At 42.8% G+C, this 57671-nt stretch carries 58 protein-coding genes and 4 pseudogenes (1 of these 62 running past the window's edge); 28 read left to right on the top strand and 34 right to left on the bottom strand.

Translation table 11 applies throughout. The features are described 5' to 3' along the window. Positions 1 to 606, bottom strand: the start of a protein-coding gene (locus BB781_RS05360; protein WP_094227472.1) for an SLC13 family permease. Its footprint begins 1164 nt before the window's first position; only the first 606 of its 1770 coding nucleotides appear in the window; it begins with the start codon at positions 604 to 606; its stop codon lies off the left edge, out of view. A 198-nt stretch (positions 607 to 804) separates the two neighbouring features. After that, a complete protein-coding gene (locus tag BB781_RS05355) occupies positions 805 to 2274 on the bottom strand; it encodes a DHH family phosphoesterase (protein WP_094227471.1) in 1470 nt (489 codons plus the stop codon). Between the two features lie 118 nt (positions 2275 to 2392). Between BB781_RS05355 and BB781_RS05350 the strand changes: the two genes are divergently transcribed. From BB781_RS05350 to BB781_RS05320, 7 genes are all read left to right on the top strand, one after another. Further along, complete coding sequence (locus tag BB781_RS05350; RefSeq protein WP_094227470.1) at positions 2393 to 3871, top strand: NAD(P)H-hydrate dehydratase; 1479 nt, start codon at positions 2393 to 2395, stop codon at positions 3869 to 3871. Position 3872: 1 nt separating this feature from the next. Continuing rightward, positions 3873 to 4055, top strand: a complete 183-nt coding sequence (locus BB781_RS05345) for a hypothetical protein (protein WP_094227469.1) — start codon at positions 3873 to 3875, stop codon at positions 4053 to 4055. A gap of 13 nt (positions 4056 to 4068) precedes the next feature. Continuing rightward, positions 4069 to 4545 (top strand): cyclic pyranopterin monophosphate synthase MoaC, encoded by a 477-nt coding sequence (gene moaC, locus BB781_RS05340; RefSeq protein WP_094227468.1) that lies wholly within the window; start codon positions 4069 to 4071, stop codon positions 4543 to 4545. Positions 4546 to 4612: 67 nt separating this feature from the next. Continuing rightward, positions 4613 to 5461 carry a ribose-phosphate diphosphokinase gene (locus BB781_RS05335; RefSeq protein WP_094227467.1) on the top strand — a complete coding sequence of 283 codons (849 nt, stop codon included), beginning with the start codon at positions 4613 to 4615 and terminating at the stop codon, positions 5459 to 5461. A 24-nt stretch (positions 5462 to 5485) separates the two neighbouring features. Beyond that, positions 5486 to 5986, top strand: a complete 501-nt coding sequence (locus BB781_RS05330; protein WP_094227466.1) for a hypothetical protein — start codon at positions 5486 to 5488, stop codon at positions 5984 to 5986. 9 nt (positions 5987 to 5995) lie between these two features. Then, positions 5996 to 6625 carry an endonuclease III domain-containing protein gene (locus BB781_RS05325; protein ID WP_242492538.1) on the top strand — a complete coding sequence of 210 codons (630 nt, stop codon included), beginning with the start codon at positions 5996 to 5998 and terminating at the stop codon, positions 6623 to 6625. Further along, on the top strand, positions 6622 to 7404 hold the full coding sequence (locus BB781_RS05320; protein ID WP_242492537.1) for a C15orf41 family protein: 783 nt from the start codon (positions 6622 to 6624) through the stop codon (positions 7402 to 7404). The genes BB781_RS05325 and BB781_RS05320 overlap by 4 nt, the downstream gene beginning before the upstream one ends. Positions 7405 to 7416: 12 nt before the next feature. Here the strand turns inward: BB781_RS05320 and BB781_RS05315 are convergent, their stop codons facing one another. Beyond that, on the bottom strand, positions 7417 to 7644 hold the full coding sequence (locus BB781_RS05315; protein ID WP_094227465.1) for a hypothetical protein: 228 nt from the start codon (positions 7642 to 7644) through the stop codon (positions 7417 to 7419). Positions 7645 to 7861: 217 nt separating this feature from the next. On the opposite strand from BB781_RS05315, the gene lysS reads away from it, so the two are divergent. Both lysS and BB781_RS05305 read left to right on the top strand, forming a co-directional pair. After that, positions 7862 to 9457 carry a lysine--tRNA ligase gene (gene lysS, locus BB781_RS05310; protein ID WP_094227464.1) on the top strand — a complete coding sequence of 532 codons (1596 nt, stop codon included), beginning with the start codon at positions 7862 to 7864 and terminating at the stop codon, positions 9455 to 9457. A 2-nt stretch (positions 9458 to 9459) separates the two neighbouring features. Beyond that, positions 9460 to 10116: a class I SAM-dependent methyltransferase gene (locus BB781_RS05305; protein ID WP_094227463.1), complete on the top strand. Its 657-nt coding sequence runs from the start codon at positions 9460 to 9462 to the stop codon at positions 10114 to 10116. Here the strand turns inward: BB781_RS05305 and BB781_RS05300 are convergent. The 10 genes from BB781_RS05300 to BB781_RS05255 all read right to left on the bottom strand — a co-directional run bounded on the left by BB781_RS05300 (position 10113) and on the right by BB781_RS05255 (position 18333). Continuing rightward, positions 10113 to 10358 (bottom strand): pro-sigmaK processing inhibitor BofA family protein, encoded by a 246-nt coding sequence (locus BB781_RS05300; protein WP_094227462.1) that lies wholly within the window; start codon positions 10356 to 10358, stop codon positions 10113 to 10115. The two genes, BB781_RS05305 and BB781_RS05300, sit on opposite strands and share 4 nt — an antisense overlap. Positions 10359 to 10408: 50 nt before the next feature. Further along, the gene (locus BB781_RS05295) at positions 10409 to 10828 is read right to left on the bottom strand and encodes a nucleoside 2-deoxyribosyltransferase (RefSeq protein ID WP_094227461.1); all 420 of its coding nucleotides are present in this window, start codon (positions 10826 to 10828) and stop codon (positions 10409 to 10411) included. Next, positions 10825 to 13296 (bottom strand): DUF3656 domain-containing U32 family peptidase, encoded by a 2472-nt coding sequence (locus BB781_RS05290; RefSeq protein ID WP_094227460.1) that lies wholly within the window; start codon positions 13294 to 13296, stop codon positions 10825 to 10827. The genes BB781_RS05295 and BB781_RS05290 overlap by 4 nt, the downstream gene beginning before the upstream one ends. Before the next feature lie 106 nt (positions 13297 to 13402). Beyond that, positions 13403 to 13837, bottom strand: coding sequence for a membrane-binding protein (locus BB781_RS05285; protein WP_094227459.1), 435 nt, complete (start codon positions 13835 to 13837; stop codon positions 13403 to 13405). A gap of 202 nt (positions 13838 to 14039) precedes the next feature. After that, positions 14040 to 14747, bottom strand: coding sequence for a class I SAM-dependent methyltransferase (locus BB781_RS05280; protein WP_094227458.1), 708 nt, complete (start codon positions 14745 to 14747; stop codon positions 14040 to 14042). Positions 14748 to 14913: 166 nt separating this feature from the next. Further along, positions 14914 to 15216 carry a hypothetical protein gene (locus BB781_RS05275; RefSeq protein ID WP_242492536.1) on the bottom strand — a complete coding sequence of 101 codons (303 nt, stop codon included), beginning with the start codon at positions 15214 to 15216 and terminating at the stop codon, positions 14914 to 14916. Then, positions 15213 to 16124 carry a DUF7490 domain-containing protein gene (locus BB781_RS05270; RefSeq protein ID WP_094227457.1) on the bottom strand — a complete coding sequence of 304 codons (912 nt, stop codon included), beginning with the start codon at positions 16122 to 16124 and terminating at the stop codon, positions 15213 to 15215. The genes BB781_RS05275 and BB781_RS05270 overlap by 4 nt, the downstream gene beginning before the upstream one ends. 145 nt (positions 16125 to 16269) lie before the next feature. Further along, complete coding sequence (locus BB781_RS05265) at positions 16270 to 16557, bottom strand: MazG nucleotide pyrophosphohydrolase domain-containing protein (protein WP_094227456.1); 288 nt, start codon at positions 16555 to 16557, stop codon at positions 16270 to 16272. Between the two features lie 15 nt (positions 16558 to 16572). Further along, the gene (hisF, locus tag BB781_RS05260; protein ID WP_094227455.1) at positions 16573 to 17394 is read right to left on the bottom strand and encodes an imidazole glycerol phosphate synthase subunit HisF; all 822 of its coding nucleotides are present in this window, start codon (positions 17392 to 17394) and stop codon (positions 16573 to 16575) included. Between the two features lie 315 nt (positions 17395 to 17709). Continuing rightward, positions 17710 to 18333, bottom strand: coding sequence for a hypothetical protein (locus BB781_RS05255; RefSeq protein WP_094227454.1), 624 nt, complete (start codon positions 18331 to 18333; stop codon positions 17710 to 17712). Between the two features lie 120 nt (positions 18334 to 18453). Here BB781_RS05255 and BB781_RS15290 point away from each other — a divergent pair, with 120 nt between their 5' ends. Continuing rightward, positions 18454 to 18693: a hypothetical protein gene (locus tag BB781_RS15290; RefSeq protein WP_129582634.1), complete on the top strand. Its 240-nt coding sequence runs from the start codon at positions 18454 to 18456 to the stop codon at positions 18691 to 18693. A 383-nt stretch (positions 18694 to 19076) separates the two neighbouring features. Here the strand turns inward: BB781_RS15290 and BB781_RS05250 are convergent, their stop codons facing one another. Next, positions 19077 to 19568, bottom strand: a complete 492-nt coding sequence (locus tag BB781_RS05250; RefSeq protein ID WP_094227453.1) for a metal-dependent hydrolase — start codon at positions 19566 to 19568, stop codon at positions 19077 to 19079. A gap of 6 nt (positions 19569 to 19574) precedes the next feature. Then, positions 19575 to 20828 carry a signal peptide peptidase SppA gene (sppA, locus tag BB781_RS05245; RefSeq protein WP_094227452.1) on the bottom strand — a complete coding sequence of 418 codons (1254 nt, stop codon included), beginning with the start codon at positions 20826 to 20828 and terminating at the stop codon, positions 19575 to 19577. Positions 20829 to 20962: 134 nt separating this feature from the next. Between sppA and metG the strand changes: the two genes are divergently transcribed. The 3 genes from metG to BB781_RS05230 all read left to right on the top strand — a co-directional run bounded on the left by metG (position 20963) and on the right by BB781_RS05230 (position 24124). Further along, positions 20963 to 23002: a methionine--tRNA ligase gene (gene metG, locus BB781_RS05240; protein ID WP_094227451.1), complete on the top strand. Its 2040-nt coding sequence runs from the start codon at positions 20963 to 20965 to the stop codon at positions 23000 to 23002. Positions 23003 to 23129: 127 nt separating this feature from the next. Further along, positions 23130 to 23840, top strand: a complete 711-nt coding sequence (locus BB781_RS05235; protein WP_094227450.1) for a SagB/ThcOx family dehydrogenase — start codon at positions 23130 to 23132, stop codon at positions 23838 to 23840. Beyond that, a complete protein-coding gene (locus BB781_RS05230; RefSeq protein WP_094227449.1) occupies positions 23837 to 24124 on the top strand; it encodes a helix-hairpin-helix domain-containing protein in 288 nt (95 codons plus the stop codon). Before BB781_RS05235 ends, BB781_RS05230 begins: the two co-directional genes overlap by 4 nt. Positions 24125 to 24146: 22 nt before the next feature. Here BB781_RS05230 and BB781_RS05225 read toward each other — a convergent pair whose 3' ends face one another. After that, positions 24147 to 25067, bottom strand: coding sequence for a ribose 1,5-bisphosphate isomerase (locus tag BB781_RS05225; protein WP_094227448.1), 921 nt, complete (start codon positions 25065 to 25067; stop codon positions 24147 to 24149). 140 nt (positions 25068 to 25207) lie between these two features. Between BB781_RS05225 and BB781_RS05220 the strand changes: the two genes are divergently transcribed. Then, positions 25208 to 26233, top strand: coding sequence for a Fic family protein (locus BB781_RS05220; protein WP_094227447.1), 1026 nt, complete (start codon positions 25208 to 25210; stop codon positions 26231 to 26233). Positions 26234 to 26255: 22 nt separating this feature from the next. On the opposite strand, the gene BB781_RS05215 is transcribed toward BB781_RS05220, so the two are convergent. Further along, positions 26256 to 26663, bottom strand: coding sequence for an HI0074 family nucleotidyltransferase substrate-binding subunit (locus BB781_RS05215; RefSeq protein WP_094227446.1), 408 nt, complete (start codon positions 26661 to 26663; stop codon positions 26256 to 26258). Further along, positions 26636 to 26962 carry a type VII toxin-antitoxin system MntA family adenylyltransferase antitoxin gene (mntA, locus tag BB781_RS05210; protein WP_094227533.1) on the bottom strand — a complete coding sequence of 109 codons (327 nt, stop codon included), beginning with the start codon at positions 26960 to 26962 and terminating at the stop codon, positions 26636 to 26638. Before mntA ends, BB781_RS05215 begins: the two co-directional genes overlap by 28 nt. A gap of 132 nt (positions 26963 to 27094) precedes the next feature. Between mntA and BB781_RS05205 the strand changes: the two genes are divergently transcribed. Both BB781_RS05205 and BB781_RS05200 read left to right on the top strand, forming a co-directional pair. Next, complete coding sequence (locus tag BB781_RS05205; protein ID WP_094227532.1) at positions 27095 to 27526, top strand: DUF61 family protein; 432 nt, start codon at positions 27095 to 27097, stop codon at positions 27524 to 27526. 91 nt (positions 27527 to 27617) lie between these two features. Then, positions 27618 to 28985 (top strand): NAD-dependent succinate-semialdehyde dehydrogenase, encoded by a 1368-nt coding sequence (locus BB781_RS05200; protein WP_094227445.1) that lies wholly within the window; start codon positions 27618 to 27620, stop codon positions 28983 to 28985. A 9-nt stretch (positions 28986 to 28994) separates the two neighbouring features. Here the strand turns inward: BB781_RS05200 and BB781_RS05195 are convergent, their stop codons facing one another. The 3 genes and pseudogenes from BB781_RS05195 to BB781_RS16070 all read right to left on the bottom strand — a co-directional run. After that, entirely contained in the window at positions 28995 to 29774 is a 780-nt protein-coding gene (locus tag BB781_RS05195) for a GNAT family N-acetyltransferase (protein WP_094227444.1), read from the bottom strand. Then, positions 29771 to 29941, bottom strand: coding sequence for a hypothetical protein (locus tag BB781_RS16075; protein ID WP_242492553.1), 171 nt, complete (start codon positions 29939 to 29941; stop codon positions 29771 to 29773). Before BB781_RS16075 ends, BB781_RS05195 begins: the two co-directional genes overlap by 4 nt. A gap of 93 nt (positions 29942 to 30034) precedes the next feature. Continuing rightward, positions 30035 to 30139: pseudogene (locus BB781_RS16070) on the bottom strand (DUF3795 domain-containing protein); the annotation flags it as partial. A 214-nt stretch (positions 30140 to 30353) separates the two neighbouring features. Between BB781_RS16070 and BB781_RS05185 the strand changes: the two are divergent. Together BB781_RS05185 and BB781_RS05180 are read left to right on the top strand one after the other, a co-directional pair. Beyond that, positions 30354 to 31721 carry an NAD-dependent succinate-semialdehyde dehydrogenase gene (locus BB781_RS05185; protein WP_094227442.1) on the top strand — a complete coding sequence of 456 codons (1368 nt, stop codon included), beginning with the start codon at positions 30354 to 30356 and terminating at the stop codon, positions 31719 to 31721. Between the two features lie 2 nt (positions 31722 to 31723). After that, positions 31724 to 33361: an acetolactate synthase large subunit gene (locus tag BB781_RS05180; protein WP_094227441.1), complete on the top strand. Its 1638-nt coding sequence runs from the start codon at positions 31724 to 31726 to the stop codon at positions 33359 to 33361. Positions 33362 to 33370: 9 nt separating this feature from the next. Here the strand turns inward: BB781_RS05180 and BB781_RS05175 are convergent, their stop codons facing one another. Then, positions 33371 to 33670, bottom strand: coding sequence for a DUF427 domain-containing protein (locus BB781_RS05175; RefSeq protein WP_094227440.1), 300 nt, complete (start codon positions 33668 to 33670; stop codon positions 33371 to 33373). Between the two features lie 167 nt (positions 33671 to 33837). Between BB781_RS05175 and BB781_RS05170 the strand changes: the two genes are divergently transcribed. The 4 genes from BB781_RS05170 to BB781_RS05155 are packed head-to-tail and all read left to right on the top strand — an operon-like array spanning position 33838 to position 37198. After that, positions 33838 to 34749: a glycine betaine ABC transporter substrate-binding protein gene (locus BB781_RS05170; protein WP_094227439.1), complete on the top strand. Its 912-nt coding sequence runs from the start codon at positions 33838 to 33840 to the stop codon at positions 34747 to 34749. 43 nt (positions 34750 to 34792) lie between these two features. Then, a complete protein-coding gene (locus BB781_RS05165) occupies positions 34793 to 35920 on the top strand; it encodes an ABC transporter ATP-binding protein (RefSeq protein ID WP_094227438.1) in 1128 nt (375 codons plus the stop codon). 28 nt (positions 35921 to 35948) lie between these two features. Then, complete coding sequence (locus tag BB781_RS05160) at positions 35949 to 36590, top strand: ABC transporter permease (RefSeq protein WP_242492535.1); 642 nt, start codon at positions 35949 to 35951, stop codon at positions 36588 to 36590. Next, positions 36584 to 37198 (top strand): ABC transporter permease, encoded by a 615-nt coding sequence (locus BB781_RS05155; RefSeq protein WP_094227437.1) that lies wholly within the window; start codon positions 36584 to 36586, stop codon positions 37196 to 37198. The genes BB781_RS05160 and BB781_RS05155 overlap by 7 nt, the downstream gene beginning before the upstream one ends. Positions 37199 to 37214: 16 nt before the next feature. Here the strand turns inward: BB781_RS05155 and BB781_RS05150 are convergent, their stop codons facing one another. After that, positions 37215 to 37523, bottom strand: a complete 309-nt coding sequence (locus BB781_RS05150; protein WP_094227436.1) for a hypothetical protein — start codon at positions 37521 to 37523, stop codon at positions 37215 to 37217. 73 nt (positions 37524 to 37596) lie between these two features. On the opposite strand from BB781_RS05150, the gene BB781_RS05145 reads away from it, so the two are divergent. Continuing rightward, positions 37597 to 38391 carry a class I SAM-dependent methyltransferase gene (locus BB781_RS05145; protein WP_094227435.1) on the top strand — a complete coding sequence of 265 codons (795 nt, stop codon included), beginning with the start codon at positions 37597 to 37599 and terminating at the stop codon, positions 38389 to 38391. A gap of 37 nt (positions 38392 to 38428) precedes the next feature. Here BB781_RS05145 and BB781_RS05140 read toward each other — a convergent pair whose 3' ends face one another. The 5 genes from BB781_RS05140 to mtbA all read right to left on the bottom strand — a co-directional run bounded on the left by BB781_RS05140 (position 38429) and on the right by mtbA (position 44434). Continuing rightward, positions 38429 to 39058, bottom strand: coding sequence for a type 1 glutamine amidotransferase family protein (locus tag BB781_RS05140; RefSeq protein WP_094227434.1), 630 nt, complete (start codon positions 39056 to 39058; stop codon positions 38429 to 38431). A gap of 160 nt (positions 39059 to 39218) precedes the next feature. Continuing rightward, positions 39219 to 40922, bottom strand: coding sequence for an arginine--tRNA ligase (gene argS, locus BB781_RS05135; RefSeq protein WP_094227433.1), 1704 nt, complete (start codon positions 40920 to 40922; stop codon positions 39219 to 39221). 29 nt (positions 40923 to 40951) lie between these two features. Then, a complete protein-coding gene (prf1, locus tag BB781_RS05130; protein ID WP_094227432.1) occupies positions 40952 to 42196 on the bottom strand; it encodes a peptide chain release factor aRF-1 in 1245 nt (414 codons plus the stop codon). Between the two features lie 132 nt (positions 42197 to 42328). Next, positions 42329 to 43282, bottom strand: a complete 954-nt coding sequence (twy1, locus tag BB781_RS05125) for a 4-demethylwyosine synthase TYW1 (RefSeq protein ID WP_094227431.1) — start codon at positions 43280 to 43282, stop codon at positions 42329 to 42331. Between the two features lie 132 nt (positions 43283 to 43414). After that, positions 43415 to 44434 (bottom strand): methylcobamide:CoM methyltransferase MtbA, encoded by a 1020-nt coding sequence (mtbA, locus tag BB781_RS05120; RefSeq protein WP_094227430.1) that lies wholly within the window; start codon positions 44432 to 44434, stop codon positions 43415 to 43417. 687 nt (positions 44435 to 45121) lie between these two features. Between mtbA and BB781_RS05115 the strand changes: the two genes are divergently transcribed. The 4 genes from BB781_RS05115 (at position 45122) to BB781_RS05100 (ending at position 50918) form a co-directional block, all read left to right on the top strand. Then, a complete protein-coding gene (locus BB781_RS05115; protein WP_094227429.1) occupies positions 45122 to 46495 on the top strand; it encodes a monomethylamine:corrinoid methyltransferase in 1374 nt (457 codons plus the stop codon). 225 nt (positions 46496 to 46720) lie between these two features. Further along, on the top strand, positions 46721 to 47776 hold the full coding sequence (locus tag BB781_RS05110) for a hypothetical protein (RefSeq protein ID WP_094227428.1): 1056 nt from the start codon (positions 46721 to 46723) through the stop codon (positions 47774 to 47776). Continuing rightward, on the top strand, positions 47776 to 48603 hold the full coding sequence (locus tag BB781_RS05105) for a mechanosensitive ion channel family protein (protein WP_094227427.1): 828 nt from the start codon (positions 47776 to 47778) through the stop codon (positions 48601 to 48603). Before BB781_RS05110 ends, BB781_RS05105 begins: the two co-directional genes overlap by 1 nt. A 71-nt stretch (positions 48604 to 48674) precedes the next feature. Then, on the top strand, positions 48675 to 50918 hold the full coding sequence (locus BB781_RS05100; RefSeq protein ID WP_094227426.1) for an amino acid permease: 2244 nt from the start codon (positions 48675 to 48677) through the stop codon (positions 50916 to 50918). 79 nt (positions 50919 to 50997) lie between these two features. On the opposite strand, the gene BB781_RS05095 is transcribed toward BB781_RS05100, so the two are convergent. Both BB781_RS05095 and BB781_RS05090 read right to left on the bottom strand, forming a co-directional pair. Then, positions 50998 to 51807, bottom strand: coding sequence for a nucleotidyltransferase (locus BB781_RS05095; protein WP_094227425.1), 810 nt, complete (start codon positions 51805 to 51807; stop codon positions 50998 to 51000). 13 nt (positions 51808 to 51820) lie between these two features. Then, positions 51821 to 52738: a winged helix-turn-helix domain-containing protein gene (locus BB781_RS05090; protein WP_094227424.1), complete on the bottom strand. Its 918-nt coding sequence runs from the start codon at positions 52736 to 52738 to the stop codon at positions 51821 to 51823. A gap of 298 nt (positions 52739 to 53036) precedes the next feature. Between BB781_RS05090 and BB781_RS15630 the strand changes: the two genes are divergently transcribed. After that, positions 53037 to 53540 carry a hypothetical protein gene (locus BB781_RS15630; RefSeq protein WP_094227423.1) on the top strand — a complete coding sequence of 168 codons (504 nt, stop codon included), beginning with the start codon at positions 53037 to 53039 and terminating at the stop codon, positions 53538 to 53540. Between the two features lie 253 nt (positions 53541 to 53793). Here the strand turns inward: BB781_RS15630 and BB781_RS05080 are convergent. From BB781_RS05080 to BB781_RS05065, 4 genes and pseudogenes are all read right to left on the bottom strand, one after another. Then, positions 53794 to 55170 (bottom strand): annotated as a pseudogene (locus BB781_RS05080) (monomethylamine:corrinoid methyltransferase). 12 nt (positions 55171 to 55182) lie between these two features. Next, positions 55183 to 55839 carry a methyltransferase cognate corrinoid protein gene (locus BB781_RS05075; RefSeq protein WP_094227422.1) on the bottom strand — a complete coding sequence of 219 codons (657 nt, stop codon included), beginning with the start codon at positions 55837 to 55839 and terminating at the stop codon, positions 55183 to 55185. Between the two features lie 230 nt (positions 55840 to 56069). Beyond that, positions 56070 to 57473, bottom strand: a pseudogene (gene mtbB, locus BB781_RS05070) ([dimethylamine--corrinoid protein] Co-methyltransferase). A gap of 13 nt (positions 57474 to 57486) precedes the next feature. Beyond that, a pseudogene (locus tag BB781_RS05065) lies at positions 57487 to 57671 on the bottom strand (dimethylamine corrinoid protein 3); the annotation flags it as partial.

Raw genomic sequence — 57671 nt, 5'->3', positions numbered from 1 at the left:
ATGGCGAGCTGGCAGTAAGCGCCAGCCAATGGTTATGATAAAGAGCATACCTGCAAGTGCAACACCTGCACCGGCGGGGGTGAAATCGAACATACCAAAAGGCTGGCCGAGCTCTTCTGCGCGGAAAGCTGCAATGATAATATTAGGGGGTGTACCAATAAGAGTTATCATACCACCCAGCAGCGAACCAAAGGCAAGGGGCATCAGTATGTGTGAGGGTGAATGCCCATTCTTGCGGGCGATGTGGATGGCCACAGGCATTAAAATTGCAAGTGCTCCCACATTATTCATAAATGCAGAGGAAACACAGACCAATACTGTAAGTACGATTATCTGCAGATTCAGGTTGTCACCTATCTTCATCATCCACTTACCTATCACATCGATGATACCTGCATTTTGAAGGCCACTGCTCACGATAAGTACTGTTGCAACCGTGATGACGGCAGGATGGGAAAAACCACTAAAAGCTTCTTCGGTGGATATTATGCCGGTTATGACCAGAAAGAGCAGACATATAACTGCGACAATATCATGGCGGAACCTGCCCCATACGAACAGTATCAATGCAAGGAGAAGTGTTACAAATACTATAATTTGCTCCATGGTACAACCTTTAGCATCCTTTAAGAATCAGTTTCATTTTTGCTCTGTAGTAATCTCCTGTGGTCATATTAAAAAAGTGCAGATGCACGCAGATACATGCATATGTCTCTTGAATCTAGGTTTCATGCTAAGCATCTGTTTAGCTCTTCAAATACCTTTTAAGCTAAAAATGACAGGGCAGAAGAAAAGTGAAGATGTTTATTCGTCTGCCTCTTCCACTCCAACAGCGGACAGGAATCTCTTTACAACTGCTTCGTTGACGAGTCTTAAGAGAGTCTGGCGGTCTTTTGCGGCGCTGAACACTCCCAGAGGGATCTGTGCTGCTGCTGCAGTTGCATGTCCACCACCTGCATCCTCCCCGAATGCACGCTTCATAACATCTCCAAGGTTTACTCTGATGTCATTACTGCGTCCGGAAATGTAGATCTTTTCGTCTGTGACACCAAATACGATGGAAGTTGATATCCCTTCCAGATTAAGGAGATAATCTGCTGCCTGGGGCAATGTGTCCCTGTTTCGTATGCTTCCTACATTGGAGAGCAGGTAGCTTCCAATTACCTGACGGCTGTTTATGGCCTCGCCCAATACGTCCAGTGTTTCAATTGACATTGAAGGACGTTCCAGTTGCTCCAATACGTCGTGGTCAGAGAGGGGATACAGGTATGAAGCTGCGGAAAGGTCTGCAGAGTCTGTGTTTCTTTTAAAATCAAGTGTGTCTGTCCTGATGCCGTATAAAAGGGCAGTTGCCAGATTACTGTTGATGTCTACATTGAGCTCCTGGAGATACTTTGTCAGTATAGTGGCAGAAGCTCCAACATTCGGACGAATGTCAATAAAGTCTGCATCCATGTCAGAATCAGTGATAGGGTGATGATCAATGATTATATTTACATGTGTTCCAGACGGCAGAGAGTTATTCGCACCAGGAACTGCACAGTCTACCAGTGCAAAGTTCTCGTAACCCATGAATCCTAAATCTTCGGCTCTGTAAAGGTCGATCCCAAGCAGATTTACAAAAGCCTTGTTCTCCTGGTGTCCTATTTCTCCATGATATATTATATCTGCAGGCACATTAAATGAAGCTGCAATCGTCTTCAGTGCAAGTGCGCTGGAAATCGCATCAGGATCCGGGTTATCGTGGACCACGATTGCAAGCTTCTTTCCTTTGTTAACATCGAACCACTGGGTCAGCTTATTTCCCCTACGCATTGCTTCTGCACGTTCAAGTGATCTTGAAAGGGACTTTGCCACCATCCGTGGAGGCATGATGACAAGATCTGCTCCCATTGTTTCCATTTCCTGCATGTTTATTACATCAGGAGCTCTCACCACGCAGTATATGTCCTGGGATACTTTGTTCCTGACATTTTTAAGAGCCATCTTATTTGCTTTTGGATCAGAACTCAGGATAAGTATTCCTGCGAGATTCTTAGTATTTATCATGTCAAAAAGAGCAGGGTCACTAACATCCCCCACGAGTGCCTCGTAGGCTTCTTCACGAAGTGTTTCAACCTTTTGGGCATCCTTATCCACAATGATGAGTTCTTTATCGAGCTCTCTTAATTCCTTGGCTAATGCAAAACCAAAACTCCCACTTCCAAGAATAAGGTATGTGGATTTGATTTTTGTTTTGTCAGTTGCATTTATCTCCTTTGCAACGGTGTTAATAAAATGACCTCCATTTGGTGTAAGGGTTATTTATCATAAAATGATTTTCAATTAAAGAAAGCAAAAACAACATATCAACTGATAAATAGAATGCAAACTAAGGGATAAATAGGTAACCATGTCCTCTATCACTTCTTCAAAAATGCGCTCTGTTGATGTCAATTGCGCATACATTGGTCTCAGCCAGCTCCAATTGATGGAAAATGCAGGTGCTGCAATTGCCCGTGAAACTATGTCCCGTATAAGTTCCGGGAAGGTACTTTTCGTTTCTGGAAGGGGTAACAACGGAGGCGATGCATTTGTCGCTGCAAGGCATCTTGCACTAAGCGATGCTTATGATGTAAGGGTGATACTTACAGCTCATTCTTCCCGGATAAGGACGGAAGAGGCCAGACATAATTTCTCCCTTCTGGCCTACAGCGGTATAAGGGAGCTAAAAGAAATACCGGACTCAAAGGAACTCGAGAAATATCCCGGCTGGAAGGATGCTGATATTATTGTTGACGGGGTTCTGGGCTCAGGAATAAAAGGCGCACCAAGAGAACCGGAGTCAACTGCGATAGATCTTATTAATTCTTCGGGTTCGTATGTAATTTCCATAGATTCGCCTTCAGGATATGATCTCGATGGCGGAGATATATCTAAAAGTGTTTTTGCTGATATGACCGTTACCTTCCACCGGATGAAGACTGGTCTGGAACTTCCGGGTTCTGACAGGTATACAGGTTATGTGAAAGTGGTTCCTATTGGTGTTTGCAGGGACGCAGAGGAATATGTTGGTCCAGGTGACCTTATGAACCTTCTCCGCCGGAAACAGGATGCTCACAAAGGAGATTCCGGTCGTGTTCTTGTGATCGGCGGAGGTGCATACTACGGAGCACCGGCTCTTGCAGCCATGGCAGCACTTCGTACTGGTGCCGATATTGTGACTGTGGCAGTGCCTGAGAATGTTGCAGATGCGGTGGCGTCCTTTTCTTCCAATCTTATAGTTGTACCTCTTTCAGGGGACCGGCTAAATCCAGCAAACCTTCCGGTGCTAAAAAATCTCATAGAATCCCATGATGTTGCTGTCATAGGACCGGGCATTGGCAGGGATGCAGCAACCCTTGAAACAGTGGAACAACTTCTTCCTTTCTGCAAAAAGGCAGTAGTCGATGCGGATGCCCTTTATGGTCTGAGTTTGCCTGTAAAAAGTGAAGGAAAATTCATCTTAACACCACATGCTGCAGAATTCTCACGACTCCTGGGGGAGGAAGTTCCCCGGACATTTGCCGAAAAGAAAGGTCTTGTCACCCGATTCGCAGGGGAAAAAGGTGTCACAGCAGTTCTGAAAGGAAAAATTGATGTAATCTCGGACGGGGTTACAACCCGGCTTAACAGGACTGGCAACGCCGGGATGACAGTTGGAGGCACGGGGGATGTACTTACAGGTATCACAGGAGCTTTGTTTGCGGTTAACGATGCAATGGATGCGGCATCATGTGCAGTATTTATAAATGGTGTTGCGGGTGATCTTGCATTTGATGAAAAAGGGTTCGGTTTGCTTGCGACAGATATAATTGACCGGATAACAGATGTTATATCAGAGGTGTTTTGATATGGTGCAGGATAACAGAAGAGTAAGCGTGGACATCGAAAGGAAATGGATCCGTATAACTATAAATCATGGAAAGGATGAAGAAATTCTCAAACTTACCCTTGATGAGGCCACCAACCTGAAAGAACAACTAAATAGTACTATTGAGGATTACCTGCAAAGGCAGAACATAAGAATTGATTAAAAACGGTGATTAATTGGAAGCTACATTCACACATATTGAAAATGACCGTGCTGTCATGGTGGACATCAGCAGGAAAGATGTCATTGTAAGAAAAGCCATAGCTTCCGGGGAGATAGTTCTTAGTGAAGCAACAATAGAAAAAATATCCACCGGGGCAGTTGAGAAGGGCAATGTACTTTCCACTGCACGCATAGCTTCTATTCTTGCGGTTAAGAAGACTCCTGAACTTATTCCCATGTGTCACCAGATCCCAATTACTTCAGTTGATGTGGACTTTTCAATTTATGATAATATCGTTTGCGCAAAGGTAGAGGTGCGTTCTGTCGGAAAGACCGGTGTGGAAATGGAAGCACTTACTGGTGTCTCAGTAGCATTGCTTACTGTATGGGACATGGTAAAGTCAGCTGAAAAAGACGAAACTGGTAATTATCCTGCTACCTTTATCCAAAATATAAAGGTTCTTGAGAAAGTAAAGGGGAACCAAAACTAATGTATTATAAGGATGCATTAGGAAACATTCAGATATTGAAAAATGAAATCTTAAAGAGGTACATTATTTGAAGATCATAGGAGGACCCGCATCCCAGGTTCTTTCATCAAGGGTTGCAAGAGAGTTAAATATAGAACCTACAGTGTGTGATTTCACAAGATTCCCTGATGGTGAACTGTACTCACGCATCCTTGATGAGGACGTGGATGAAGTTACCATTATACAGAGTACGACAACAGACTCTGATCTTGTCGCATTGCTGCAGCTTATAGATGCCTGTGAGGATTCACCTGTCATCAACGTAGTTATCCCTTACATGGGGTATGCAAGACAGGACAAGAAGTTCAAAACAGGTGAACCTGTAAGTGCAAGGGCAATTGCAAGGACAATTAATGCTGACAGAATATTCACTGTGAATATCCATGAAGCCAGTGTACTTAACTATTTCAATGCAGATGCCTTTGATCTTGATGCATCCGGCCTGATCGGTTATCACATAAGGTATCTGAATCTCAACAATCCTTTGATAGTGTCTCCTGATGAGGGTGCAATAAACCTCGCAGAAAACACTGCAAAGGATGTAGGTCTTGAATTCGATTACCTGGAAAAGACCCGTTTGTCAGGTGACACTGTTACCATCAAGGCTAAAAATGTTGATGTGATGGGCCGGGATATCATAATAATCGATGATATGATAGCCACAGGTGGAACCATGGCAGAATCCATAAAACTACTCAGATCACAGGGTGCAAAGGATGTATATCTTGCATGTGTCCATCCGGTGCTGGCAAGAAATGCTGTACTGCGCCTGTTCAATGCAGGAGTAAAGGATATAATTGCAACCGATACTATAGAAAAAGCGCAGAGCTGTGTCAGTGTGGCACCGTTGATAGCCAATGCTTTAAGAAGTATATAACCATTAATATATTGAGGTTTGATCATGACGTTACCCGATGTTTGCCCCAAGGACGGAATTTCTCAGTGTAAGAAAAAGGCCTGCCATCTTTACGTAGTTGAATGGCGTACTGGGGATGAACAATGTGTAATTGGATATCGTGCAACCCATAAACAGCTTTCAAAGTCTATGCCCCTCGAAGATACCTATGCCCAGAGCACTCGCATAAGGCTTGGAAGGGAAGGCCCTCATGAAAGAGATGTCCGACATGGAAGTGATCACATATATGAAACGGTTAGCTATGCACCGGAAAGGAAGCATCTGCAAAGGTCGGAAAGTAATGTTGAAACGGATACTGCAACGTCCGAAGAGTCTCCACGTCCTGTAAGGTATGAGGAAGTTGTGGTCAACAATAAGGATACTACAGTTTTCGAATCAAAGCATATAGAAGAAACAAAAAGTAAGGATAACAGAAAAAGAACATCACTGGACAAGATGATGGACCTGGACCTTCCTGAGAACTACGAGGAAGAATTCTGGAAATAGTTTACCTTTATGAAATATATGAAACCGGAAATACTTTGCAGGGTATATGATCTGCTTCTGGATGAACTGGGGCCCCAAAACTGGTGGCCTGCAGAGACCGCTTTTGAGGTTGTTGTCGGGGCTGTGCTCACCCAGCAGACAAAATGGGCAAATGTGGAGAAAGCCATAGATGGTCTGAAAGAGCATGATTTACTCGAAGTTCAGGCTCTTGCAAAAGCTGATGTTGCGTTGCTTGAGGAACTTGTGAGGTGCTGCGGTTTCTACCGGCAGAAAGCCTCCCGTCTTAAAGAGATTGCAATGTTTTTTGCAGAACACGGTATGGATAAAGTTTTTTCCATGCATATTGAACAAATTCGCAGTACCATGTTATCCCTTAAAGGTATTGGCAATGAAACCGCAGACAGCATTGTACTCTATGCTGCCAATAAACCCAAATTTGTCATCGATGCCTATACCACCCGTATGATGAAATGTATCGGTATTCAAGGCAATTATATGCAATTGCAGGGAATGTTTGAGAAAGAACTTCCTACAGATGTCGATATCTATAAGGAATACCATGCCCTCATTGTTGAGTATTCAAAAGCCTATTGTGGCAGGAACCGATGTAGTGAATGTATTCTGACAGGAATTGAATGAGAATGGATATTGAAACCTATACCCATATATATGACAGCTTGGGAAGTGTCAAAGACGTAAAAAGTGTGGCAAAAGAGTTTTCGCAACCTGTCGGTACTATCCATTCCATACTTAACCAGAAGACTGTCACAAAGGTCAAGAGGAATTTCACAAGGGTCAAGAACAATAGTGCCAGGCATTTCCGACAGTGGCAGAAAGGTAAAAGTATATCTGAGATTGCCAGGAATAACGACATACCTGAAACCCTGATGGTTTCCATGATCCTCAAGGAGATGGGTCTTCCCAAAAAAGGTTTTATAAGGAATCTTGATGAGTACCCGGAAGGCCGCCTGAAAAAAGAGGTTATGGAAGCAATGGAGTCTGATTTCTTCTTTTCCCCGAAAGCACATGATATGCATGCGGAAAAAGGTAAACTGGGTGAATCTATCCTTGCCATCTGGCTTACTGAAAAAGAGCTGACATACAGGTCAGAAGATGACCTGAGAAGTGAAGGTTTTACAAAAACACCTGACTTCCTACTGGATGAAGAGCTTGATATTGATGGTGTAAAAGTATCCTGGATAGAAAGCAAAGCCCTTTTTGGTGATGAAAAGGAGCATGATTATTACATTAAGAAGCAGTTCAGAGAATACGAGGAAAACTACGGCATCGGTATGATCGTTTACTGGTACGGTTTCATCGATACTATCAGCTTCAATGGTAATATCATAAAAGATTATGAGTTCTTCGATGAAGGCGAGATGGTAGAAGAACTTTTGAATTTTAAGACATATTGGTAGTTATTTTAACTATTATTCATTCAGTTCCTTATTGAGTAACTTGAAGTTTTTTGTATACATCTGGTATACACCTTCCTCGTCATATATTACTACTTCTTTATTGATGGTGGCATGGTTGCCGTGTATGACCAGGAAAGGCCAGAGCTCGCTATTCTCAGGATCGCGTTGGTTCTTCATATTGAAGATGTCCTCTGAAGTGCTTATTGGTATCCTGTGTAATTTCTCTGTAATACGGGTCATATCTACTAGATATACTACCTGTTTATTAATATCTTTCGAGTTGCATTTGTATGAGGTCCGAATCTGTCCGTGAACGGACAAAATGTCATGATTTGATACCGGATTGGATTTTCTTCTTAAGCAAAGCTTATAATAGTAACAATCATCTAAGGTTACTGGCTTTTGAGCAGTAAATTTACTACATTCTTATATTATTTTATTATATATAGGTGAAATTATGGCAGACATTACACATTGGGCAGATGTCATAGCAGATGAGGTGCTTGCAAAAGGCACAAAGCATCTCGTTGCAACCGGTATCACACCCTCAGGTCACATTCATATTGGTAACATGCGCGAAGTAGTAACTGCAGATGTAGCATACAGGGCTCTTATTGATAAAGGAGCTGAAGCTGAATTCATCTATATTGCAGATACCTACGACCCTCTGAGAAAAGTCTATCCTTTCCTGGATGAAGCAAGCTATGCACAACACGTTGGAAAGCCCCTTTCTGAGATCCCATGTCCCTGCGGTGAGCATAAGAGTTATTCAGAACATTTCCTTGAGCCTTTCCTGGGAGCCCTTGAGCACCTCGGAATACACCCGAAGGTTTACAGGGCTGATGAGCTGTACAAAGAGGGAGTATATGCTGAAGCTATCAAACAGGCTCTTGTAAAAAAGGATGAGATTGCAGCGATACTTCAGAAATTGTCCGGCAAGACCCCGGCAGAAACATGGAGTCCTTTCAATCCTATCTGTTCTGAATGCGGTAAGATCAACACCACTATTGTCAAAGGGTTTGATCTGGATGCAGAAACAGTGGACTATGACTGTTCATGTGGAAACAGCGGTACAGTATCAATGAATGGTGGCGGCAAGCTCACATGGCGTGTTGACTGGCCTGCAAGATGGAAGGCACTAGGGGTTACAGTCGAACCTTATGGAAAGGATCATGCTTCAAGAGGCGGTTCCTATGATACGGGCGTGGCTATAGTTAAAGACATTTTTGGGTCTGAAGCTCCTCATCCAATTGTCTATGAATGGATCATGCTCGGTAAACAGGGCGCTATGTCATCATCAACAGGTGTCGTTGTTTCAATTTCAGACATGCTGAAGGTTGTCCCTCCTGAGGTACTGCGGTATCTTATCATCCGCACAAAGCCTGAAAAGCACATAAGGTTCGATCCTGCATTGCCACTGCTCACACTTGTGGATGAGTTCGAACGCCTGCATTCCAGTGATAACGCCACGTCCTACGATAAAAGGATGATCGAGCTTTCACATGCTGCAGGGCTTTGCCATACGGATATCCCATTCAAGCATATGACAACCATATATCAGGTTGCAGCAGGCGATTTTGACAGGATACTGAATATCGTCAAAAGAGCAGGATATGACACTTCAAATGAGAAGTGCATACGTGAGCTTGCCGAGAATGTCGGAAACTGGCTTGAGATGTACGCTCCCGACAATGCAAAGTTCAGCGTACAGGAAGAACTTCCTGTTATGGCGGCAACTATAACTGATTTCCAGAGAGCTTTCCTAATCTCATTTTCAGACCTGCTTGATAAGAGCGGTGAACTGACAGGTGAGGATTACCACAATCTGGTATATTCCTCAAAGGAACCAGGCAGTGAACTGAATACAATGATAGCAAATGCAATGGAAGTAGCTCCTGAATCATTACAGGTTGACCCGAAGGAACTCTTCAAGGCAATATACATCTCCGTACTCGGGCAGGCATCAGGTCCGAAGGCTGGCTGGTTCCTTTCCTCACTTGAAAAGGATTTTCTTGCCAGGCGTTTCAGGGAAGCAGCGGCATACAGACCCTGATCATGAGTGAACATTCTTTCCCGGGCGAAAGCTCTTGCAGTAAATCGCATTTCTTCGCCTGGGATAAAGAATACAAACACGTGATATGGGGCGGCCCCAGGCCAATCTCAATGCTTGAGGGGTTGATTTCACCTCCATCCCGTGTGCTTGACCTGGGCTGCGGGAATGGAAGATACCTTCTTCCTCTTTCACGGAAATATGATTCTGTAGGTACTGATGTATCAGTAACTGCGGTCTATAAGGCCCGTTCTTACATTTCTAAAAACAATACGCAGGCTGAGTGTCTTGTATCAAGCATAACCTCAATTCCTTTTTCCGATAACTCTTTTGATGCTGTCCTTTGCCTTGGGGTCATACAACATCTGCTGGAAGATGAAAGAAAACTGGCAATAAATGAGATCAAAAAAGTGATGAAAAACGGTGCTTTCCTTTTCATTGAAGTCTTTGGGACCGAAGATATGAGATACGGTGGCGATGAGATCGAGAAGAATACTTTCCGCAGGAAGAACGGCATCATCTACCACTATTTCACAGAATACGAACTTGCATCTTTGCTTACCGGATTTGATATTATAGAAATGAAAGATATTGTTTCAGAAAAAAAGTTTCATGGCACCCCTCACAGGCGCCACCAGATAAGGGCAATTGCCCGTCTTTAGAACACAATTCCAAGGTAATTTAAGACAATGATAAGTAGTGCACCTACAACTCCTGCAATTGCACATGCCAAAATAACTACCCAGGAATAAGCGATCTCCAGCCCCAGTACAAGGTTTGCAACAACGAGCACAATAAGTCCCAGGATTGTGTTTATTACCATGTTCTTTACGGTCTTCAGTACCTTCCAGAGAAGATATGCAGCTACAATAGCCACGATGAGGATTATTATTTCACTTACCATATACACCATTTTTGTATTGTTATGATAAGTATTTAATGCTTACTAAAAAATTAAGATTTGTTGAGAAGATGGAGAAAACGATCGATCTCTTCCTTTATGACATTGAAGCTGCTATATTCTTTACAGATTATCCGTTTATCTCCCAGTATCATTGCAGAAACATTGGTTTCAGGTGTGTACAGGCACAGGACAGGCATTCCTTTCTGTAATGCGCTGCAAATCTCATAGCCAACACCTATGGAGGGAGTGGTCACTTCTGCTATCAAACTGTCACTTTTTTCAAGGAACTCCATGTCACGTATGTATATCTCCTGTTCCGTTAACAGGGATTCAGTCTTCTCAAGTTCCGGGTCAGCAACATGCCAGCTAAGCACTTCGTGTCCGCTCTCCTGTAAGTAGTTGCACATATCGATATAGGTGGGCAGCATATGCCTGCCTCCCCTGATAGATGCTGAAAGGAATACGTTCATAGTACTCCCCTGTGGTAATGTCCCCTTGTATGGCATTCGCTGATGTCACTGCCTTCCCACACGTGCTTTGTGCTCTTACTGAAGTGGGAATCGATGCCATCCCTGTAGGCGCGAGTAACCTTTTCCACGCGTTCGTCATCTATGGTTCTTGCATCTATCCGCAGTCTTGAAACGCCTGCCCTGATTAGTTGTGGTATGTCTTCCAGCAGGCATAGCTCCCTGGAATTATAGATGTGAGTCCTGCAGTCAGAATCTGTCTGTATAAGGAATTCATATCCTTTCTCATCGACAAGCTCAAACCGCCCGCTTTTGCAGTGGGACCCACAGTTATCCTTCTGTCCCAGGATGCCCCCTATAAGGCAATGCTCAGACTCCATTATCTGGATCCCTCCGTGCACGATGTATTCACAATTGCCATAGAGAGCTATTTTGGTAATCTGCCCGAGATTCATTTCCACTGAAAGGGTGACTGTGTCTGCACCTTTCCCGGCCAGGAATTCAAGTGTATGCCTGTTGAATACATTCATAGGGCTATCTGTTACAGTTTTCATTCCTGATGCGGATGCTGTAACCATTCTGAAAACTCCGGCATTTGCGATTATGATTCCTTCAAAACCGAGTTTTTTTGCCATTGATATACTGTCTTTGACTTTCTTCATTTCCGCATCTTTTACAATGACCGGTGTTTGTAGGTACAATGGTACCTCTTTTTCGACTGCTAAAGTAATGGCAGAGCGCCAATTCTGGTCTTCAGTGTTTACCACGTCACTTTCAAGATATACAATGTCTGCTCCGCCCTTGATCGCAGATACAAAGGCATCAGGGTTGTTAACACTTACAGCAAGTAACGTTTTTTTGTCATCTATCTCCGTTTCCTGCTCTTCTGTCGGTGGAATATTATCTATACTTTGTCTGGCACGTGCCGGTCTTCTCCATTTTTCTATCCTTAGACTCTCAAGCCTGGATATTGCTTCATTCCTTGCATTGTTAAGTTCCTTTATTGGTATGAATGCATTATCAGGGATGTCTATCTCAATTCCGGAGGGTTCAAAAACAGTGTTCCCGGTCTTTGATAGCTGATTTCTGACATCTTCTGCAGTTGTCGGTCTTTTAAGTGATGTCTCAACTACATAATCGGAAATGACATTTGCAATATTGTTCTCATTGTCAGAAACCGAGAGTTCCATCTTCTCTCCGGTATGTGCCTTCAGGCTGATGGATACGGGAATCCTGCGTATTGGTGAAGGGGAACTGAAAGACTGCTGCAATCCTTTCATAAGGGAATCGTCCAGTGTCCTGTAAACGATTGTTCCGGGTTTTATTATCTCTTCAAAATTGAAAGAAATAATGTCACCATTTCCTGCACTTTTCACGGGCCTGTTGTCGACGAACATACCCCTGACAATAGTCCCTGATTCACGGTAGCCTTCAAAGCCGATACCGTCTCCGGTTTCAAGTTCTCCGGTGAGTTCTATTAGAAGGCTCTCGAATTTCTGGTTGTAACCTTTCACTTTTCCAACCATGATACCCTGGTTATGTGGTCTTTCACGGCTCATGAGGTCACCGGCAGGATCACCTTTGAAATAACCTGTTGAGAACTCCCGGTTGAAAAGTTGCTCAAGCTGCGTTGCTTCTTCTTCAGATACAAAATAATTGTCCGGATCTTCTACAAACCTATCTAGCAGCCGACGGTATATGCTCACGACACCTGCAACATATTCGGGTCGTTTCATACGGCCTTCTATCTTGAAAGAATCGATTCCGGCTTTTATGAGTTCAGGCAGCATCTCTGAGGTGTTCAGGTCTTTTGGACTCAGGAGGTAGCTACCTTCTGTTTTTTCTTCCCTTCCGTCCTTCAGGAGCCTGTACTGTTTGCGGCATGGCTGAGCACAATGTCCGCGATTACCACTTCTGCCTCCGATCATGCTGCTCATGAGACACTGGCCGGAGTAGCAGATACATAGGGCACCATGCACAAAAACCTCAATTTCAATTCCTGTTTGTGCTTTTATGATTTTTATCTCATCAAGTGAGAGTTCCCTGGCAAGAACTGCCCTTTTCACATCCATTTCCTTAAGTAAAAGGACACCTTCGGTATTGTGGATGGTCATCTGGGTACTTGCATGCACTGGAAGCGTTGGAACCATTTTCCTTGCAAGTGATAATAAGCCCATGTCCTGCACTATGATTGCATCTGTTCCCAGCTCGTCCAGGGTGTACATGATATCAAGGGCTTTTTCCACCTCTGTATCCTTTATGAGAGTGTTCAGTGTCACGTAGACCTTAACTCCCCTGAGGTGAGCAAAGTCAAGTGCTTCCCTGAGTTCCTCTATGGTAAAATTACCTGCATATGCCCTGGCGCTGAAATCCTTTATCCCGATATAAACTGCATCGGCACCATTTTCTACGGCAGCTATGAGGGATTCCATATTCCCTGCAGGGGCTAAAAGTTCAGGAGTTCTAAGCATGATAATCGCTCAGATGAGGTTACAGTATATAAATAGCCCCCCTTAAAAAGTCCTCATTCTGAGAAGGCTGCGGTTCCTTTAAAAAAAAAGAAAGAAGAAAAAAGGCTTATTGATTGTATTCTATTGTCTGGACATTGCCCTCTTCATCCATAATGGTCATCTTCCCGTCTTTCAGGCTCATCTCACTGACGAGGTTTTCGTCTGTATCATAGTACTTCCAGCTGAAAGTCTCACCATCTTCTGACCACATGTACTCTATCCTGGATACATCGTCCTCGGGGTTAGTGGATTTGAATTCTGCCTTGCACATACGCACTCCGTCAATTACCTCTGATCCGGTAATTACCATGGAAACTACTTCTCCAGTGCTAGTAGTAGATGTCCATGAAGAACCTACAGAGCACCAGTCATCTTCGTTAGTTGTGGTTACTTCCACTGTCTGTCCGTCATCGGTCTCATAGGTGGTACTATCCTTGTCACCGCAGCCGGAAGCAGCCACAGCTATCAACAACATTATAGTTATTAACATCTTTAATTTCATGATAATCCTCATTTTCGGAATACTCTTATAGGATTTAAGGATAGTGATTCTATCCTTTGTTTATCAATATGAAGGAAAGATGAATGACAGGAGCCGGAATTGTTCTTAACATCTTGAAAGTGCATTAACTTTTGACTGGAAAGCAATCTTTACTTTGTGCAACATTTCGTCTAATATTGTCATATGCGCGGGTCGAACCATCTCATTTTTTAATACACAGGTAGGTTGCCATGAATCCATTCTGGTACTGGGATTGTTCTATCCTGAAACCTGCTTTTTCAATTAATCCTTCCATTACCCAGTCAAAAGTTGAGAATTCTTCTTTTATGTGAAGTTTCATCTCATTGATAATTTCATCTCCGGCTTCAGGAGGCATCTTTTGAAACACCTGCGAGAAATAGAAATCAAAATCCCGGGTATCTGATGAAAAGACCACATCCTTCAGGTAGAACTTTCCTCCTGGTTTGAGCATCGAATTGACATTCCTCAATGCGATAAGTTTCCAGAAATCCGGTAGGTGGTGCAATACAAGCTGGGTTACCACTGCATCGAATTCCTTTCCTTTTGGCTCGAATGTCAGGAATCCAGCTTTGGTAAAGTCAATGTTGTCTCTACCTCTTGTAATTGATTTTTCCCTGGCAAATTCAAGCATTCCCTGAGAGATGTCTAAAGCAAGGACCTGTTTGCAGTATCTTGAAAGCTCAATAGAAAATTCCCCGGTTCCGCATCCGATCTCCAATACATTATGGTCCGGCCGGAGGTCAATGAGCTTTATCATGGTCTCAGCCTCTTCAGCTATGTTTCTGATAGTTCTCATCTTCCTGTCGTAGTTCTGGATCTCTTCTTCACTTGTATAATCGGTTCCTTTCTGAATGAACTCGTCGTAGTACCAGTCTGGCAATTCTTTCATAGTGATCTCTCTTTTCTATGTATGTGGCAGACAGCCTGTTATTCGCTTTTGTCAATTACCGTTTAGTGTAATTTACATACACAATATCTTTTAATATTTAAGGAATTATTGCCTGTATTCAAGAGGCTAAAAAAGTGATACATAAAAGTTGAAATTGGAAAAGAAGTTACTTCTTTTCCTTTTTATTCAACACGTAACTTTTGAGGATATACAAACCCATTATTATCACTGCCATGTTATAGAAGGCTTTGATGATGGGTACGTATTGGTACTCGAACCATGTGTAAATTATATTATCCACTGTGAAATAGAGCTGAAGTGCGGAAATGGCAATGATGATGCCTATCAGTACCAGCAGGCCACCTTTGAAATAGTCTTCTGTGGTTTTGTCCTTCTGTTCTTTATTCACTTTTGGAGGAACTGCGACTTTTTCATATTTTTGTTCCTTTATGTCTTTTTCCTCGTTCATTGTAATCTTCTCCTTACCATGTATAGTGCTGTGATAAGTGATATTGCTGCAAACGGCCATGTAAATCCAGGGCTTGCTTCCTCAGAAGTCTCCTCTGGTTCTTCGTAGAGCCATTCTTCTTCAACTACGAAGTCACCCGTATCTACATTCTTATTCTGTACCTGCTGGTCTCTGTCAATGACCTTTTCAGGATTCAGCTGCACATAGTCTTCTCCGGTTATGATCATCGTGTTACCTTTCCATACGCTGATTTCTACGATGTAGTTATAGTTATCAGGCACAGTAAGGTTGATGCTTCTGATGGCAGTCTCCTCAGGCTTTATCTCTCCTGAGCTTATCCACTTCTTGTCAGCGATCAGCCTTGCATCCATTTCCCTCGCTTTCACAAGTATCTGATAGTCTTCGGTGGTCTCTGCCCCCTCATTCTTCAGGTAGATATCATTTTCAATGACAACTCCTTTGGCTGTGACTCCTCTTACAATGAAATCTATGCCTTCTATCTGGATGCCTGTTTCCTGGAGATCAGTTGGCAGGTTCTCAATTCCTGACAGGCTGACCTGTCGTTCGGAACTGACGTCACCGTCTTCAATGACCGCGACATTAATGCGATAATTACCGCTTTTTGGAATGTGTATGGTCTCTATTATTGTTCTTGTCTCTTCTTCCGCTATAAGGCCAATCTCTTTTTCCTGCTTCAGTTCGAGCAGGCCTGTTCGCTGGTTGAACACTTTGGTCATCAGGCTTACATTGTCAGTGCTGTCAGTCCCCTGGTTCTCTATGTATGTTGTTACATTGAACCATGCATAAGTGCTTTTGACACTATCCACGGACATTTCAATATCTGTAATCCTCAGTTTTGTCTCTTCATCAAATTCACGCAGGCATCCGCCGGACGCTGCAGAGAACAAGATGATGACAAGTATCAGAAAAGAATAGGTTAAACGTCTGAATGTTATATTATCCCCTTCTTAAATAGAAGGATGGATACTATTTATACATTTTGAATTATTTATGCATTATGCAAATTTACTGACACCTGTTGAAGGGAAGAGTTTAGTCCGTGCAGATGCACGGATTCTTCCTGCATGTAGGACACTTATCAGGGTACTTTTCAAGGAAAGCAGCTTCAAGGTCAACATTATAGAGGTTTGCAAGGGCGGCTATCCAGGCAAAACAGTCTGCAAGCTCCTCCCTTATGTTATCCATATCGTCCCTGCGGATGGCTTCTGCAAGTTCACCGACCTCTTCTACAAGCCAGAGGGTGGTGGCTGGTGCGCCTCTTCTCCTGTCGTTATGGGCGTAGAGGTCATACATACGTTTCTGGAATTCTGAGATTTCCATGTCTTTCGCCTGTCCTTAAAGTCTTACAGGAATGTCCTTTTTCCTGAGGTATTCCTTTGTGTCGTTGACGGTATACTCTCCAAAATGGAATATGCTTGCTGCAAGTGCTGCATCTGCCTTTCCTTTTGTGAATCCTTCGTACATGTGCTCAGGATTACCTACACCACCGGATGCGATGATCGGTATCTCAAGTTCATCGGAAAGTTTTCTTGTGATAGGGATATCGAATCCATCATAAGTTCCGTCCTTGTCCATACTGGTGAGCAGTATCTCGCCGGAACCAAGTTCATCAACCTTCTTTGCCCACTGGACCGCGTCTATTCCGGTTGGATGCCTCCCACCGTAGATGACCACCTCATACCATGCAGGGGTGCCGTCTTCCAGCTCCAGTATGGTCTTGTCAGGATTATCTTTAACATTCAGGTTCCTTTTGCAGTCGATGGCTGTGACGATGCACTGGGCACCGAATATTTCCGATGCATCCCTTATAAGGTCCGGGTTCTTTACAGCAGCAGTGTTGATAGATACCTTATCTGCGCCTGCCCTGAGTATCTGGCGTATGTCTTCGATGGAGTTTATCCCGCCTCCAACAGTTAGTGGAATGAAAACCTCATCAGCGGTTCTTTCGATTACCTTCACCATGGTACCTCTCCCTTCATGGGATGCGGTTATGTCAAGAAAAACAAGTTCATCAGCACCCTGTTCATTGTATCTCTTGGCAAGTTCCACAGGGTCGCCTGCCTTTCTCAGATCAACAAACTCTATCCCCTTGACAACTGTCCCGCCTGCTTCATCAAGCGTAACGTCAAGACATGGAATGATCCTTTTAGTAAGCATGTATTATCTTTTCCCTTGCATTGCTTTTTTATTCGTATCCCCGGCTCGAAGTCAGATGATATAGATGATATCGGTAGTATGTTTAGAAGATATGAATGCTTCAATTTAATACTTGCTGCAGGATCCCTGTAACAAAATAGTAACCTGATGTGCAGTGAGACAATGGTAACAGAGTTAATGATAACGTTTTTTATCCCCGGGCTGTGTTCTCCAACTGCGCAGTTTTCCATTGGTCTGCAAAAAAACAAAGGACGATGGATGTAACATCCAGTCTTATCCGATGAAGACAGTATAATAAAGGCTTGAAGATCCATTTCATCCGCTAATGGTCACAAAATATATCATTCTGTCCGAATCTATTGGGTACAGCATTATTTTCGTATCCCCTGCTGAAGAATCGGCAGTCTGCGGGTCCGTTACGTCAATCTCTATGTCGTTGATAGTGAAACTACCGGAAATGACATCGATAACCATCCTGTCACTTATGCCCATTATCACTTTATGTGTACTTAACGGAGAATATATGGCAGTGCTTCCATGTGAAGAAAGGACCATCCTGATCTCTGCAAGGTCTATATCATCTCCACCTTTATGTTCAAGCAGATACTTACTGTCACCGAGTGCTGAAGCCTGTATTGCAGGTTCCGGTACAGGTTTTGCCGGAGTACTGGCCGTGCTGGTTTGTTCAGTTTGTCCGGCGGGCAAAGCCATCTCACTGCCCGGACTTTCAGCTTGAGTTGCACCGAGTGTGGTTTGATTGTTCTGCTCTGCTTCTGTACTGACATTATTGTGCTGGTCCGCTTCATATCCGGGCTGTTCCGGTATATTGATATCCTCTTCGTTGTTATCAGGTCCTGATATGCAACCAGAACCTACCGTAGCCAACACTATCAGGCTGATTGCCAAAATCACATGAACATAAATATGATATGTCTTCACCTAAATCCCCCTTCCCTTTAGACTTATTATTTTGTTTATTTGTATGCTATTTATTTCTTCTCATCACGGCCTGGCAATCATTGCTAAAGTTTTTATGTTCTGTTTTTCTTGGACGTGTCCTTGAGTTATTTACTTCTTTTTTATATAATAGTAAACCAATTTATAAGGAAGGGGAAAACCACTTCCGAAATAGATTTGCCAGAGTTTTGTTGCTTAAATGCTGATTGTCCTGATTATGGATTAAAAGATCAAGGAAACATAGTACTTAAAAAAGGAAGTATTCGTGGAGTTACAAGAGCTACTGAACATGATAAAGACACAATTTGTAAATGGTTTAAGCTTGCAGGAGCTCATTCTTAAGAGGTTACAGATTACTTCCTTAAGGATCTGAACCTTAAGAGAGTAGAAGTTGATGAGATCTGATCATATATAATAAAAGCAAAAGGTTATGTGATCAGTACAGTTTATCATATTGTTTTTGGAGATCCTAAAGAAATATTAGGGATGATTGGAGCTTGTTCAGATGACTACATTAGTACTTCATATGTAGAAAGGATTAATCTCACAATCAGAACATCTCTTGCCAGGCATGCGGGAATATGGAATAATCACTTCAACAATTTTTAAATCTTACTTCTACAGATTTATAGAACTGCTCTGCACAGGGCATAGATCAAAAAATAATATCTGTGTACATCTACATGTAACTGCTGTTCTAAATCAAAATATAAATGCATATACGCTCAATTCCGCAGCATGATTTTCCAGTGCCGGTAGCCGTAAATTCCCATTGCGGGCAGGAACGAGAGCAGGCAGATCAAATATATGGTTTCAGATCCCACAGCTTTGAGCAGAGGATTGGCTGTCAGGGGCCACAGTGGTCTTATGTCCGTATAAAGAAAAGAATCAAGCAGCACATGGCTCCACGTTCCTATTATTGAGCCTGATATTACCGACATAAAGGAATATGTTTGTTCTATCCTCATTTTGTCAGTAATTTTCTGTAACCGTCGTCTTTGTGAAAATAGCAGCCATGCAAGCAGAAACGCAATCAATGTTGCACTCAGAAAAGTATGAAATGGTCCGTGCAGGGGTCGGCAACCTGCAAAGAGGCAATAAGTGGCTCTCACATCAACAATTATGCTTCCCAGAAGAATAGAAAAAAGGTTGACCCTTTTCTCTAAAAGTTCTCCGAGCAAAAAGGCCGGTCCCAGATGAAACGGTGTGAAAGGCATTCAATATCAGCTTAACTGGCCGTATGGATTTTCTTCATAGTAGCGAAGGAATTCTTCTGCAGAGACTGTGGCTTTGGATTCGGAACCAAAGAGCAGGCTTGAAAGGGATGGTTTATTCATGTAAATAATAGTTCTCTCTCCTTTGATACCACCCATCTCTGCTGCCATGTCAATGGCATCGTAAAGGTTACCAAACTCATCCACAAGGCCAAGTTCTTTTGCTTCTCTTCCGGTGTATATCCTGCCATCTGCAAGATCTTTGACCTCACTTATACTCATACTCCTGCCTTCTGCAACATCACGTAAAAAGTTTCCGTAAACTTCTGCAACAACCTTATTGGCATATTCCTTTTCATCATCTGAAAGCCCTCTCCATGAGCCCCCCATATCCTTGAATTCTCCAGATTTCACTATGTAGAATTCAACTCCTTCTTCTTCATAGTATGCTGAAAGGTTCTGGAATGTCCATATAGTTCCTATGCTTCCTGTCATGGTAGAAGGGTTGGCAACTATAAGGTCTGCGGGTGCAGACAGGTGGTAGGCTGCACTTGCCGCTACATCTCCCATAGAGATAATAACCGGTATTCCACTATCGCTTGCCTTCTTAACCTCGGTGTATATCTCTTCTCCAGCAGTTGAGGATCCTCCTCCACTATTCACTCGCAGGACAATGGCTTTTACATTCTTATCCCGCAGGGCCTTTCTGATGTTATCTGACACTTCTTCAGAACTTATATACCCAAGTCCTCCCGGGATGCTGCTGGTAATAAGAGTACCCTGTACGTATATGACAGCTACTTTTTCATTTGATGAGTAAAGGTCGCCGTTAAATGTCTGGTAAATGACTGCAAAGCTTGCACCTATAATGAACAAAAGAACAGCAACAATTGTTATGTATTGCCATTTGCGGCTTTTCTTCTTAACTACAGAAGACTCTCTGAAAGGTTTGTTGTAATCAGTCATTGTTTCTTTTTTTGGTTGAGCTTTTTCTGTTACCTCAGTAGCTCTGGAATTAGTATCATTCACGGAGTCCATTTCATCGATATTATTTACTGGAGGCCGGTTAATCACGGTTTCATCAATCTTTGTTTCTTCTGATTTGTTTAAAACAGAAGTTTCCTCTTCTTCCACTTTATTTATGATGTCATCAGATTCGACGCTGGTCTGGATATCATCTGTTTTGCTTTCTTCATAACTATACGGGTAAAGATGATATTCGACATCATCCTCTGTTTTTTTATCTGAATTATCTCCGTTCATCTCTAGATTCCATCCCGGTTATTAAATGTATGTGCACATTCAAAAACCTTGCCTTATGCCTGGCAAGCGAAATATATTTTATAATTGCATGCAATCAAACATCAGAGATATTGAAAATTTCCTGGAGAAAATAAATGTCAAACATTCCTTCTGATAAAGCCGTGCTTGTAACTTGTGGTCTTCCATATGCTAACGGGAAAGCTCATGTCGGGCATCTTAGAACTTATATTCCTGCAGATATTTTTGTTAGGTCCCTAAAAAAGAACTCACAGGAAACAACATTCGTCTGCGGTTCTGATACTCATGGAACTCCTATTGTAGTAAATGCCGAGGAACTTGGGATCACACCTAAAGAACTCGTACAGAAATACCATGTACACTTTGAAGAAGTATTCAAGAAAATGGGTGTTAGGTTTGATGCTTTTGGGACAACAGATGATGATACAAACCATAAGAGAACTTTGCAGATCGTTGAGAAACTTATAGAAGAAGGTTATCTTTACCCTAAGACCATAGAGATTGCTTACTGCCCAAAATGTGACCGTTTCCTGCCTGACAGGTATGTTGCAGGTACATGTCCCCACTGCGGTGAGAAAGCACGTGGCGATGAATGCGACCAGGGATGTGGAAAGCACCTGGAGCCGGGAGAACTCAAAGAGCCTGTATGTACTATATGCCGGGGCCCTGCTGAGTACAAGGAACAGGAACATTTCTTTTTCAAACTATCCGGATTCAAGGATTTCCTGCTCGAACACCTGGAAAACCTTGGTGGCACCCTTAATGCACGCAACTATGCGCTGGGATGGGTAAAGCAGGAGCTCACAGACTGGTGTATCACAAGGAACCTTGAATGGGGTGTGAAATTCCCGGGACACGATGACCTTGTCGTTTATGTATGGGTGGATGCACCTATTGGTTATATGGCATTTACAGAGCAGTGGGCAGAAGCTACTGGTGGTGACTGGGAGAAATTCTGGAAGGGTGACTGTCCGATAATCCACTTCATTGGTGGGGATATCATCTACCACCACTGTATTTTCTGGCCTGCAATGCTCAAAGGAGCTGACTACAGCCAGCCATCTGCAGTTGTTGCATCGGGTATGCTGAAGATAGAGGACAAGACTTTCTCAAAGACCCGTGGTTATGTGGTCTGGGTTGAGGAGGATTACCTGGATCATGGTTTCCATCCTGACCTGCTAAGGTATTATCTTGTAAGCTACACCTCGCATACAAAAGAGGTCAATTTCTCATGGAAGATATTCCAGGATAAGATCAACACCGAGCTTGTAGGCGTGTTCGGTAATTTCCTATACAGGAACCTGCTCTTTGCTTACAAGAACTTCGGCGTGATCCCTGAGGGAGATATCGACCCGGAGGTAATTGAGAAGATAAACTCCACTATTGAAGATGTCATAAGGGCAAATGCAGAATATGAGTTCAAGAAGGCTGCAGATACTGCAATGGCTCTTGCATCATACGGAAATTCATACTTCCAGTCAAATGAACCCTGGAAGCTCATAAAGGAAGACAAGGATGCCTGCGGAAGGGTAGTTAAGAACTGTATCCAGATAGCTAAGGCGCTTGTCCTGCTATTCGAACCTATGATCCCTGTCAGCATGGAGGTTGCCTGGAAACAGATAGGTATGGACTCTGATATCCATACTGCAACTTACAAGGAAGCAACTATTCATGTGGTTAGCGGCACCGCACTGGTGCAGCCTGAAATACTGTTTACAAAGATAGAGGATGATAAGATCGAAGAGATGACAAAGATATCCTCAAAACGTGTAAAGACGGCCATGGCTAAGGAAGCAGGCATAAAGGAAGAAGTAAAAATGGAATTCAAAGAAGAAATAGAATATGATGATTTTGCAAAGCTTGACATAAGGGTTGGAAAGATAATTTCCGCCGAGAAGGTAAAGAAATCAAAGAAACTCCTGCGCCTCCTGGTCGATATAGGAGATGAGGAACCAAGACAGGTGGTCGCAGGTCTTGCAGAATACTATGAACCTGACGAGATGATAGGCAAGACCGTGAACGTGCTTGTCAACCTCAAGCCTGTGAAGCTCTGTGGTGTCGAGTCCCAGGGCATGCTCCTTGCAGCAGATGCTGGCGAGAGGGTATCACTGCTGACAACGGATAAGGAAATGAGCCCGGGTTCGTGTATTAGATGAGTTCGGATTTTAGTTGCTCTTTTTGGTCATCAGTGAGTTTTGAGGGGCAACACGTATAAAGAACGAACGAGGATTTCCACTTATAGAGTAAGGGGCGATCAGAATTAGTGGAATTGGCAAAGATTTCATGGAAAAGACACAGTACCGCTATCTTGGCAGGTCGGACCAGTCCATGGGGTATCCCCAGCCAGACTTGGAACTGGGTCCACAGGACAAGGACAAAGTCATAGACCTCCCGCAGCCAAAGGATGTTAAAGTTGAAGATATCAGCCTGAGGCAGGCTATCGAAAGGAGAACGAGTGTCAGGAACTACAGTTCAGAATCGCTTTCAATGGAAGAGCTTTCATACATGCTCTGGTGCACTCAGGGAGTTAAGGAAGTCATCAGGGAAGCTGCAACCTTCAGGACTGTACCTTCGGCCGGTGCCAGGCATGCCCTGGAAACCTATGTGCTTGTGAACAATGTCCAGGGACTTGAAAAAAGCCTGTACAGATTCCTTCCCATTGAGCACAAGCTTGTTGAAATCGACATGGACAAGAACATTGCAGATAAGATAAAGCATGCCTGTCTTGACCAGTCCTTTGTTAAGACAAGTGCAGCGACATTTATCTGGACAGCAGTGCCCTACAGGATGGCCTGGAGATACGGACAGAGAGGGTACAGGTATCTTCACCTGGATGCCGGGCACGTGTGTCAGAACCTGTACCTGAGCGCTGAGTCTGTGGGCTGCGGGGTCTGTGCCATCGGGGCGTTCCTTGACGAGGAGATCAATCCTGCACTTGGTATTGACGGTGAGAACGAGTTTGTCATATATGTTGCAACGGTGGGGAAAAAATGAGAGACGCACAGGCGGTATCTTCAGCCTATAAAACTACTGCAAAGGAACTTATGCGAATCCCGGGGGTGGGAAAAATGACCGCAGAGGACCTCTGGAACCTTGGTATGCGTAATATTGCAGACCTGAAGGAAAGGGATCCTGAAGAGCTCTATCTTCAGTTATGCGACCTTCATGGAACAAAGCTTGACAGATGCGTGCTCTACGTGTTCAGGTGTGCTGTCTATTTTGCATCCAGCGATGAGCACGACCCGCAACTTCTGAAATGGTGGAACTGGAAAGATTAGAATCCTTCGGATTCTTTTACATTTAAACTGCCAGCTCAAGTCCCAGATAATCTTTTATTACCGTGAAAGCCATGGTTGGCGGGAAGGCTCCCACTTCAGTAATTATTAGATCGATGTATTCTGCCGGAGTCACATCAAATGCAGGATTCCTGACCTTGACATTGGGAAGCTCCCTGAGGATCTGCGCATCTATTACCTCATCAATGGAACGGTCCTCTATCTCAACCATTTCTCCAAGAAGGGTCCTTGGACTGAATTTGTAGGTTTCCGCGGCAACAATAACATTCCTGCGGGCTTCATGTGCTGCCATTGCAAGCTGGGAAGTGCCTATCTTGTTAATTAACGCACCGTTAACGGAAATAGAATCAGCACCTACCACAACAAGGTCCACTTCTTTCATTATCAGCCGCACAGCAGAATCCACTATCATGGTCGTGGGAATGCCATAATCATTCAATTCCTTGATAGTTATCAAGCCCTGCCTTCGGGGACGGGATTCAGTAGCAATTACCGATATGTCCTTGCCCTGGTCAAAGGCTGTTTTGATAATAGAGAGCGCTGCGTGGGAATTGCAGTGTGTCATTATGACATCACCATCACGAATACGCTGAGCGCCTATCCTTCCTATTTTACCAAGTGCCTGTTCTGCATTTTTAATGAATTTCTCCGCATTCCCGGTTATTTCATTAATGGCATCATAGACATTTGTAGCACTGTGTCTTTTTGTGAGAGCAACGGAATTGGGAAGAGACACAGCAGTTGGTCTGGTGTCCACAAGTGTCTTTGCGGCTGCTTCGAGCTTAAGGTTGAATTCACTTAAGGGCAGGGATTTCAGCGACATTGCATAGTCCCGCAATGCGGCTGATGCTGCAACTGCAATCCTTCCTGCTCCCCGGATCTCCATTGTTCTTATCTTCTCTGCTGTAGTATTCAGATTATCCATAATTATAACTCGTATTTAAAGAATTTATATTTGGCCAGTCAATTAATATCAAATAAATATCAAACAGCTTTAACAGGAACAGATAACAGAAAAAGATAATAGTTGACTGAGGCATAAGCTCCCTGAAGGATACCTGAAACATGTACAAGCCTAATTTCCACTATAATGACAGGACAGTACGCCTGCTTGCAAGAATACAGGCAGCAAGGGAGATAATTCTCAACACCCACGTGCCTCCGGCATGGGAAAGAAGGCTGCAGATCAATAACCTTTTCAGACTCGCCTATCATGCTACAAGCCTGGAGGAGAACGGGCTTTCTATCAGGCAGGTTACAAAACTGGTTAACGGACAGGATATATTCGGGGACGAAATAGACAAGAAAGAGGTCCTCAATTATCTGGAATTGAATGAGTACCTTCAGAACATTGAAAATGAGGACATCTCCGAGGACATGATACTCACACTTCACAGAATAGCCATGAAGGGGATAGTTCCTGAAGATGAGCTTGGCAGGTATCGGACAACTGTGGCAGAGGGGTTCATGGAACCTGAAAGAATCAGATATTGTGTCCGGGATCTGATAGACTGGGTTTATAGCGAGGAAGCTGTGGAAATGCTCCCTGCATTGCAGGCGGGGATAGTGCACTATGAACTGTATCGCATGCATCCTTTTGAAAGAGCTAGTGGGACCATTGCCAGAAGCATATCCACATACATTCTGGGAAAGAATTTCAGGGAAGCAAAAAAACTGTTCACCATTGAAGAGTTCTTCAACCAGAGAAAAAAGGACTATTTTGAGAAACTGGAAGGCAGCAACGGAAAAGAACCGAACATTAATGACTGGCTTGAGTACTATCTCTACGGGCTTGCATTAAAGGTGTCAAGGGTTGAGAACGCAGTATTGAACATCAGCCGCGACCACGGGACTGTGGGAAAGTATATTCAGACCGGACTGAAAGACCGGCAGATCAAAGGCATTAAATTTGCACGTGAGATGGGAAAGATCACGAATAAGGAATACCAGAAACTCTGCGACCTGGGCGTTTCAACATCAAAACGGGACCTTCAGGAACTTGTTAAGAAAAAGATATTCGTGCAGGTGGGAAGGACCGGTCGCGGGACTTATTATAAGCTCAGGTATGATCACCTGGATGAGTTGATATGATAGTTTATATGGAAATTGAGGGTCAATCCAGTCCCGAATCCCTGATGATATTCGTGTAAATCTTGTTCATCAGGCCGTAATACCCTGCAAGTTCCTTGTATATCTCTTCAGCCACATCTTCATGATATGTGTGAGTCGTCATGTTCCTGTCATCGGTCATGTACAGGGCCTGCATGCTTTCATCCTCATTTATGAGGTGCATTTTGAAAGCTTCACGAAAACATGATTTCGGGGAATTGCATACAATACCTTCCCTTTCGAGAAGGTACTCCTTGATGAGCTTCCATATAGCTTCGAAGGTATATTCGAACCGCTGGATGGCAGCGTCCCTGATTATGACGGAGTATGGCTCATCCATTATCTCCTGCAAAGTCCCCAGGGCCCTTTTTGCAACCTTTGCCTTCATCTGGATATTGTACTGTCTTTCCATATTTCTCCCTCATCAAGCACTTTCTGTCTGAAATCCTCTGAAACAGCAGACAGGTCAACCAGATCCACAGTATAGGGAATGTTCATATCCTCTAATTCAGCTCTCAAAGCAGTTAACTTTTTTCGGTCATACTCATCAAACGGCAGGATACCGATATCGATATCTGATGTGCAGTGGGCATTTCCCCTTGCTCTTGAACCGAACAGGACAATCCTGACATCCTCGTCCTCAAATGCTTTGAGAACTGACGTCTTTACTTTTCGAATGGACTTTTCAAATATCTCGGAATTACCAGGCATTCTCATGTTCCTTTTCTGTTCGGTTTATCGTAATCTCTGTTTACTTTATCAGATTACAGCTTTAAATTGTTTGCCAGATTCTTATGCTCAAAACCGATTTCAAGTATAAGCAACATAAAAAAACCGGATAATATGTCCGGTAGATACCCTGCATCTGACGACTCGATCCTTATGCGATGGATGAGGCTGGAAATCGGAAAGATAAATGATGGCATCGTTTCTAAGCGTAAGAGCCTTGCCCAGCTCCTAACGGAAGAAAAGCCAGCCTCATGGACAAAATCAGGCAAAGAACATGTATTTGACAAAGATGTGCTGCAAAGTCTGAGTGAAAAACTGCCCTTTGATCTTCACGAAAAACTAAAACTGCCCATCATTTTCTTTTCGGATACACAGGTCCCTGACAGTTGTTATCTCAATGACCCTCTGGCTCTTGAAGCATTCCAAATAGTTGGAGAACTGAGTATGATGCGCCGGATGCAGCAGGGAAAACTCTGGGTTGCCAGGTCCATTGTTTATACAATAATGAAAAAATATCCTACTGTCGTGCAGATTGCCATGAGATAGACAGGAGGATAACATCAACTCTCATTTTTGATCAATCAATAATACCAAATATGGGACATTTCAATTATATCATTGATTTAGAGGATTCATCATGACAAACATCTCATCCATAAACCCCTCAACAGGCAAAGTTATCGGCAAGATCGAATTACACACTGACGAGCAGGTTAGCCGAATGCTCAAAAAGTCTGCTGAAGTCTTCAGGGAATGGAAAAGAACGGATGTTTCTGAGCGTAACGAGCTTCTGCGTAAATTTGCAGAGATACTGCGAAAGAACAAGCAGGAATATGGAAAACTCATCACAACTGAAATGGGGAAGGTCATGAAACAGGCTGTTCCCGAGGTCACAAAATGTGCCACCATGTTCGATTATTTTGCTGACAATGCAGAGAAGATGCTTGAACCTGAGCCTGCGGAAGAGAATTCATGTGATTCCATGATACATTACGAACCCATGGGCACTGTGCTTGCGATCAAACCCTGGAACTTCCCGTTCTGGCAGGTTCTCAGCGCAGCAGCGCATGTACTGGCAGGCGGAAATGTCATGCTTCTCAAACACTCCAGTTATGTGCCCATGTGTGCGCTGGAAATTGAGAATATTTTTCTGGAAGCTGGGTTTCCTGAAGGGGTCTTCCAGACTCTGCTAATAGATGGAAAAACAGCATCTTCGCTTATCTCAAGGGATGATGTCAAAGCAGTATCATTCACCGGAGGATATGATGCAGGACAGAAGGTTGCGGAGCTTGCTGCCCATAACATGAAGAAAATCGTGCTGGAACTCGGTGGCAGTGATCCATTTTTAATTCTTGATGATGCAAACGTGGAAATGGCGGCAAAGGTTGGCGTGCCAAGCCGTTTCATCAATACCGGCCAGACATGCATAGCAGCAAAGCGTTTCATCGTAATGGAAGATGTGGCAGAGGAGTTCACTGAACGATTTGTGGAACTGACAGGGAATCTTAAAATTGGGGACCCCATGGACCCGGAAACAGACATTGGTCCAATGGTCAGGGAAGAGCAGGTGCATATACTGGAAAGCCAGGTCAGTGACGCTATATCAAAGGGTGCGAAAGCCCTGATTCCCGGAGGGAGGATGAAAAGTGAGGGTTACATGTACTCGCCAACTGTCCTGCGCAATGTTAGCAGGAATATGAAGGTCATGAGAGAGGAGACATTCGGACCTGTGGCACCGATAATTACTGTGAAAACTGAGGATGAAGCCATTGAACTTGCAAACGATTCCGAGTTCGGACTGGGTGCCAGCGTATGGAGCCAGGACCGTAACAGAGCCATGAGAATCGCCTCTGAACTTGAAACCGGGATGATTGGCATTAACTCATTCTGTACACCGCAGGCATGCCTGCCATTTGGCGGTGTTAAGAAAAGCGGCATGGGTAGGGAACTATCAAGGCACGGGTTCTATGAGTTCATGAATATCAAGTCAATAAAGATGATGTGAAAGTAAAAGTTAAGCTCTAATTTTTTTAGTTATGATATTCATAAATCTCGTATTACTTATCGGGTGATGACTTATAATCTCACCATTGTAAATGATGCAGAAAGTCCCGAAAGCACATGGAGAATCCTGTACAGCATTTGAATCTTCAAGATCAAGCAATGTGGCATCAATACCGAATTCATTTCTGGCAGATCTAAGGATGTCATTTACATTTTTTTCGGTATATGGACACTGGACCGAACGCATGATAAAGAGACCATTCCTGTAGTTCTCTAACTGCTGTTCCATACTTTTGAACTGGGGATCGGACGCATCCTCATTGAATTTCAGGGCCAGCAATTCAAAATCAGGCTTAGCATTATCAACCGAAATGAATCCCTTTTTGACAAAAATATCTTTATTTGCCATAAATGATCCTTTTCTTGTAACAACGGCGACCCCATCCATACCCTCATTTTTCGCCTCTTTGAGGCATTCATCTATCAGAGAAGAAGCATAGCCTTTGCCTTTGAACTCTTTTTTAAAGCCAACAAAAATGCAGTGGATGAACATATATCCTTCAGCATCCACAGGTCTGTGAGCATATTTTCCGGGGATATACTCAAGCATACCCTGATAACCACCTTTTTCGGAAACAAGTACTTTTATCCTTAAACCCTTAGGATAGTACTCTTTGAACCAGTCTATCTTTCTCCTCAGTTCAAGATGCTTTTTCACATCCTTATAACCGCAGACTCCGTATTCAGAAATGTTCTCCGGGGTCAAATCAACGATCTCGATACCATTCATAAGTCATCACCAGCATTCCGACCAATTTCACCACAGCTGTAACAGTATCCTTTATGGACACAAATAGTTCCACCACATTTAGAACAAGTCCATTTTATTCTCTCATTTTCTAAAAACACTGTGAGACCTGATTTTTGTATCGTCTCAAGGTTTTCAATCATACTCATGTGGTATTTTGTTCGATATCTTTTATCTAGATGCTTCAATTTATCACATGGAAAACTATCGCATTCAAAACAAAACAGAGCATTGCCATTTTGAAAGGTTGTGCAATTCTTGATCTTACATTGGATACAGGTAACAGGTTTATTGAGATCAGATCCTCTGCAACCTGAACATTTTTTCCTTTCCCGCAGGTATGACATGCAGATGCTACAGTTCATCCCGCATGGAGCAATAATTGAGGTATTATCTGAAGGTTCCATAGCAATTATTCATTCTTTTTATTTTTCAAAACTATTCCGGTAAAATACTCATTTTAACAATATTTTTAAATTAATTATATATCATATAAACTAATTAAATAAAGAAGGGAATGAAAATTTCCCTATTCTTATAGATGCTCAAGGGGAATTCCAATTGGGAAAAATAAGGTCTGTTAATCCTGCAACCGGGGAATTGAATGGGGAGTTTGATCTCTGTTCTCAGCAAGTGGTGGATAAGAAAATAGAAGGATCAAGAAAAGCATTTGCTGAATGGAAAAAAGAACCCCTTCTTGAGAGAACTTTTTCTATTGAATGTGTTGGGGAAGTCCTCAGGAACAGGGAAGAGGAACTCGCTGAAATAATCACAAAGGAAATGGGCAAGCCGATCAAAGAATCACTTGCAGAGATTGAGAAATGTGCATGGACATGTGATTATTTTGCAAGGAGCGCAGAGAGCTTCCTTGCACCGGAGTTTGTGGAAACCGATGCTGAAGCATCCGGTTTTGTCTATGAACCTGTTGGTGTCATACTGAGTATAATGCCATGGGACTTTCCTTTCTGGCAGGCATTGAGATCCGGGATACCTGCCCTTGCAGGCGGAAATACCGTACTGCTGAAACATGCAAGTAATGTACCTATGTGTGCTCTGGAAATTGAGAACATCTTTATCGAGGCAGGATTCCCGGAAAATGTATTCCAGACGCTTCTTGTAGACGGCCCTACAGCATCCTCATTGATTCCAAGAAATGAAGTCAATGCTGTATCTTTCACTGGCAGCCGACCTGCCGGAGAAAAGGTTGCAGAAGCCGCAGGAAGAAACATAAAGAAATTTATTCTTGAACTTGGAGGGAGTGATCCCTTCATTGTGCTGGAAGATGCAGATGTTAAAAAAGCAGCAAATGCGGCAGTTTTAGGCAGGTTCCAGAACTGCGGACAAAGCTGTATTGCAGCCAAACGTTTACTGATTGACGAAAAAATTGCGGAAGATTTTACAGACCTGTTTATTGATTACACCAACAATCTCAATATTGGAGACCCCATGGATCCAAAAACCGATATGGGACCCATGGCAAATGAAGTGCAAAGAGAGAGAGTGGGTGAGCAGATATCTAAAACCATTAAAATGGGAGCTAACGTAGTACTGGAAGGGGGAGCAAAAAATGGAGACGGATTTTTCTACATGCCAATAGTGCTCAATAACATAAACAAAGAAGCTCCTGTTGCCATTGAAGAAACTTTCGGACCGGTAGCACCTGTAATAACCTTCAAAAATGAGGAAGAAGCTATTAAAATAGCCAACTGCACAGAGTTCGGGCTTGGTGCCAGCATCTGGAGCAGGGAAACTGAGAGAGCAATGAAAATGACAAGACACATCGAATGTGGCATGATCGCTATCAACAATATAGTAGGCTCAGATCCACGGCTGCCATTTGGCGGAATGAAGAAAAGCGGTGTTGGAAGAGAATTATACCGTAACGGAATGCTGGAATTTATGACAGTCAAATCCATGAAGGTGTATTGAATATGAAAGCCAGCGACCTTTTTGTGAAATGCCTTGAAAAGGAAGGTGTTGAATACATATTCGGTGTACCGGGTGAGGAAACAATTGACCTGACAGATTCTCTTTTGGGGTCTAAGATAAAATTCATCCCCACAAGACATGAACAGAGTGCCGCTTTTATGGCAGATATGTATGGAAGGATAACACACAGGCCCGGAGTCTGCCTTGCAACCCTGGGACCGGGAGCTACTAACCTTATCACTGGCGTTGCAGATGCACAACTTGACAGAGCACCTCTTGTTGCCATAACAGGCCAGTCAGCACTTGAAAAAACGCATAAGGAATCTCACCAGTATATCGATATCGTGACCGCCTTTAAGCAGTTCACAACCTGGAATTCAAAGATAACAAGACCTGATTTCATCCCCGAGATCGTTCATAAGGCCTTTGACATCGCCGCAGACCGCCCCGGGGCTACTCACATCGAACTTCCGGAAGATGTGGCTAAGGAAGAGACTACAAAAGAGCCTATTTCCAAAAAGACCTATCCACATATCAGCCGGCATGATGAAAGGGAACTCAAAAGGGCTGCAGATATAATAAAAGAGAGTTCAATGCCCATCATTCTTGCTGGAAACGGTATCTTCAGGGAAGAAGCTGCCATTGAACTGAGAAAATTTGTAGATTTTACAGGCCTTCCGGTTGCAACCACATTCATGGGCAAAGGTGCGATACCTGCTGATGATGAGCACTACATGGGTTCAATGGGTATCAAAGACCATGACCACATCATGTGTGGTTTTGAAATGGCTGACCTTATTATCTGCGTAGGATACGACTATGTGGAATACAGCCCCAGGTTCTGGAACCCTGACAGATCAAAAAAGATAATACATATCCATAACGACCACCCGGAGATAGATGAAAGCTATATGCCTGACGTATTGCTTATTGGCAACATCGGACAGGTACTTTTCAACCTCAGGCATCAATGCGATTTCCAGAGAGATATGCCTGAGAGATTCGGCAGAATTCGCTCCAGGATGAAAGCAGAAATTGAGGATTACAGAAATGATCTGTCATTCCCGGTAAAACCACAGAAGATACTCTACGATGTAAGAGAATCCATGAACAGGGATGACCTGCTGATAAGCGATGTAGGAGCCCATAAATTATGGGTCGGACGGCTTTTCCCTGCATATGAACCCAATACTGTCTTTATGTCCAACGGACTTGCAAGCATGGGATTTGCACTTCCTAGTGCTATTGCAGCAAGTTTGGTCAAACCTGAAAAAAAGATTGTTGTCATTGCGGGTGATGGCGGTTTTCTAATGAACCTGCAGGACCTTGAAACTGCTGTACGGCTTGGATGCAATTTTGTCGTTGTCATTTTCAATGATTCAAAATACGGACTCATCGAATGGCACGAGAAGAAAACTTTCAACCAGACAATAGGTATTGACTTCACAAATCCTGATTTTGTTATGCTGGCTAAGAGTTTTGGGGCAAGAGGTGTGAGAATTGAAAAGACAGAAGATCTGAAGCCAAAGCTAACTGAAGCACTCAATGCAGGTGGTGTCTGGCTGCTGGATGTACCGGTTGATTATTCAGAGAACATCAAGCTGACTGAAAAACTGAAAAGCAATTTCTGCGAGATTTGAAAATGAGGGTTATTCCCTTACATCAACATCTTTCCAGAATGCAACGTAATTGCTGAAATCCTTGCCCACTTTATCAGGAGAACCAGCCTTTGGCACAGGGTAGTACCATGCAGCATCCTTGTTGACCTTTCCATCCACAACGATGTCATAGTAACTTGCAAGCCCTTTCCATGGGCAGGTTGTATGATACTCGCTTTTTTTGAAGTATTCCATATTCACCGCATCCGGTGGGAAATAATGATTTCCTTCGATCATTATTGTTTCGTTGCTCTGCGCAAGAATAACTCCGTTCCATATAGCTTTTGTCATTTTGAACCACTCCTAAATTAAAATGGTTTGGTATGGGTTAAAAGATTAATGTTCTAACTTCCTGCAAAATAGATACATTTATAAAAAATCCACTTAATCTCTATTATAGGGAAGTTATTATCGAAATAATATTGATTGATAATAAGCAACTTTATGGGTGTTGAATAATGAGAAAGACTATTCTTATGTTGTTAGTTGTGATTATGGTTCTTTTTACCAGCGGCTGTACGGAGAAAAATACCGGTGATGAAACTGAAAAAGGAACTGTTGTGATAGGATCAAAACTCTTCCAGGAATCATACATTCTGGCGCATATGACAGCTCTTATGCTTGAGGACGTTGGATATGAAACCGATGTTAAGCAGGGTCTTGGCGGAACATTTGTCAATTATGAGGCATTGAAAGCCGGCCAGATAGATGTATATACCGAGTACACCGGGACTGCGTACAGCCAGATACTCAACCTGGAGCAGCTTGATGACTGGGACAGGCAGGTCGTTTTCGATGAAACCGAAGCGGGTCTTCTGGAACAGGATGGTGTAATGATAGTAAGCAATCTTGGATTTGAAGATGCATATGCTATCGCAGTAAAAGAGGATTGGGCGGCAGAGAATGATATTACGAAGATAAGCGACCTTGAACCATACGCTGCAGAAATGACAATTGGAACTGATCCTGAATTTGCAACCCGCGAGGATGGTCTTCCACGTATAAAAGATGTGTATGGTTTTGAGTTCAGGGAATATAAACAGGCAGTTGCTACCGTAATGTACGAAGCTATAAAGGACGGCCAAGTGGATGCTATTTCCGCATATACTACCGACACCAGGAACGAGGTTTTCAATCTAAGGGTTCTTCAGGATGATAAGAATGCCCTGCCACCTTATGATGCTATTCTGATAGTAACAGAACAGTTCGCAGAGGAAAATCCAGAAGCAATTGCTGCGATGAAGAAACTTGACGGTGTAATTGACACCGACACCATGAGGCAGTTGAACTACCAGTTCGACATTGAGCAGAAGGAACCACGAGATATTGCATATCAGTTCCTTGTTGATAAAGAGCTTATCGAGGGATAGTTCCCTCTCTTATTTTTAAACACGAATTAAGCCAGGTGTAGATATGCAAACCGAAAGGCTGTTTGACAGGATAGACTCTATACAGTTCAAAGGTGTGACTAAAAAGTATGGCTCTGGATTTGCAGTGAAAGACCTTGACCTGGAAATAGAAGGTGGGGAACTGCTCATTCTAATAGGACCAAGCGGTTCTGGAAAGACCACCACACTGAGAATAATGAACCGTATGATAGAGCAGGATTTCGGAAGCGTTACCATTAACGGCATCGATACAAGGGAAGTGGACCCTGTACGCCTGCGTCGCAATATGGGTTACGTTATCCAGAACATCGGGCTTTTTCCTCATATGACGATAGGAGAAAATATAGGTCTTGTTCCAAAGCTCGAAGGCTGGGATAAGAAGAAGACAGAAGGCAGAGTCCGGGAACTGCTGGATTTCGTGTCCCTTCCACCCGATATGTTCATGAACAGATATCCGAGACAACTGAGTGGAGGACAGCAGCAAAGAGTCGGACTTGCCAGGGCCATGGCAATGGACCCACCCCTATTTTTGATGGATGAACCTTTTGGTGCACTGGACCCTATACTACGCAAACAGCTCCAGAAAGAGTTCCTCAAAATAAAGAACGAGATCAACCGGACCATTGTATTTGTGACCCATGACATTGAGGAAGCTCTGATACTCGGAGACAGGATAGCCATAATGGACCAGGCAAAACTTGTGCAGATGGGTCCTCCGGAAGAACTCATCTTTAATCCTGCAAACGACCTTGTGGCAGATATCGTGGATACAAAACGCAAATTCAAGCATATGGATACCCTTAACGTTAAAGATCTGATGTCCCCGTTTGAGCAGAAATACGTATTCGAAGGAAAAATGAATGCCTGTGATGCGGTAGAGGAGATGGCAAACAGGGATATTGAAACTGCTTTCGTATTTGATGGAGATGAACTGCTGGGACAGGTCACAATGATGGATCTTATGAAATGCAGGATGAAAAGCCAGAACCTGGCCGATGTTGCAAGACCTGTCAGAACATTCCAGCCATTGGACTCAGTTGCAGTGGCACTCTCTGAACTGAAGAAAAACGGAGAATACCTTGCAATTGTTATGAATTCAAAACATCCTATTGGTATCCTCATATCTGACGAAGTATTGCTGAAACTCATATGAAGAAAATATACAGGAAAAAGGAAAATCTGTGCTAACTATTCAGGATATAGCAGGCGTCTGGGACAAACACCTGATGACAATGCGTACCATTGAACATTTGCAGATGTTCAGTGTAGCCCTGTTGCTTTCGATCATAATAGGAGTTACTGTTGGTGTTTTCATATACATGAAACCAAAGACTGCAAATCCGGTACTGAATTTCCTGAACATTGTGGAAACAATACCAGACCTTGCACTCATAGTGCTTCTTCTTCCAATACTCAAACTTGGTGCCGGTCCAACCATCGCGGCATGCGTGCTCTATTCAATACTTCCGATAGCAAGGAACACCTATACCGGCCTGAGAGGAGTGGACGAGCAATACACCTGCGTTGCCCGTGCCATTGGGCTTTCCCGAAGTGAAGCTTTATTCAAAGTGAGAATTCCCCTGTCATTACCCCTGATAGCTGGCGGCATCAGGATAGCACTTGTATTCTGCATGGGTGTGGTGACTTTAGGAGGACTGGTTGCTGCAGGAGGATTGGGGACCGTACTGCAGAACGGTATCCAGCTCTATGATAAAGAAGCTATCATTGTCGCGGGATTGTGGACAGGTCTGCTTGCTGTTTTACTTGATGGTTTTGCAGGGATTATCGAGAAAAAGCTCCATGAGAGGTACGGAACATGGTAGTCATTGAAACGGTACTTGATGCCACCTGGGAGCATATCATCCTTGTATACACCACGTTATTTGTGAGCATTGTCGTTTCCATACCTCTTGCCTTTGCTTCACTTTACAGTAAAAAACTGGAATTTGTTGTGATGAAGTTTGCGAATATGGTGCAGGCAGTTCCCAGTTTTGCTGTTGTGGCTATCATGGTCCCATTCCTTGGAATTGGCTTCACCCCTGCAGTAGTTGCTATTATGCTGCGTGCATTGCTACCGATAATCAAGAACACCTACATCGGCCTGAGCAATGTCGACCCTGCACTGATAGATTATGCAGAAGGTATCGGGTTGAGCCAATGGCAGATAAACAGACATATAAGACTGCCAAATGCATATCCGGCAATGTTTGCAGGAATAAAATTTGCCGGAATCCTGGCTAACAGCATTGCGGTGCTGACAGCTTTTATCGGCAGTGGCGGGCTTGGAGAGATAATATTCCAGGGACTTATAGGCTACAACACTCGCACTCTTCTGGCAGGTGCCATACCTGCAATTATGCTTGCGATACTGATAGATCTCTCTTTCACAATGCTTGAGAAAAAAGTTACTCCCGGATATATGAAAAAGTAAAAAGAAAAGGTGGTGATCATGCCTCAAAACGCTGGCAAAGCCTGTAATGGCTCACTACCATACTTGACCCATCTATAAGCTTGAAATATTCCAGGCACATGGGAAGTTTAAGGGCATCTTCCGCTGCCTTAATGGCAGCATCCATGCTTTTCCAGTGTAACAGGTCTGCCCAGCCGCCATCATCTTTTTTTAGCAGCTCACGATCGATAAAACCATCAAGTGAAACAAATTCCTTCATCATGATATTCGATGCTGCAAGAAATTCCCTCTCATTAACTCCTTCAAGGAGCCTGAACTGGACAAACTCAACTACAATCTCCTGCATATTCCATCACCTGAATAGATTATGCACCAATACTTTTAAGCCTTTGTTGCATAAGCAGAAAACGGACAGAAAAATGAGCCTTAAAAAAGAACTGGAAGGAAAAATTCCTGAAAAGGAACTTGAAAAACTATCCGGCCATTTTGAAATCATAGGAGATATAGCCATTGTATCTGTTCCGGAAAGCATGGAGACATATGCCAAAGACATAGCATGTGCCATCATAGAAAAAAGAAAGAACGTTAAGACTGTCTTGAACAAGGTTTCAAAGCTTGGAGGAGATAAAAGAGTTGCTGGTTTTGAGATTATTGCAGGCCACAGTACAGAAACTGTTCACAGGGAATTCGGTTTTGCTTACATAATCGACCTTAAGCAGGCTTTTTTTAATGGCAAGCTCTCTTTTGAAAGGAAAAGGATGGCATCAATGATAGAGTCTGGCGAAGACGTACTCGTGCCATTCTGTGGTGTGGGTCCTTTTGCAATCCCTGCAGCATCAGCCGGGGCAAGAGTAGTTGCAGTGGAAATGAACAGTGATGCCTGCAAATCCTTTGTTCGGAATTGTAAACTCAACAAAGTTGAAGAGAACATCCAGATAATCAATGCTGATGCCAGCAGCATACCCAATATGCTCAAAGCAGAATTTGACAGGGTGATAATACCGACACCATATGGCATGGACCATTTTCTTGAAAGTATTTCCTCACTTGTAAGAATTGGAGGACATGTTCATTTCTATACTTTCAAAGCTAGGGAGCAGATCCCGGAACTAATTGCAAAATATGAAAATATGGGATTTGAAGTTCAGTTCCACCGAAGGTGCGGCAATGTGGCGCCCGGGATCAGCAGATGGGTATTTGATCTTAAAAAATGAGTTTAAAGAGGTTTTCAAATAATAGGCATAATATATCTCACTCCTCCAGCGACCCCATAAGCGAATAGAAATACTGCGCTTCGTGTGTAACATACAACTGATACCATGCTTCAAGAGTTTGGGCTGAGAACACGCCAAGCTCTCTGAGAACTTCACGTGCAAACTCCAGAGGAGCAACACCTGATGCGGTTATCAGATTGTCGTCAGGAACCACAGATTCATGGCGATAGAACTTTTCTCCGGCGTAACTAGGACAGACTGATTTCAGATATCCCAGATCATTACTGGTGTGAGGGCGGTTGTCCATCAGTCCTGCTTTGGCAAGGCCCATTGTTGCACCACAAATGGCAGCCACAAGGACATCTGCATTCAGGAACTCCTTGGCTTTATCCAGCAGAGGAAGATGGATATCCTCCAGCCAGGTATCACCACCAGGTAGAATCAGGACTCCGGCATCATCAGTTATGCACTCTTCAAGGCTTATATCTGGTGCGATACGTACTCCTCCCATGGTGACAACAGGTTCTTTTGTAGTACCAACTGTCCTGACAATGTATTTTACAGCATCCTTTTGGAAGTAGCGACCCGTATTTATTTCAGCTATCAAAAAGCCTGGCTCCCAGTCGGCCATTGTGTCAAATACGTAGAGATAAGCTATCTTGGTCATGGTAATTTCCCGGATTAGCGAAGAAGATTATTTTTCCTCAGATCAACAGAACTTTTATTCTGAATGTTAAAATGAAGTCATAGTATATTGATTTTTACTTTTTTGTTGGAGGGAGGCTGAATAGTTACCAAAAAAGAATCTATGAGAAGGGACCACTTTCTCACATTGATTCAGGTGCACCGATACCAAGTGTATCAAGAGCATTTGAAAGAACTATCTTTGCACAGTTCACAAGAGCCAGCCTGCTTGCCCTTATGTCATCTTCTTCAGCGCTTACCACTGGCACAAACCTGTAGAACTGATTGAAGGAATCTGCAAGTTCCCTGGAATAGATAGCTATTGTATGTGGTTTCAAATCCCTTGCACAAAGGTCTATGATACTGTCAAAGGATGCCATTTTCTTAATGAGGTCTATTTCCGTATCCTCGGTAAGAAGTGAAGGATCAATCTTCTGGGTTGGGTCCCATTTGCCTTCTTCCTCTGCTTTTTTAAGTATATTACATGCACGGGCATAGGAATATTGTATAAAAGGAGCGCCCTGTTTCTCAAAGTCAAGTGCCTCTTCCCAGTTGAAAACCGTTGACTTCTCCGGGGAGACTTTCACAATGTCATACCTGACAGCACCAATTCCCACCATGTCTGCAACCTCTTTCTTGAACTCGTCCGGCATCTCAGGCCTGCGTTTCTCAACTTCAACATATGCCTGTTTCTCGATCTGGTCAAGCAGGTCATCAGCAGAAATGAACTTGCCACGGCGGGTACTCATGGAACCTTCTGGAAGTGAGACGAACTCAAAAATTACGACTTCTGGCTCAGGCTTGCCTATAGCATTGAGAGTTGCCTTGAGCTGACCGGAGATGAGTTTGTGGTCTGCTCCCAGTACATCTATCATCCTGTCTGCACGCTCGCCTTTCCACTCATGGTAGGCAAGGTCACGTGTTGTATAGAGGGAGGTTCCATCAGTACGTTGTATGACGAGGGTCTTTTCAAAACCATAATCCGAAAGGTCGACCACAAGGGCACCGTTATCCACTTCAGTTCTTCCGGTAGCCTTTACTTCCTCGACTATTCTGGAAACTGCACCTGAACGGATGAAACCTGATTCATGCGGGAAACTGTCATGACTGACATTCATACGTAAAAGCGTTTGCTTGATGCCTGAAATTGCAAGACTTACAGCTTCATCGAAGCTTTTGATGGTTTCTTCATCGCCACTTTCCACAAGCTGCATGCGCTTATCAATCTCAGCCGCCTTTTCAGGGTGCTCGTTAAGCACTACATTTGCCTTGATATAAACGTCTGCTATTGCATGGTCCGGTTTTCTTGACCGGTCAAACTCGAACTGTGAGAAAGCCCATGAGACAATAGCTATCTGGCGACCCATATCATTGACATAGTACTGGGTCTCGACTTCATAGCCTGCCTTTTTGAGTATACGAACAAGTGTGTCACCTATTATGGAATTGCGTATGTGTCCCACGTGAAGGGGACCATTAGGATTGGCAGACGTGTGCTCCAGTAAAATCCTGCCCTGGCAGAAACCGCCACCAAAAGCATTTTTCTCTTCAAGTATGCGAAGGACCGTATCATCTACATAATTTCGTCCTGCAGTTATGTTTATGTAAGGACCTGTGGTTTTGATATCACCTATTAGGGAACCTTCTGGTAATTCGATAGCAGCAACTATTTTTTCAGCAAGCTCTTTAGGATTGCTCTTAGCCTTAGAAGCCAGCCTGAAAGCGACCTTTGAAGCAATATCCGCATGCTGGGATGGCTCAAGTCCAAGATCATCTGTTTCAAGACCAAGGGATGCAAGGGCATTTTCAAGAGCCACAGTAACCTGTTTTTTAAATTCGAGGAACAAAGATAACACCTACAATATTAATCAACTGATCAGACACCGGTATTGAATCGCAATATTGCCACTATACCGCCAAATGCGTTGAAGAGCTGGGAACCTTCATCAAAGTCAGTGGATATGAACTCTACCCTTGTAGCCATCTGGTCTGCAAGTTCTGAGAGTTCATCAACTATGTCAACCTTTTCAACTATCTCAAGATTGCTGTTACAGACCGGACATGATCCTCCGGAAGTATCCTGATCTCCCGGCTTGAAATTGCGGGTTATCTTACCTTCATAATCCCCATTAGGACATTTCAGGGTAAGTCTTTCTGCCCTCAGGCCTTCGGATATCATCAGTACTTCCACTGCACCGATGTTCAGGTTGTTACGAACATGAACCTCACCATAGGCAGCTTTTCCTGAATCAGATACCAATTCTACAAAAAATCGCTGCATGAGCTTTTTCTCAACCATGAGATCTATGTCTGAAAGCCTTTCACTGGCAGCATTGACAAGTTCTGGAAGTCCTGCTTCATCGGTGTATGCAACGTCGAAAAGACCCAGGACCTTTTTCTGGATCTCGTGGTGCAGGAACTCTCCTGATTCGAATTCTTCCTTGGTTGGAGACGGACCGCCTATAAGAACACCTTCAAAATCTTTATGGTTGACCGTCAGGAATACTTCGCTTGCAGCTTCACCGATGCGTTTGTAGAACTCATGAATGGCAATGAGCCTCAATTGCTGGAACCTGTGAGCACTCTGACCTCCTTTTCTCTGTTTTCCGGGGACAGTTGAAGTGAGAGTCCTGAAATGTTCTATGTGCTTACCAACAAGAAGACCTACAGCTGCCTCTCTTCTGTCAAGGACCAGCAGACCGTATGTCTTTGCATCCCTTAGCATTTCTTCAAGTGGTTCAAGGAAAAATGCGGAGTCACAATGGTATCTGTATGTGACAATAGGCATCGGTGGCTCGAGTATGGTAGTCTGCATGTCGGTCTTATTTGCGCCTATGTCTACAGCTCCTGTGAAAAAGACAATACCGTTCTCAGGAACTTCCACATACCTAAGTCTTGAAAGCAAGGATTCCAGTGCACCCTGCACGTTATCACGTGTTACCTTGGATTTGATGTTGGCAGCCTGGCCGTGCTCGGTCCTGAGCTGGGATGTAACATCGGATATTTGCTTTGTGGGAGGGATATACAAAGAAATAAGTTCGGTACCACGTCCTTTTTTGGTGCGCAGCTCCTCTAATTTCTTTTTGAATTCATATTTTGAATGAGCGGATTGTTCTGACATTGTGTGAATACTCCAATGAAATAAAGAGATTATCTATATCTTCGATTATTTTTGTTGCTTATGTATGCGTTGCTATAAATATAAGTTGTGACAGGTCGACATTGTTAACTCTTCACAATAAATGCATATTTGCTACATAAGATGGGAAACAGAACCATCTTTTGAAAGCAGGACAACCCTGCTGACTTCTACATCTCCTGCAATCTTATAATCAAGATGCTCTGCCAGCTCTTTTGAGAACTCCATTACCTCACTATGGGAAGGCATTGCTTCACGAGGTAATCTCTTTCTGGAAAAACCAAGATGCATGTAAGCTTTAACTTCTATGTAATCAGGTTCTGCTATCTTTATCAGTTCTGCAAAACCTTTTGAGTTGAACATATTGACACCCTTGATAAGTGTTATACGAATTACGGTTCTGGTTTCTTTGCTTTTAAGTATCTCAAGAGACCTGAGAATATTATCCCACAAGGAAAGAGATTTGGGAAGACAGACCTTTTCGTATGTTTCCCTTTCGGGGGCATCAAGGCTCATGTATAACTGGGAAGGATTTATCTTTGCTATCATTTCGGGAACAGTCCCATTACTTACAACAAAAGTAGTGAATCCCTGTTTGTTGAATTCGTCTACGAGTTCATGAAGATGAGGAAAAAGAGTCGGTTCGCCTGAAAGAGAGATGGCAACATGCTTTGGGTCATTTCCTTCCTGCCAGCGTTCAAGAGGAGCAGAACCTCCAAAACCGGATATGAGTTTTCTCTGGGATTCTATTGAAGACCCCACTATTTCCACTGGAGAGTCCCATCCAACTGGCATGGGCACATCCACTTCCGTAGGCCTCCAGCAGTGCAGACACTTCTGGTTACACATGAGAGTGGGAGTCATCTGAAGGCAACGATGCGAATGGATACCATAGAAAACGGACTTATAACACTCGCCTTCATCTTTAATAGATCTTCGAAGCCACAGGCATGTCTTGACAGCGCTATGCCTGCCAGCAAGACTATATCCCTGCTTTTTCAGCAGGCTCTTGAAATCCGTGATACCAGTATCATTCTGCTCAATATCATTCTGTTTTCTGCGGGACATCTTGGGGTTTAGTAGATTTTCAGTATATATAAATGTGTGGAAAAGTAAAATGACAAAAGAAAAAAGTAGCAGACATCTGCCTAATATTCTGAAAATCTGACAGATGCCACGAAGGTGAAATAGGGTTTACAATCAATATTTGTGGCTCTTTGCCATTTCTATCATTGCCTGTAAGTTCACTGTTGGTGTCTTGCTCACAATACCGCAACCTGGGGCAAGCAGACCTATTCCTGCATCAATGACTTTCTGTGACTGTGCTTTGATCTCTTCAGGCGTCTTGTTCCAGAGCATATTGACAGGGTCAAGGTTTCCGATAATGACTGACTTTTCTACTTTGCCCACAGCGACTGCAGCATCAACATTTTGGTCAACACTTATACCGTCAACACCGGATGATTCCATGAGTGCAAGACCCTGAGTGGTATCACCACAGATATGCAATACTACAGGCACGTTAAGCTTATGCATTGCATCAGCTATTTTCCTGTGGAAAGGAACCACGAACTTCTCGTAGAACTCAGCACCAATGAGCTGGTAGCTTGCTGTCGGGTCAATGATGACCATGGTGTCTGCACCACTTTCTACCATTTTCTCTGCATATGCAGCACAGAACCCGGTTGTGAATTCCATGAGAGCAAGACTAAATGCCTCGTCTGTGAAAATTGCCATGAACCATTCGTCACCGTTGATGTGCTGGGCAAGAGAGAAAGGACCGATCATACTGCCCATGATAGGAAGTTCATTACCATACTTATCTGCAAGTATCTTAATAGCATCGCAAACGACACCGACCCTTCCTTCGCTAAGGTCGTATCCTTTGAGTTTTTCAATGTCTTCAACAGTCTTTACAACATGACCGACAACAGATGGCTGCTGTTCTTTTGTACCTGCCTTGATCTCACAGCCGAAGAACTCTGCCTCTGCGGTGATGTCAAATGGCACACGCACTGCTTCAAATCCTACTACAGTGTGACCAGCTTCGGCAAGTGTTGCCATTTTTTCAGCGTCATTGTTTGCTTCAGGCCAGAAAGAGCCACAAGCTTCCATTTGTTCTACGGTTCCTGTCTGAGTTACTGAGACAGCAGGCATACGGTCAACAGGCTGACCTGTTAATGCACGGGATAATCTTTCTTTTGGGGTATATTCTGTCATAAATCGAATCTCCTAAGTGTAATATATCTCAAATGGGACAAACTAGGATATATATTTTTTCATCAGATGACAGTTAAGTATAAATATGGTAACAAAAAAGGAGGCTGGAAAGGCATAAATAGGAGATCAGCCCACAATTACAAAATAAATAAAAAGAAGAATAGAAAGAAACGATAATGTCACTAAATTGCGTTTTTAGTGATTACATACGTAAATAAATAGATATGTAGTGAAAGTTACTTTAACAATATATGTAGATTATCATTAATGAATGAGAATAAAGAATAAGTGCACATCGTACACAAAATATAAATATTTGGTCCTAAGAAGGCGCACAATCGTATCTAAAGAAGAAGTAAAAAATCATCACATTGCACAAAATCGTACTGGGCAAATAGATAAACAACGTCAGTATTAGACAAAATGTAATCAATTATTGATATTATTACGATGTCACAAAAGAAATGTATATATAGAGTGATCTGCAAAGAAAGTGTACTGATTCTGTATAATGCTATCGAAATTATGTTAGAGCATGTTGATTCCCTAAAAAACTCACTTATATAGAGAATAGAGAGCACATAGAGTAAAATATAAGTATATGAAGCAAATCACTACATTACAGAAAAACTACAATTCATCAGTTACCATTTGAAAGGGCTATTATTTTCTAAAAGGAGAATGAACATGCAAAACATTTACAAATACCTCAAATATGCAATTGGAGGGGATAAACGAACAGAAAAGGAGCATGACATCAAAGTTTTCAAAAAATCAGAAGAATTGGCCCTTAAATACGATATAGAATACGATCCGGATGTTTTCGTACCTGATGACCTTGATGCTGCAGATGCTGTGTTTGAAGCCGGTATTGAACTTCTCCATTCTGTGGGGATATTCTGCAGGAGCACCCAGAGAATTATAAATATTGATGAAGAAGATATTTTAAAGGCTCTGAACACCACAAACCCTCTTGAGATAGGAAGACTTAAGGAAAAAGTAGTGGTGCCAAACCGCTACCCTATGGCTTCATTTCCACCAATTATCATCGGTGGACCAATGGGCGGAAGCGTATCAGAGGAGAATTTCCTTTACATTAATCTAAGCTCTGTGCAGGAAAATGTTGTGCAGGGAATCTACAGCGGAGCTATGAAACAGTTTGGCGGGGAGTACATACAACCCAAGAGCCCTTTGGAGATGCTTGCGGTACTCAAAGCATCGAGAAATGAAAGACTGGCCACCAAAATAGCTGGCAGAGAAGGACTCACACTTATGGGCCCAAGCACTTCTACACTTACAACATCATCCCTTCTTGTGTCATCTGATGAGCTTTACTCAAGCGCTGACCCCCAGGAAGTCTACATGGATGATCTGAAAGTGGATTATGAAACCCTGTCAAAGTGCATCTATCATCAGGAACATGGTAATCACTATATTTCAGGCCAAGTGCCTGTTTTTGGTGGACCGTGCATCGGCTCCCCGGAGGGACTTGCTATCATAGATGTGGCCGAGACCCTGCAATCAAAGGTATTGGCACACTCCAGCATACATGCATCCGGTGCAGTTCATGCTGAAACAGGCTCATCCTCTGCAAGGGAAATACTCTGGGCATCCAACATGGCATCGCTTGCTATTTCCAGGAATATGAATTATTATACTGCAAGGTACTACTGGAACGCGGCCGGCATCTGTACCGATATGATGTTCTACGAAACCGCTGCACAGGCAATCGGCGACACTGTGTGTGGCAGGAACATGCTCCTTGGACCCACAGGCCACCTTGGAAGTGCTCCTGACCATTCCTCCGGGCTGGAATCCCGTTTCATGGGCGAGATGGCACAAATGGCGACCCACCTAACCCTCTCCGAAGCTAACAAACTTGTAGCCAAGATCTACTCCAAATACGCCGACCGCCTCAAAAACCCACCGGAAGGCAAGCCCTTTAACAAGTGTTACAACATCCGCTCCGAATACGACATGGAACCCACCGAAGAATACCTGGCACTCTACAGGAAGATCTCATATGAGATTATGGGAGATATTCCAGGGGAGCCAGTGTGACCTAGTATTTGATTATTTTAATTTAAAACGTATATAAGGCCATTATCTATTTTCCGCATTCAAATCTATTTTTAGCTTCTATTTTTCCACATTCTGAATCCACTTAATCAAGGACTATTTATAATTGTACGACCTTGTTTTTTTAGGGTTTATGTTGTATCTTCAAGACATCTTTTTTCAATTGTGTCAGGAACAGTAGCAATACTAAGTGTAGGGACGAGTATTATGGTTACATCAAATACAGAAGAAGCTATAGAAACTTTGGTGCTTGGTCTGGACGAAACAATTGCAACCATTCAAAAAGCTATATCTGATTTTGACTCAGGCCAAAGGCTAAACATCGCCATAATTGCTTTGCCTTATGCCGGGAAGTCTGAACTTGTAGATGAAATCGTCAAAATGCACCCACATGAAGTGACAAAAATCATTTTTTCATCTATAATCAATAGTAAAGAAGAGATATCTCTGCCTGATAATTCTACAAAGATAATGGTATTTGATAATTGCCATTACCTGTATATGAGAAAGATTGGTGGATTTGATGTCATCAAGGAGTTTCTCAATATGATACGTTCCTCTGACGAAAGACTCTGCATAACCACATGGAATCTACACTCATGGACTTATCTTGAGCAGGTATTGGATATAGGCAAATATTTCCCCATACAGATTACGATTCCACCACTGAATACCGCAGATATGGAAAAATTCGTACTTTCAGTATATGAAGAGAACGAAATACAATTTGTAGATGATAGTGATGAAAAAAATACAAAAATATTTACACCGGTTAAAATACCAATAACAGAGAAAATAACTCATCGGACAATAAACCTATACAGTTTCCGAATCAACTACACTGCCCTTAAAATGCTTCTTTTCCATAGAAAAGAAGATGAGAGCACAGAATCTATCATATTCAAAGAACTCACAAATGTCTCACACGGGAATCCAGGAGTTGCAACGGAGATATGGAACAAATGGTTAGAATACCCCTTGATAAAAACAAGTAGTATGAACAGTGATTTTGGTGACATAGATCTTGATGGTACCGGAGCATTTGTTCTGTGTATTGTATTGTCTATGGGCCATATTAGAAAAGAAGAATTGGAAATCATAATGAATCGAAGTCATAATGTAGATGAAATTACGATCAATAAAATATTATTTGAAATACTTAATCAGAACCTAATAGTAAGAAATGATGAATACTATAGTGTAAAGCCTGAAAAGCTGTATGTTGTAATCAAATACTTAGAGAAGATCCGGTTGGTGTGGTAATGGCTCAAGTGGATGTTAAGACGATTGTCAGTAATTTTGAAAACATTGATTTAAATACCGTATTTTTATCTTTTTTCATCATCATCTTTGCCGTCATTCTTTCAAAAATAGTGGCATTTTTGCTGACAAAAATATCGGAAAAAACATGGAAGCACAGGTTAGATTTCAAGAGCATAATCTCTATTTCTAATGTACTGATCTATTCACTGGCTGTTTATTATATTTTGGCATCTGTGTTCGCACTTTCCTTGAACCAACTAGTTATATTTAGTGGTTTCATTGGTGCTGTAATTGGTTTTGGTATGAGGAACCTTTTTGAGGATATTGCAGGAGGTATTATAGTCACAATGGAGAAACCATATCAAGTTGGTGACAGGATCGAGATGGGTGGCTATTATGGAGAAGTAAAAGATATAGGTCTTAGAGCTACCCGTCTTGTTACTCCGGATGATAGTTTGGTATCAGCTCCAAACAATCTGATTTTTACACAATGTGTGGCAAGCGGCAACTCGGGTAGTCCGGAAATGATGGCAACACTTGATATCTATATAGAGAACGATTCTGACGTAGACCTGGCAATGAAGATATTTAGAGAAGCCGTTGTTACTTCAAGATTCGTGTATATATGCCCCACCCGGCCGGTTGTTATCCTTTTAAACGATTATCCCTTCTACAAAGGTCTAAAAGCAAGAGCATATGTGAATGATCTTAGGAACGAATTCATATTCAGATCTGATATAACCCAGAGAACCTGGAATGAATTCTATAAAAGGGGGATTAAGCCACCCAAAACACCTATTATGAACTATGGGAAAACAGCTGAATGAACCCCATGCCAGATGAATCAGACTCCAACAACCATTATAAGTTGTATCGACCATCATAATTGGGGGACATAATGGCCGAGGACAATAATTTTTCGACTATTGCTCAAGAGCCTACATTACAGGAGCAAGTTCATGAACACGAGGTAGCCAAAGGCAAACTTTTCGGCACCTTTGATGGTGTTTTCACACCAACTATACTCACAATTCTGGGAGTGATAATGTACTTGAGAGAAGGGTGGATAGTGGGAAATGCAGGTCTTCTGGGTGCCTGGCTTATTATCCTGCTTTCATGCGGCATAATATTTCTAACTGGATTGTCACTCTCCTCGATAACAACCAATATCCGTATTGGTGCAGGCGGTGCTTTCTCGATTATCTCCCAGTCATTGGGACTTGAAGTCGGGGGGAGTATTGGCATTCCACTTTATCTGGCACAAGCCCTTGCAGTAGCCATGTATATATTTGGTTTCCGTACCGGCTGGCAATGGATATTCCCGGACCATCCGGCAATTATTATAGACCTGGGCACCTTTGCAGTCCTGTTCATCATCGCTTACATAAGTGCCAGCCTTGCATTCAGGATTCAGTACGTAATTTTGGCAATCACCGTTGGCTCCCTGATCTCTATATTCTGGACATTATATTCAGTTCCGTCACAGCAGCCCATAACATGGTGGGGAACATTTTCTGGTTCTCCTGAAAACATGTTCACAGGAATTGGATTCTGGGCACTTTTTGCAGTATTTTTCCCTGCAGCTACAGGTATCATGGCCGGAGCGAACATGTCAGGAGAACTGAAAAATCCACGTGGGAGTATCCCCGTGGGCACCATGTCAGCAATTGTACTAGGCACTATCATTTATCTTTTACTGGCTTATTGGCTGATCCGCTCCGCAACCCCGGATGAACTTGTCAGCAATTACACCATCATGATAGAACGCGCAGCATGGAAACCTATAGTCTTGGCGGGCCTGCTTGGAGCAACTTTCTCTTCTGCACTGGCTTCCATCGTTGGTGCACCAAGGATATTGCAAGCCCTGGGGGATAGCAGCATACTGCCAAAAAGCAAATGGTTCTCAATAAGAACACAATCAGGTGAACCCAGGAATTCTATAATATTCACAGGTGCAATCGTACTTATTGCATTAATGCTTCGAGACCTTAATGCTATTGCTCCCCTTATCACCATGTTTTTCCTGCTCACATATGCAATGATCAATGTGGTGGTTTTTATGGAACAGAGCCTGAATTTGGTTAGTTTCAGGCCTCTTTTCAGGATACCTCTGGCTGTATCGTTCCTTGGAGCAGCAGGTTGTCTTTTTGTAATGTTCACAGTGAACTCCACATTCACTCTTGTGGCTATGGTTGTTGTTGTATCCATACATAGCGTTCTTTTGCGCAAACATCTCAAAGCGCCTTTTGGAGATGTACGCAGCGGACTTTTTGTAGCACTGGCTGAATGGGCGGCAAAGAGAGTCAACGAAATTACTGTATCCAGGGAAAGGGCATGGACAGCAAATCTATTGGTACCCATAGAAGATCCGCAGGAACTGCGAGGTATGTTCAATCTGATAAGAGATATCTCCTATCCAAAAGGATTTATTAAAATTTTAGGTCTTACAGGCAAAGTAGATGAGATGGAACTATATTCGAGACTGCCGGATATAACTAAATCATTTCAGGATGAAGGTGTGTTCTCGTCATGGACAACAATAGATGCACCGTCTTTTGAAGATAACCTTATTGCAGGCATGGAAGCCCTGGGCGGGGCTTTCTTCCGCCCGAATATCCTGTTTCTGACACCACCATTATCAAAACATAGAGAAGAAGCTATTAGGAAAATCATACAAAAGGCATCACATATCCACACAGGTGTTGTGGTATACGCAGCCCATCCAAAGTCCGGCCTTGGAAGACACAAATCAGTTAACGTCTGGATAGATGACAAAAGTCCGGACTGGGAGATAAGCATGAATCTTGGAAATATGGACCTTGCAATTCTCATTGGATACAAGCTCAAAAGAAAGTGGGAGGCTTCAATGAACCTCATAAGCGCTGTTGGTGAGGAAGGACAGAAAAGGAAAGCAGAAGAATATATCAAAACACTTGCCGAACTGGCAAGACTCCCAAACGTCAACACCTATGCTTTAGAAGGTGATATTGAAAGCATAGTTAAGAAAGTACCTCAGGCAGCTCTGAATATATTTACGCTTCCTTATGAGCCTGATTTTGAGTTCATCCGCAGAATTGTAGAGTTAACAGGTTCATCCTGCCTCTTCACACTCGACTCCGGAGAAGAGAATGCTCTGGCATGATGAGAATAAGGGCTTGTTGTGGAACCTGTTTCAAAGATAGAAATACTTTGTAGCAGTTTTGCAAAGCCCGGAAATCAATTTAGATATGAATTAATGAGAATTCTCCATCTTTATTTTTAAATACAAGACCATGTTCAACCAGTAATTTTAATATAGCTTTAACATCCTCTATTTCAAAGTCAGAACTTAAATCCTTTATTTTCATAGGTTGGGATTTCAATTTATCTTTGACCATACCAATTAACATATCTTCATATGCAATATCCTGCAATTCCTCGAAAACAGGATGATAAATGCTATATTGATTAAAGAACTCTTCAAGGCCCGTAAAGAAGTATGCCAGCCACGCAAAGTCAGTCAGTTTGTTCTCATTTTGCCAGATAATCTCTTTTTTGATTATTTCAAAATCAAGCCCTTTACTGAATAATGAATACATATCCTCGCGGTCTCTTTCCCTTGTCGTGATAGCTTTGAACACAAAAATATCTTCAGGCGATATCATATGAACGGAGATATTTTTCAATTTGAACAATTCCTGCGAACGATTTATCATGCCATCAGAAAGTTGAAGACCATCGCAGATCACATTAACAAAAATATCCCACCTGAATTCATCAGTATTTTCAAATATTGCCCTTGCACCCATTTGTTCATATGAACCACTAATTACAGGGACAGTGTACCCTATGGATTTCAATGCAGTTTTTATTATTTTTAACTCATCATCTGATCTGACAACAACATCAATGTCTTTAGTGGCTGTTTTATATTTTTGGAAACTCATCGAGCCACCGCCAATAAGATAGAGATTCACAGGCGCAGCCAGCAAGCCATCGAGTTTTTCAAATTCTGCCTGTAAGTATTGTTTATCAAATAATTTCGGAGCCATTTTTATTCATCCTTTACTCCAGATCCCTAGCCAGATCCATGTATTCATTCCAAGGTAGGACAAAATCACTATTTTTCTTCATTGTAGCAGCATACTCTAAAAGTTTTTCTATATGGTCTTCCATGTCGTAATATTTTCCATATTTAAGTAATTCAGCAGATCGGATCTTAGAAGAAAATGCCAGAGCATATGAATTATATATCGAACTATACTGATCGATCAGAATGGTATGAATAAAATAATCTTCAGCTTTAAGTTTCCTTTTAGTATGAAAATAATACCGCGTATCAGTCATAACTTTCAGGCCATATTCATAAAATACATTTATTGCAGTAGGATAGATTGTCTTTTTCCTGCCCTTTGTTTTATTCTCATCAAGCACACTATCTGTTTTGAACAAGAATTCAGGACCTTGCTGCCATATTAAAACAGCGTTATCTGAAATATTTCTAAGTTTTTTAGTTGTCACATATTCCCAATAATTATGGACAAATTTTTTAATCAAAGGATGCCGTCCACTCAAAATATACTTGTTTTCCTTTTTGAGAACGATCCCATATTTTCCCAATTCAAGAATTGCAGATGATACTGTTCGCCTGTCAAGTCCGGTTATTACGGCAATGTCTGCTATTGAACATGTATTTTCCAGTACGCTTAAAACATGCAAAGATGAGGAGGTGAGAATCTCACCCAGCGGAAGCCGGGAAAACTCTATTATGATATCCCTCAAAACCTGCGAATGCAAAGAATCGGAACGGCCTACATAAACCTCTTTGCCTTCTTTTCGTTTTACAACAAAACCATATTCTTCGAGCGAATTCACAGCTTTGGATATCGTGGACTGATCTAATTCCAAGATTGTCGATAACTCAGATATTGTTATAGGCTGAGTAAGGTTTCTGAATATCTCTATTTTGGTGGTATTTAGCATTATATACTGAAATGTTCATATGATATATATAACATATGACTACAAATGTATATCATTATAACTAGACTGTTAAAATGAACTAAATAACAATATCTAAATACTATCTGAACTATTTTTAATATGATATGAGCAGTATCATTGATTTTAGTACTATTATTGTAGCTCTTGGAATTTTAGGATTCATATTCAAAAATGTATTTTATAAAGCAAGAGAATGGAATGTACCGTATGAATTGAAAAATCAGGAAGACAGATATTTTTCATACATATCAACCGCTCTGTTAGCATTATCTATATTTTGGATTTTTTTGCATTGGTTATAGTAAAAGACGAAAATTTTATAGAATGGTTGAGTTCCTTCACTTATGTACTAGACAAAATTGTCGAATTAGGAATACTTTCAGAGGAACATATCCTATTGTATTTGAAGCAGGTTATGTTATTTGCTATGTTTCTCTCTTTGTTCTCTCCATTGTACTTAATGACATATTTATCCATATTTATGTTAGGGGTGATAGTGCAAGTATTTACGCAATTAATTAACGAACAAGCAGTAAAAGTGACTTTAATTGAACCTAAGGAAGAAAAAAAGTACAAGAAAATTATATCGGAATCTTCAGATTTCATCTATTTTGAAACATTAGACGATTTTAGGAAGTGGGAAGGAATAAAGAAACAAGATATCAAGTACCTTGAAAAAAGTACAACAAAATCGAACCTTAGCAAGCGTATTTTTAATTATTTAAAGATAGAAATCATTGGAAAGATAGAGATAAAAGAAAAAAAGCAATCTTACTCATGAGTGCCAGTCTCATGACTTTAGTAATTGTAACATCGCTATTTAAAAATAAACATCTGAGATACCTAATATCCATCAATGCAATCATATTAGTCATAATGGTTCTAATCGAAAACTCATTTTTAAGTCCGTATGATGAAAACTAGGGATATACTAAACTAAAAGAGATTTAAAAAAAACAATGCGAGCCAGCGGTGATAAGTCGCTGGCTGCTGTTAGGGAAGTGATAAACTAATTTATCACAGGGATTTTGGACTTAGAATACAAGTCCTAGCTCTTCGAGCTTCTTGCGTGCGCCGTCGTAGACCTTGACGTACTCGTCGGTTGGTGTTACGGTCTTGACATCGTAACATTCCTGGAAGGTCTTGCCTGCCGGTGCAGTTGCATAGTTCTTCTCGTAGAGCTTGACGAGGTTGTCGAGGATAACGTTGACCTCTGCAATATCCATGCCAGCTGTTGCCCTTGCGACTTCTCCCATCATCCTTGCTTCCATACCTGTGGTCTTGTCCTGGACAACACCCTTTGCAGCTGCCACACCGGAGAGGATCTCACGGCCGGATGCTGTGTCGGTTATGGATTGAGCGGATGCTTCAAGCAGACACATCTCGGTACATGGACCTGCACATGGATAGTACTGGTTACCTGAGAGTATGTTTGTGAACTCAGAGATGGTTGCACATGTCCAGCCAGCGATCATCAGGGTTTCCCTGGTGTTGGTGGATCCCCAGCGGATGTGGACAGGACCATCAAGGTGCCAGCTTGCATTGCTCATTACAAACGCATTGATGTGGGTTGCGATATCAACGATAGCAGTCTCTTCTATGCCGCCGGCATAACCACCAAAGATAGGCATCTGCTCATCCATGATGATGTCACTGTTACCCTGATAGTGGGCTATTACACAAATTGCGTCAAGGTCGATCTTAAGCTCATTGAGCTGGGAGACCTCATGACTGTCACTGCAGATCATGCCACCGGCACAGTCTGAAGCAATATTTCCCTGAGCGGACAGGGAAGTCTCTGGTCCCTATATGCCCATGCCTGGCCTTCCAGCCATTGCAGCTGCAGTTTTGATGAGCCTTGTTTCGGTCTTGGCTGCAAGGACTTCATAAGGGCTCTTTGGTATTGGTGGCTTTCCGCGGACGGTCATCATGACACCGTTTACAATGGTGTCGACTTCCTTTTCAAGAGCATAGCTCATGTGAACTGGCATGAACATGTCCTCAGAAATTGGAGAACCTGTCGGACCACCCTGTACTATTGGCTTTCTCTTGTCACCAACACTTCTCTTCTGGACCCTTACAGCATCCCTGCCGGTTCCGAGTGTGAATTCCTTCTGGACGTTGTTGAGAGCATCCCATATCTCATCCTCGGTATATTTTACTACACGGCTTGTGTCAGTACAGAAAATACCACAATCAAGCAGCATCTCAAAACCTGCCTTAAACAGGTTTCCCATCATATCCTTGTCAGTAGGAACAAACTGGTTCTTGAAATCAAGGTTATATTTCTGCTTGAGCTCCATTGCCTTCATAGGGATGGTCATGAGGTCCCAGTCATCCTGGGTCATCTTTGGACCTTTCTTTGCACGCTCATAGAATTCAAAGCAATCAAGTGATCTTGAAAATGTCATTTTTATGCCTCCTTACTGCATAAGGTTTAATGCCACACGGGCTGCGTCTGCTGCATTCTCTGCTGTTGCATCTGCGCCTATCTCTGCGATCCATGCGTCAGATACAGGTGCTCCACCGAACATTATCTTTACAGCATCCCTGAGACCTTCTTCAGCGAGCATTGATACTGTGTCCTTCTGTCCGAGCATTGATGTTGTCATGAGTGCTGAACCCACGAGCAGGACCTTCTTGCCCTTGTACTTCGCAACTTCTTCAACAATCTTATCATTTGGAACATCGACCCCCATATCAAGGATCTTAAAACCATTTGCCCCAAGCATTGTTGTTACAAGGCGGTGGCCGATATCGTGGATGTCTCCTTCCTGTACATAAGTGATAGCAAGACCTACACCTTCATCATTTGGTCCCTTCTCCTGTTCAAGGATAGGTATGAGAATTTCCATTGCAGCATTCATTGCCTTTGCAGACATCATGATTTGTGGAAGATAGATCTCTGCTGCTTCGAACTTGTCTCCGACGATCTTCATGCCTACTGAAAGGCCTCCGTTGATAATCTCAACAGCAGTGAGTCCGGCATCCAGGGCTTCCTGGGTAGCGGCTGCACAGCCGGTAATATTCTGAGAGACGATTATGTCTCTGAGTTTGTCTAACATTTCCTGATTTGACATATTTAGCCTCCATATTGCGATACTAGTTCGAGTCAAGGCGATGAGCAACGTTACAGGACGTTTTTCTGGCAATTTGGTCAACGCCTTACCCCGATATATAGGTACACGGTAATCATGTACCGTATTACTAGTATATATAATTTTTGTTAATAAATAAGGTGGAGATAAAAATAAAAAACCAATAAATCTCACTGATAGCGAAACTTAAAGGATTCCACCACAAAAGATATTTACCTCAACTGTCCCCTGAACTTCTGGCAACTGTTGATCTTAATATCCAGTAGTTTCTCGATATTCATCTTTGCTGCAATTCCCTTTGGAGCACCTGCAACTGAAGTGATGACACCAATACCGAGCTCTTCTCTCAGTTCTCTCATTACATACTCATCACTGAGGTCATCTGTGGAAACGCTCAGCTTCTTTGCAACATAGTCCTTTGCGTCACCGACGCGCATGTTCTTTGCAAACTCCATTCTTGCAACAAGATCACCGGCAGCTCTGATTCCGCTCATTCCGGAGGTCATTATGTGGGAGATCGGCATACCCATCGGGTCGCCGACCCCTACCTATATACCATCTACGCCGGCAATCTCGACCATCGCCTTGCTTGCCCTTGAAACGGCATCAATTGTAGGGGTTTCCAGCATTGGGATGCCACCTACACCCATACCCATGTTCACATGACATGGAATTGGTGAATCCTTTACAGCCTGCTTGATGAAAGTAACAGCCCTTCCCAGGTTCCATGCTCCACTTCTGCTGGTATTAGTATTTACGACAGGTCCGAAAACATTAGCACCTGCTTTTGCAGCAAGCGGAGCCTGTTGATGTGGCCACAGTCCTGCAAGTACAGTACCATCGTATTCCATCTCACCGTGCAGACCAAGCATGAGCTCTCCGGCCATGCCTGCCTCGATGTACATGTCAGGGTATTGTTTTCTCAATGCCTCAATTGCATGGAGTGAAGCGAACATGTCACCATCGCCTGCTGCACCCACTGTATCGAAGTTAACACCGTCAGCACCTGATGCCATCATTCTCTGCATGATCCAAACAATATCCCTTGTCAAATGTTTTGCAGCATGTTCCATGGACTCTTGTGCTTCCTTGATCTTGAAGGCCTTCATAAGGTCACCGGGGTTCTCAAAAGGTCCGTCCGGGGTATAGTAGAGACCCATGTTTGGCATTGCGCCGTAAAACAGTGGAACGATCGTGTTCTGCTGGCAGACTTCCATTGTCTGCATTTCCTGTGCAATAACAGGTTTTGCAGGCTTGAAACTGTAGTCTATGTGCCCGAGTTCCATTGTGTCAGCACCAAAAGCACGCTCGTGCATCATTACACCCACAAGCCTGCTTGAAGGAATACCTACACCACTGTTACCCTGGTCACCGTCAAGCCTGATGGTTCCGATATCGTGTGTCACCGGGACTTCCTTTCCAAGCTCAACACCAACCATTCTGGAAGGCATAGTAAGGATATCCACAAGCTTGTCTATTTCATCTGCACTGAGATCAGGAATGCTGCCAAGGTCTGCAGCATCTGCCATACCTTCCTTCAGGTCAGCGATTATCTGCTCCTTTGTCATGAAGATGCGCTTTCCATCTCCCATTCTTAATTTATATTCTGTTGCCATAATTTCACCTCATTTAAAGCAGGAGTTCCTTGGCCCTTGCCACAGCTTCACTTGCATTTTCCGCATAGCAGTCAGCTCCTATTTTGTCAGCCCAGTTCTGGGTTGCAGGAGCACCGCCAACCATTACCTTTACCTTGTCACGCAGACCCTGCTCTTTGAGCATCTCGATGACCTCTTTCTGGCCAGGAAGAGTAGTGG

It is taken from the genome of Methanolobus psychrotolerans (genome assembly GCF_002243045.1).
GTDB lineage: Archaea > Halobacteriota > Methanosarcinia > Methanosarcinales > Methanosarcinaceae > Methanolobus > Methanolobus psychrotolerans.
The sequence above is the reverse complement of the archived record's forward strand: the minus strand, read 5'-3'. Positions and strand labels throughout refer to the sequence as shown.

Coding starts and splice junctions, on each gene's coding strand:
- BB781_RS05350 (WP_094227470.1), top strand. CDS start 2,393: ATGTCCTCTATCACTTCTTCAAAAATGCGCTCTGTTGATGTCAATTGC.
- BB781_RS05345 (WP_094227469.1), top strand. CDS start 3,873: ATGGTGCAGGATAACAGAAGAGTAAGCGTGGACATCGAAAGGAAATGG.
- BB781_RS05330 (WP_094227466.1), top strand. CDS start 5,486: ATGACGTTACCCGATGTTTGCCCCAAGGACGGAATTTCTCAGTGTAAG.
- BB781_RS05325 (WP_242492538.1), top strand. CDS start 5,996: ATGAAATATATGAAACCGGAAATACTTTGCAGGGTATATGATCTGCTT.
- BB781_RS05320 (WP_242492537.1), top strand. CDS start 6,622: ATGAGAATGGATATTGAAACCTATACCCATATATATGACAGCTTGGGA.
- BB781_RS05315 (WP_094227465.1), bottom strand. CDS start 7,644: ATGACCCGTATTACAGAGAAATTACACAGGATACCAATAAGCACTTCA.
- lysS (WP_094227464.1), top strand. CDS start 7,862: ATGGCAGACATTACACATTGGGCAGATGTCATAGCAGATGAGGTGCTT.
- BB781_RS05305 (WP_094227463.1), top strand. CDS start 9,460: ATGAGTGAACATTCTTTCCCGGGCGAAAGCTCTTGCAGTAAATCGCAT.
- BB781_RS05300 (WP_094227462.1), bottom strand. CDS start 10,358: ATGGTAAGTGAAATAATAATCCTCATCGTGGCTATTGTAGCTGCATAT.
- BB781_RS05295 (WP_094227461.1), bottom strand. CDS start 10,828: ATGAACGTATTCCTTTCAGCATCTATCAGGGGAGGCAGGCATATGCTG.
- BB781_RS05290 (WP_094227460.1), bottom strand. CDS start 13,296: ATGCTTAGAACTCCTGAACTTTTAGCCCCTGCAGGGAATATGGAATCC.
- BB781_RS05285 (WP_094227459.1), bottom strand. CDS start 13,837: ATGAAATTAAAGATGTTAATAACTATAATGTTGTTGATAGCTGTGGCT.
- BB781_RS05280 (WP_094227458.1), bottom strand. CDS start 14,747: ATGAAAGAATTGCCAGACTGGTACTACGACGAGTTCATTCAGAAAGGA.
- BB781_RS05275 (WP_242492536.1), bottom strand. CDS start 15,216: ATGAACGAGGAAAAAGACATAAAGGAACAAAAATATGAAAAAGTCGCA.
- BB781_RS05265 (WP_094227456.1), bottom strand. CDS start 16,557: ATGGAAATCTCAGAATTCCAGAAACGTATGTATGACCTCTACGCCCAT.
- hisF (WP_094227455.1), bottom strand. CDS start 17,394: ATGCTTACTAAAAGGATCATTCCATGTCTTGACGTTACGCTTGATGAA.
- BB781_RS05250 (WP_094227453.1), bottom strand. CDS start 19,568: ATGCCTTTCACACCGTTTCATCTGGGACCGGCCTTTTTGCTCGGAGAA.
- sppA (WP_094227452.1), bottom strand. CDS start 20,828: ATGAACGGAGATAATTCAGATAAAAAAACAGAGGATGATGTCGAATAT.
- metG (WP_094227451.1), top strand. CDS start 20,963: ATGTCAAACATTCCTTCTGATAAAGCCGTGCTTGTAACTTGTGGTCTT.
- BB781_RS05235 (WP_094227450.1), top strand. CDS start 23,130: ATGGAAAAGACACAGTACCGCTATCTTGGCAGGTCGGACCAGTCCATG.
- BB781_RS05230 (WP_094227449.1), top strand. CDS start 23,837: ATGAGAGACGCACAGGCGGTATCTTCAGCCTATAAAACTACTGCAAAG.
- BB781_RS05225 (WP_094227448.1), bottom strand. CDS start 25,067: ATGGATAATCTGAATACTACAGCAGAGAAGATAAGAACAATGGAGATC.
- BB781_RS05220 (WP_094227447.1), top strand. CDS start 25,208: ATGTACAAGCCTAATTTCCACTATAATGACAGGACAGTACGCCTGCTT.
- BB781_RS05215 (WP_094227446.1), bottom strand. CDS start 26,663: ATGGAAAGACAGTACAATATCCAGATGAAGGCAAAGGTTGCAAAAAGG.
- mntA (WP_094227533.1), bottom strand. CDS start 26,962: ATGCCTGGTAATTCCGAGATATTTGAAAAGTCCATTCGAAAAGTAAAG.
- BB781_RS05205 (WP_094227532.1), top strand. CDS start 27,095: ATGTCCGGTAGATACCCTGCATCTGACGACTCGATCCTTATGCGATGG.
- BB781_RS05200 (WP_094227445.1), top strand. CDS start 27,618: ATGACAAACATCTCATCCATAAACCCCTCAACAGGCAAAGTTATCGGC.
- BB781_RS05195 (WP_094227444.1), bottom strand. CDS start 29,774: ATGAATGGTATCGAGATCGTTGATTTGACCCCGGAGAACATTTCTGAA.
- BB781_RS16075 (WP_242492553.1), bottom strand. CDS start 29,941: ATGAGTATGATTGAAAACCTTGAGACGATACAAAAATCAGGTCTCACA.
- BB781_RS05180 (WP_094227441.1), top strand. CDS start 31,724: ATGAAAGCCAGCGACCTTTTTGTGAAATGCCTTGAAAAGGAAGGTGTT.
- BB781_RS05175 (WP_094227440.1), bottom strand. CDS start 33,670: ATGACAAAAGCTATATGGAACGGAGTTATTCTTGCGCAGAGCAACGAA.
- BB781_RS05170 (WP_094227439.1), top strand. CDS start 33,838: ATGAGAAAGACTATTCTTATGTTGTTAGTTGTGATTATGGTTCTTTTT.
- BB781_RS05165 (WP_094227438.1), top strand. CDS start 34,793: ATGCAAACCGAAAGGCTGTTTGACAGGATAGACTCTATACAGTTCAAA.
- BB781_RS05155 (WP_094227437.1), top strand. CDS start 36,584: ATGGTAGTCATTGAAACGGTACTTGATGCCACCTGGGAGCATATCATC.
- BB781_RS05150 (WP_094227436.1), bottom strand. CDS start 37,523: ATGCAGGAGATTGTAGTTGAGTTTGTCCAGTTCAGGCTCCTTGAAGGA.
- BB781_RS05145 (WP_094227435.1), top strand. CDS start 37,597: ATGAGCCTTAAAAAAGAACTGGAAGGAAAAATTCCTGAAAAGGAACTT.
- BB781_RS05140 (WP_094227434.1), bottom strand. CDS start 39,058: ATGACCAAGATAGCTTATCTCTACGTATTTGACACAATGGCCGACTGG.
- prf1 (WP_094227432.1), bottom strand. CDS start 42,196: ATGTCAGAACAATCCGCTCATTCAAAATATGAATTCAAAAAGAAATTA.
- twy1 (WP_094227431.1), bottom strand. CDS start 43,282: ATGTCCCGCAGAAAACAGAATGATATTGAGCAGAATGATACTGGTATC.
- mtbA (WP_094227430.1), bottom strand. CDS start 44,434: ATGACAGAATATACCCCAAAAGAAAGATTATCCCGTGCATTAACAGGT.
- BB781_RS05115 (WP_094227429.1), top strand. CDS start 45,122: ATGCAAAACATTTACAAATACCTCAAATATGCAATTGGAGGGGATAAA.
- BB781_RS05110 (WP_094227428.1), top strand. CDS start 46,721: ATGGTTACATCAAATACAGAAGAAGCTATAGAAACTTTGGTGCTTGGT.
- BB781_RS05105 (WP_094227427.1), top strand. CDS start 47,776: ATGGCTCAAGTGGATGTTAAGACGATTGTCAGTAATTTTGAAAACATT.
- BB781_RS05100 (WP_094227426.1), top strand. CDS start 48,675: ATGGCCGAGGACAATAATTTTTCGACTATTGCTCAAGAGCCTACATTA.
- BB781_RS05095 (WP_094227425.1), bottom strand. CDS start 51,807: ATGGCTCCGAAATTATTTGATAAACAATACTTACAGGCAGAATTTGAA.
- BB781_RS05090 (WP_094227424.1), bottom strand. CDS start 52,738: ATGCTAAATACCACCAAAATAGAGATATTCAGAAACCTTACTCAGCCT.
- BB781_RS05075 (WP_094227422.1), bottom strand. CDS start 55,839: ATGTCAAATCAGGAAATGTTAGACAAACTCAGAGACATAATCGTCTCT.